Below are 56347 nucleotides of genomic sequence, written 5' to 3' on the forward strand. Positions count from 1 at the left end.
GGTGAATCACAGCACCTCTCCTGGAATGAGGGAATTGAGCGCGGCCCTTCAGGAGTTAGACATTCAGATACTGTTTCTCACAGAGGACAGGCAGTTGCGTTCGTCGCTTTCTATTTTGAAGCCGACGAATGATCGCTTGCTAAGACGTCGGAGCGAAATCGAGACTGATAGTCCATCGACGGATGTGGCTCGGTTTTCGGATCGACAGCGAAACTGGTTAGACGTTTCTCTGATCGCGTCCAGAGTTCAGGACGATTTTCGTCGTCAATTGATCGAACGCGGCAATTTCGGTCAGATGAATGCGAATGGCATATATCTCGATTTGGCTAAGCGTCTCGCATCGGACTGGTCTACGAACGAAAAATCACCTGAAAAAAGCTATGATCGGTTTTTGGTTGAACTGGATCAGGCGGAGCTCCGGGCCAAGTCACTCTACAGCTTGCGTGCTGTCTCGGAGATTCCATTTCAGGACTTCAAGCAGGTGCTTGTCGGCGCCAGAAGTGAGAGGCGCAACGATATCCTACGTATTTTACAGCCGTTTTTGGATTCAACCAGAGCAAGGATCGACGCGCTAGCTCCTCTAACGCATTTGCTGTCCATTCTGGTTAAGGAGCTAAACGACTTCTTCAGCCGTAAAGTTGTCTCTTTCGATACAATCGACGGATTTAAGGTAGTTGGTCCAACTGGCGCAACCCTCCCGCTTTCCGCTCTCTCTTCAGGAGAGAAGCATCTATTTCTCTTGCTTTGTAGCGCTTACCTCAGTCGTCAGAGCAAATGCATCTTTTTGATCGATGAGCCCGAGCTTTCGTTGAACGTATATTGGCAGAGAAATCTTCCAAGAACGCTCCAACGCTTAGCGGAGGACGCTAGCGTCCAATATGTGATGGCGACTCATTCGCTCGAAATTCTTACCGAGTTCAACCACCGGATCAGCCAATTGCAGTCCTAGATGCTCCCAAAACGAAAACTGAGTGAGCTTCTGACCCAAGCTACACTTGATTCCAAGACTTGGACCGTGATTGTGGAAGGCCCCTCTGATCAGGCGGTCATTGGCTCCTATTTCGAAGGAGCTGCCCTTCGCGCCATGATTTATCCGATGCCAAGTGTCGATATCGACAAGTTTACTCCAAGCTCAAGAGGAGGAGACAAGGGTAGGGTACTTCAAGTCGCCAGTTTTCTCGACCAGCAGCGTATAGACAGAGTTTTGTGCGTTGTTGACAAGGACGGAGAGTCTTTCCACAAATTCTGGCTAAGTCCGTGCTGTTTGACGACCGATCTTTCCTGCGTCGAAATTTATCCACTCGATCCTGATGATCTCGCCGGGTACTTAAGCCGCGCCCACTTGGTACAATTGAGCACTGATGCTCTTGCAGGCCTAATAAATACAAGTCGAATAGCGTCCACGTTGGGCTGGCTCAAAGATCAACGGCTTCCTGGGAGAGCACTAGCAAGAATCGATCGTTCGCTTGAGGTGAATGCACAGATCATCAGTCTTGATGTCAAGGATTGGCTCACAAGATCGATCAAGGTGGCGCCTGACCGCGAGAGTTGGATGCTGTTGGAGGACGACCTGCTTACGGCAGAACAGAACTTCACGGGAGATTCTCGCGCGTTAATCAACGTCCACGTGATGGATACAGTCCTGCGATTTTGGTTTCGTAGAGTGCATGGAATCAACTTGGCCGAAGGGTGGTTAGAGCGGCACCTTCGGGGGCAAGCAACTTTTGCCTCTCTCTCCAAGCACGAGTTCTTCCAGCAGCTCAAAAAACGCTTAGAGTAGGGCAGGTCCTACTCAGCCGCCTCGCTCGTGGTCCGTCGTTTCGGCTTCCGCGCCTTCTTCAGTACGGCTCCAGGAACTTGCCCGTGTAGCTGCGTTGCGCCTTCACCATGTCTTCGGGCGGGCCCCAGGCGCGATCTCGCCGCCGATGACGCGCTTTCGGGGCCGAGATCGATGACCTAGAGGGGTTTTGGAGCTCGCTGACAAGTGAGATATTGCGTGCTATGTTTGGTCGAATTCGGGGATAGCCATGCGGCACGAGCGGATTGAAATCAACCCAACGATCATGGACGGCAAGCCCGTCATCCGTGGGACGCGCGTACCAGTCGAATTGGTGCTGCGAGAGCTTGGTGCTGGCATGGCCATCGACGCGATCATCTCGGAGCATCCCCGGCTTACGCCAGAAGATATTAGGGCTGCCCAGGCGTTCGCGGCCGACTATCTGGCTGACGAAGACATCATTTATCGCTGAATCGTGCTCTGGCTCGCCGACGAGTGCGTCACTGCCTCCCTGGTGCTGGAATTGCGGAACGCCGGTCACGACGTGCTCTACATCGCCGAGTTTGCTGCGAGCCTGAGTGACGTTGATGTGATGGCTCTGGCGTCTCGGGAAGGACGTCTTCTTCTCACAGCCGACAAGGACTTTGGCGAGCTTGTCTTTCGTCGCAATCAAGTCGTTCCTGGCCTGATCTTGCTCCGGATCGATCCCGGGAATAATGAGCTAGTGCGGGCGCGGCTTTTGGAGGCCGTTGACCGATTCGGTCAGGGGCTCTTCGGCCGGTATGTGGTGATCGACGAGATTCGTCTGCGATCGCGTCCCTTATAGTGCTGCCTCGCATCGGGAGAGGACTACCGCAGCTTGCGGACGTGAACATTGATGTCGAGGTCGATGTTCTTGACGCAGGTTTGTGTGGTCCGATGGCTTCTTACCTCCTGGATTTCCACACGGTCTCCTCGGTCCAGCCGAGTTCGGCGAACTCGGCGGCCCTCAGTAGAGCTTCTCCCTCGGCGAAGAACTCATCGAGCTGCGGCGGCGCGACTGACGTTGCGGACAGCATGGCGTGCGCCTGTCCGCGATGGTGGATCTGATGCTGGAACAGATGCATCAGCAGCCGGTCGCGGCGTTCGGTCTGGACGCGCGTGTCGCGGTTGATCCGGACACTGCCATCCAGAAGCTCTGATGTCAGTGCATCGCAGACGGCGATCAGGCGCTGGTCCATGGCAGCCTGGGCAGGCTTCAGCTCGGCAAGCGAGGGGTACGGCACCTCGTTTGCCCAGGCGCGTGGTCCGAGCCAGCCGCCCTCCAGCGCATCGATGTAGAAGAGATCGATGACGTAGATGTGGTTCAGCGTGCGTTGAATGCTCGGGAAGAAGCCGGTTCGCGGGGCTTCGAACTCGGCCTGGCTGAGACCGGCGCAGGCGGTGAGCAGGCGATGGTTCGCCCAGGCATTGTTGTGGGCGAAGGCGCGATACGTTTGAACGAGGCCAGCGGACATGTCGGCTTCCCGGATCTCGCTTCTCAGAAGAAGAGCAGCGGCGGATTACGCTTCGCTGATCCGCCCTACGGCTCCAACATTTACTCCGCCGCCTCGCTCGTGCTCCTTCGCTTCGGCTTGCGGGCCTTCTTCAGCACCGGCTCCAGGAACTTGCCGGTGTAGCTGCGTTGCGCTTTCACGATGTCTTCCGGCGGGCCCCAGGCGACGATCTCGCCGCCGCCGTCGCCGCCTTCGGGGCCGAGGTCGATGACCCAGTCTGCCGTCTTGATGACTTCGAGATTGTGCTCGATGACCACGACGGTGTTTCCTTGCGCGACCAGCTCATGCAGCACCTCAAGGAGCTTCTTGACGTCGTGGAAGTGCAGGCCGGTGGTCGGCTCGTCCAGGATATAGAGCGTGCGGCCGGTGGCGCGCTTGGACAGCTCTTTTGCCAATTTGACGCGCTGGGCTTCGCCGCCTGAAAGAGTCGTCGCCTGCTGGCCGACATGGATGTAGTCGAGGCCGACGCGGTGCAGCGTCTGGAAGGTCTCGCGCACGCGCGGCACCGCCTTGAAGAACTCGGCGGCTTCCTCGACGGTCATGTCGAGCACGTCGGCGATGGACTTGCCCTTGAACAGGACCTCCAGCGTCTCGCGGTTGTAGCGCTTGCCCTTGCAGACGTCGCAGGTGACGTAGACGTCGGGCAGGAAGTGCATCTCGATCTTGATGACGCCGTCGCCCTGGCAGGCCTCGCAGCGGCCGCCCTTGACGTTGAAGGAGAAGCGGCCGGGCTCGTAGCCGCGGGCCTTGGCTTCGGGCAGCCCAGCAAACCATTCCCGGATCGGCGTGAAGGCGCCGGTATAGGTCGCCGGATTCGAGCGCGGGGTGCGGCCGATCGGCGACTGGTCGATGTCAATGATCTTGTCGATATGCTCGAGGCCCTCGATGCGATCATGCGGGGCGGCGCCTTCGCTGGCGTTGTTGAGCTTGCGCGCGATCGCCTTGTAGAGCGTATCGATCAGGAGCGTCGACTTGCCGCCGCCGGAGACGCCGGTCACGGCGGTGAACAGGCCGAGCGGAATTTCCGCCGTGACGTTCTTGAGATTATTGCCGCGGGCGTTCACCACCTTGATGGTGCGGCGATGGTTCGGCGGGCGCCGTTCCGGCACCTCGACCTCGAGCTCGCCGGTCAGGTACTTGCCGGTCAGCGATTTCGGGTTGCGCATGATCTGTTCGGGCGTGCCTTCGGCAACGATGTTGCCACCATGCATGCCGGCGCCGGGGCCGATGTCGAGCACGTAGTCGGCGAGGCGAATGGCGTCCTCGTCATGCTCGACCACGACCACGGTATTGCCGAGGTCGCGCAGCCGCTTCAGGGTGTCGAGCAGGCGCGCGTTGTCGCGCTGGTGCAGGCCGATCGACGGCTCGTCCAGAACGTAGAGCACGCCTGTCAGCCCCGAGCCGATCTGCGAGGCGAGGCGAATGCGCTGGCTCTCGCCGCCGGACAGCGTGCCGGAGGAGCGGGAGAGGGTGAGGTAGTTGAGGCCGACGTCGAGCAGGAAGGTCAGGCGCTCGCGGATTTCTTTCAGGATGCGTCCGGCGATCTCGTTCTGCTGCGCGTTCAGCGCATCAGGCACGGTCTCGAACCAGGCGCCGGCGCCCTTCACCGACAGCTCCGAGATCTCGCCGATATGCTTGCCGCCGACCTTGACGCAAAGCGCCTCGGGCTTCAGCCTGAAGCCGTTGCAGGCGCCGCAGGGCACGTCGTGGAAATACTTGGCCAGTTCCTCGCGCGCCCACTCGCTCTCGGTTTCGCGGTAGCGGCGGTTGATGTTGGTGATGACGCCTTCGAACGGCTTCTTGGTATCGTAGGAGCGCACCCCGTCCTCGTAAGAGAACTTGATCTCGTCCTCGCCGGAGCCATGCAGGATGGCGTTCTGCGTTTTCTTCGGCAGATCCTTCCATTTTGTGGTGAGCGTGAACTTGTAGTGCTTGCCGAGCGCGGTCAGCGTCTGCACGTAATAGGGCGACGACGATTTGGCCCAGGGCGCGATCGCGCCCTTGCCGATGGCGAGCTCCTTGTCGGGGATCACCAGATCCTCGTCGACATGCTGCTCGACGCCGAGGCCGCCGCAGGCGGGGCAGGCGCCATAGGGATTGTTGAACGAGAACAGGCGCGGCTCGATCTCGGGGATGGTGAAGCCGGAGACCGGGCAGGCGAATTTTTCCGAGAACAGGATGCGCTCGGGGCCGCTCTTGTCGTGGATCTTGGCCGTCTTCTTTTTCTCTTCGACCGGCGCTGCGGCCGGCGCGTCGGCGAACTCGACCACGGCGAGGCCCTCGGCGAGCTTCAGTGCGGTCTCAAAGCTTTCAGCAAGGCGCTGGCCGATATCGGCGCGGACGACGATGCGGTCGACCACGACGTCGATGTCATGCGGGAATTTCTTGTCCAGAACAGGCGCTTCCGCGAGCTCATAGAAGGTGCCGTCGATCTTGACGCGCTGAAAGCCCTTCTTGAGCCATTCGGCGAGCTCCTTGCGGTACTCGCCCTTGCGGCCGCGCACGACGGGGGCCAGCAGATAAAGCCGGGTGCCCTCAGGCAGCGCCAGCACCCGGTCCACCATCTGCGAGACGGTCTGGCTCTCGATCGGCAGGCCCGTGGCCGGCGAATACGGCACGCCGACGCGCGCCCAGAGCAGGCGCATGTAGTCGTAGATCTCGGTGACGGTGCCGACCGTCGAGCGTGGGTTCTTCGACGTCGTCTTCTGCTCGATCGAGATCGCCGGCGACAGGCCGTCGATCTGGTCGACGTCGGGCTTCTGCATCATCTCCAGGAACTGGCGGGCATAGGCCGAGAGCGACTCGACGTAGCGGCGCTGGCCCTCGGCGTAGATGGTGTCGAAGGCGAGCGAGGATTTGCCGGACCCGGAGAGGCCGGTGAACACCACGAGCTTGTCGCGCGGAATCTCGACGTCGATGTTCTTGAGGTTGTGCTCGCGCGCGCCACGAATCGTAATTGCGCGCAGGCTGGAGCCCGCGTTCTGCTGTTGGCGCTTCGCCTTGATCACTTCATCCATCCGGTTTGCCCTCAAGGAATCCCAAAGCTACGCGATCGCGCCAACGTTTAAGGCGCGCTTCGCCCGGAACCGGGATCGGCGCCAATGGGGTTCTGAGCGAACGTAGGAAGAACGAAGACGGATTTCCAGTGGGACTTGCGAATCGTCAACGGATTGTTGGCGCACTGGCGGGACTTGGCAGCAGGAACCAGGCGCGCAAACAAAAAGGCCGGCGCGAGGCCGGCCTTTCGTGACGATGCGACGTCGGTCGCGAAGATCAGTACTTCGCGACCACCGGGCCGCCGAAGTGATAGTTCACGCCGACCTGCACGGTGTGGAAGTTGATCGTACCGGACGACAGCGGCGTGCCGAGGCTCGAGAAGTAATTCTCGCTGCCGAGGCTACGATAGAGGTACTCGCCCTTGACCGACCACTGCGGAGCAAAGAACGCCTCGACGCCCGCACCTACGGTCCAGCCGGAGTGCCACTTGCTGTCCGACGCGGATACGCCCAGGGCCGAGAGGGTGATCTTGTTGTCGATCCAGGCATAACCACCAGTGCCGTAGAACAGGACGTTGTTGACGGCATATCCGATACGGCCGCGGACGGTGCCCATTGCGTCGGTCTTGGACGACGCGGTGGTGGTCACAATACCGAAGCCGGGGACGACGGTCGCGCCGGTCGCCGTAGCGCTGACGTCAGCCCAGGCGCCATCGGCCTCGACGCCGAACACGACGTTGCCGGTCTGCCAGTTGTAGCCGGCGGTGCCGCCGACGAAGCCACCCTTCATCTTCGGGTCGCCAGAAGCAGCTTCCCAGGCGCCGCCACCGACGATACCGAGATAGAAGCCGGTCCAGGCGTAGACCGAGGCCACGGCCACGGGCGCCTTGGTGTAGGGGCGCGCTGCCAGATCGGCAGCCGAAGCGGCGCCGGTGAGGGTGATCAGAGCGGCCGAAGCCAACAAAACCTTCTTCATTTTCAACTTATCCCAGTCCCAGTTTCTGTTGTTGCCTTCCGCAAGATCGGAAGGGCATCGGACGCTGCGGTCCAAATGGTGCCGTGCTTACACCACGAAAGCTGCAAGCTGCGTCTCTCAAAAGCCACAACAAATACAAATGTAAGAATGGCTGACCCATGGTTCCCGTCGGGAACAGAAAAGCGAAAGGCCGGCACGAGGCCGGCCTTTATTCTCAAACGAATTCAGGTGGATCAGTATTTCGCGATGACCGGGCCGCCCCAGCGATAATTGACGCGGACAAGACCCATGTCGACATTCTGGCTGATGCGATCGGTCTGGAATGCGGTGCCACCGGGCGCGTTGAGCGTCAGAGTCCTGCTGCCCAGGAAGATGTGGTCGTACTCAACGCCCACCGACCAGTTCGGCGCGAAGCCGAACTCGAGGCCGGCGCCAACCGTGCCGCCCCAGCGGTTGTCGCTGGCCGAGGCGAGCAGGGTGCCGGCTCCGACGAATCCGGGCGCGGTGTAGATATTATACTTGTCGGCAACCACGGCACCGCCGCCCTTCACGTAGAACAGCACGTTGTTCCAGGCGTATCCGACCTGGCCCGTGATCAGGCCGAAGGCGTCGATCTTCGAGCGGTTGCGCTGGGTCGGGATGAGGGTGCTGATATTGTCGCCGGAGAAGTCGGCCCAGTTGCCCTGGCCTTCGAGGCCGAACACCCAGTTGGCCGATTGCCAGCGATAGCCGATCTGGCCGCCGACCGTGCCGCCCGTGGCATTGTGGCAGCCCTCGCCGAACAGCGTGCCGGTGGTCGGCGCGACGAAGTCCCAGCATTTGTGGCTCCATCCGCCACCGCCGTTGATGCCGATGTAGAAGCCGCTCCAGTCATAAATGGTGGCGACCATCGGCGGCGGCGCCTTGGTGTAGGGACGCGCCGCAAGATCGGCAGCACTCGCCGGTGCTGACAAGCCCAAGGCAACAATACCAATTGTACCAAACAGAATTTTCTTCATTGCAGTCTCCCCAGTGTCGTCCGCTCCAGTCGTCCCCTGAAGCGGTCAATCAGGCGCGACGCCCATCATCAACCAATTGCGACTCAACCGTAGTCGAATCGGGGGGCCGAGTCCGTCTCTGGAATGCAACAGTCGCTGGGCAATTCATCCGGGCGTAACCTAATGAATGTTAAGCATTTTCCTGCCTGCACCGGTTCCAATTCACGCCGACGTGCATAGCGGCATGAGTCGCTCTTTGCACGCTTGGGTCGCGCGATTTCGAGGGGAACAAATCTGGAACGAATGTTCGGCCGATGCTATATGTGGGGATAACCGAGGGTGTACCGGGCCGAGCGGCCCCTGTAAGCGTATAGGGTCGGCTCAACAGGCGGCGGCGCGGGCGCCTTTTTCGAAATTCAGCGGCATTTGGAGTGGAGAGCGGCGATGGCGGGAAGCGTCAACAAGGTCATTCTGGTCGGAAATCTCGGCAAGGATCCGGAAATCCGCCGCACCCAGGACGGGCGGCCGATCGCGAATCTGAGCATCGCGACCTCCGAGACCTGGCGCGACAAGAACAGTGGCGAACGCAAGGAAAAGACCGAGTGGCACCGCGTCGTGATCTTCAATGAAGGGCTCTGCAAGGTCGCCGAACAGTACCTGAAGAAGGGCGCCAAGGTTTACATCGAGGGTGCGCTCCAGACGCGCAAATGGACCGATCAGAGCGGCGTCGAGAAGTACTCCACCGAGGTCGTACTGCAGGGCTTCAACTCGACCCTGACGATGCTCGACGGCCGCGGCGGTGGCGGAGGAGGCGGCAGCTTCGGCGATGAGGGCGGCGGCGATTTCGGCTCGTCCGGTCCGGTCAGCAGCGCACCGCGCCGCCCCGTGGCCGCCGGCGGCGGTGGCCGCAACAATGATATGGACGACGATATCCCGTTCTAGGGCCGAGCCGGGTTTTTGCGCCGCCTTTGCATCGCTCGCCTAAAGAGGCAGATTTTCTTACCAATTGGCGGGCCAAGCTCGGCTTTTCGGGCTGGCCTGATGTGTTGCCTCAAGCCTTGACCAGGCACGATGTGAATTGTGGTCGGGCCGTTCAGCCCGATCCATCTATTGTCGATCTTCACGCTGGTCATGCTGCCGCTCGCGGTCTGGCGGGCGCATGCCCACCGCCTGACCGATCACCGGCGGATCATGATCCTGATGTTTGCAGGAGCGCTGGTGGTGGCGGGACTGTTCACCCTGCTGCCAAGGCGCATCATGAACCACGTGGTTTTCGGGACTTGAGCGCTGGTTCCCGGCGGCTCGCCCAGACCACGACCCTGAGGTGCCGAGCTGGGCGTAAGCCTCTGGAAAAACAGTCGGAAAAAGCGCTGTCCTGTCCCCCCGCAAGGGTGGTTATCGGGGCCTCGATGCGCTATATGATTCCCAGATAAAACCTCACCGGATTCCCCCTTGGCTGACGACGACAACAAGCCCGGCGACCAGCCGGCGCAACCCTCGGACATTCGCCCCGTCTCGATCTACGAGGAGATGAAAAAGTCCTACCTCGATTACGCCATGAGCGTGATCGTGTCGCGCGCACTGCCCGATGCGCGCGACGGGTTGAAGCCCGTGCACCGCCGCATCCTCTACGCGATGAACAATCGCGGCGACACGCCGGACAAGAAGCACAAGAAGTCCGCCGGTGCCGTCGGTGAAGTCATGGGTAAGTACCATCCCCATGGCGACCAGGCGATCTACGACGCATTGGTGCGCATGGCGCAGGACTTCTCGATGCGCGCCCCCCTGATCGACGGACAGGGCAATTTCGGCTCGGTCGACGGCGATCCGCCCGCGGCGATGCGCTACACCGAATCCCGCCTGACCAAGATCGCGCTCAAGCTCCTCGAGGATATCGACGACGACACGGTCGATTTCCAAGACAATTATGACGGCTCCGAGCGCGAGCCTGTGGTTCTGCCGGCTCGGTTCCCGAACCTTCTGGTCAACGGCGCCGGCGGCATCGCTGTCGGCATGGCGACCAACATCCCGCCGCACAATCTCGGCGAGGTCATCGACGCCTGCGTGGCGCTGATCGACAATCCGTCGCTGAGCATCGACGAGCTCAACAACATCATCCCGGGCCCGGATTTCCCGACCGGCGGCATCATCCTCGGACGCCAGGGCATCCGCAGCGCCTATCATCTCGGCCGCGGCTCCATCGTGATGCGTGGCAAGGTCACCTTCGAGACCATCCGCAAGGAGCGCGAGGCGATCGTCATCACCGAGATCCCGTATCAGGTGAACAAGGCGACGATGGTCGAGCGCATCGCCGAGCTCTATAAGGAAAAGAAGATCGAGGGCATCTCCGATCTGCGCGACGAATCCGACCGCGACGGCTATCGCGTCGTCGTCGAGCTCAAGCGCGACGCCGTGCCCGACGTGGTGCTGAACCAGCTCTACAAGTTCACGCCGCTGCAGACCTCCTTCGGCGTCAACGCCGTCGCGCTCGACTCGGGTCGTCCGCAGACGATGAACCTGAAGGACATGCTGACGATCTTCGTCGGCTTCCGCGAGCAGGTCGTCACCCGCCGCACCAAGTACAAGCTGCGCAAGGCGCGCGAGCGCGCGCACGAGCAGGTTGGCCTTGCGATTGCGGTCGCCAATATCGACGAGATCATCAAGGTCATCAGACACTCGCCGACGCCGGCCGCCGCGCGCGAGACCCTGATGACGCGCGACTGGCCGGCGCGCGACGTCGAGGACATCATCACGCTGATCGACGATCCCCGCCATCGCATCAACGAGGACGGCACCATCCGCCTGTCGCTGGAGCAGGCGAGGGCGATCCTCGAGCTGCGCCTCGCACGCCTGACCGCGCTCGGCCGCGATGAGATCGGCGAGGAGCTGGCAAAGCTCGCCGGCGAGATCGGCGATTATCTCGAGATCCTGCGCTCGCGGGCACGCATCCTCGACATCATCAAGACCGAGCTTGCAGAGGTGAAGGCCGAGTTCGCCACCCCCCGCAAGACCGTGATCATGGAGCAGGAAGGCGAGGTCGAGGACGAGGACCTGATCCAGCGCGAGGACATGGTGGTCACCGTCTCGCACGCCGGCTATGTCAAGCGCGTGCCGCTGTCGGCCTATCGCGCCCAGCGCCGCGGCGGCAAGGGCCGCTCCGGCATGCAGACCCGCGACGAGGACTTTGTCAGCCGGCTCTTTGTCGCGTCGACTCATACGCCGGTGCTGTTCTTCTCGTCGCGCGGCCAGGTCTACAAGGAGAAGGTCTGGCGGCTGCCGATGGCAGCTCCCAACGCGCGCGGCAAGGCGCTGATCAACATCCTGCCGCTGGAGCAGGGCGAGCGCATCACCACCATCATGCCGCTGCCCGAGGATGAATCCACTTGGGGCCAGTTGGACGTGATGTTCGCCACCACAGGCGGCAATGTCCGGCGCAACAAGCTGTCCGACTTCGTCGACGTTCGCCGCTCCGGCATCATTGCAATGAAGCTCGACGACGGCGAAGCAATCGTCGACGTGCAGATCTGCACCGAGCATGACGACGTGCTGCTGACCGCGGCCGGCGGCCAGTGCATCCGCTTCCCCGTCCCCGACGTGCGCGTGTTCACCGGGCGCACCTCGATGGGCGTGCGGGGCATTGCGCTTGGCGAGGGTGACAAGGTGATCTCTCTGGCGATCCTGCGCCATGTCGAAACCACCTCGGACGAGCGTTCGGCCTATTTGAAGATGCGCCGCGCAGTCGCCGGCGAAGCTGCGGCCGAGGAGCCGGCAGCGGATGCCGAGGGCGAGGAGACCTCCGGCAGCTTCCAGCTCGCGCAGGAGCGCTATGCCGAGATGTCGGCGGCCGAGCAGGTCGTGCTCACCGTCTCCGTCAACGGCTATGGCAAGCGGACCTCGTCCTACGAGTACCGCACCACGGGCCGCGGCGGCAAAGGCATCGTCGCCATGAGCGTCAACAACCGCAACGGCAACCTCGTCGCGTCCTTCCCCGTCGAGGATGCGGACCAGATCATGCTGGTCACCGACAAGGGCCAGCTGATCCGCTGCCCGGTCGAAGGCATCCGCATCGCCGGCCGTTCGACCCAAGGCGTGATCGTGTTCGACACCGCCGAGGACGAGCACGTCGTCTCGGTCGAGCACATCACGGAAGAGACGGAGAGCGGCAATGGCGAGAACGGCAACGGGACGTAACGTATGCCGCGCGCCATTGGTCACCTGTTTGCCGTCCTTCTGGCCGTTACTCTTGCGACCAGCGCGTCTGCCGCTGATGTCAGGGTGATGATCTCGGCCGGGTTCTTCGCCGTGTATGAAGAGCTCGGTCCAGCCTTTGAGAAGTCGACGGGACACAAGCTCATCACGACGCGCGGCCCTTCGGTCGGTGATTCACCGGAAGCCATTCCGACGCGCCTGTCGCGCGGCGAGGAGGCCGACGTCGTGATCATGGACGGCGTCGGCGTCGATCTGCTGGACCAGAAGGGATTGATGCGCGCGGGCAGCCGGGTGCCGCTGGCGGAATCGTTCATCGGCATGGTGGTCCGGGCCGGACAACCCAAGCCCGACATCAGCACAATGGATGCGCTTCGCAGGACGCTGCTTGCGGCGAAGTCCATCGCCTATTCGGACAGTTCCAGCGGCACTTATCTGTCGACGATCGGATTCAAGAAGCTCGGCGTCGCCGATGAGATCTCCGGCAAAACCCGCAAGGTGCGCGGCCCACCTTCAGGTGAACCGGTCGCTGCCGTGGTCGCCCGCGGTGAGGCAGAGATCGGCTTTCAGCAAGTCCCGGAGTTGATCCACGTGCCGGGAATCGATTTCGTGGGCACCGTGCCGTCCGAGGTTCAGCCACCGACGCTGTATGTCGGTGCTCTGCCCAGGAATTCACAACAGTCCGACGCCGCGGCGGCGCTGCTCCACTTCCTGTCTTCCGCGGATGCGGCGGCGGTGATCACCAAGTCCGGAATGAGGCCTTTGCAGCACTGAGCCGACTATCAGGCGTTCGCAAGCTCTCTCGTGAGATCGGCGAGCGCCTCGCGCTTGCCGATCTGCGCCATCCAGCACCAGAGCTCCAGCGTGCCATAGAGGTGGTAGAGGTCGAGCGTCTGCTGCCAGTCGGGCCGGTCGATCTTGCCGTAGCCGGCGAGCAAGCCGTCGCGCTTGGGCGCGTCCTCGGCCGTGAAATAGTACAGCGCCTTGGCGATATCCATCAGCGGATCGCCTGATGTCGCACTCTCGAAGTCGACGATGCCTGTCAGGTGCGGCGCGCCTTCCTGCGTCACCAGCATGTTGCCGGCATGGAAATCGTAGTGACAGAGGCGAGGGCTGACGGCCGCCTCGAGCAGATGCTGCCGGGCCGTGACGCTGTCCCGGAGATGTGCGGCGAGCGCCGGATCGCCGCCGCGGGCATCAAACTCTGCTAGCTTCCTGTCGAACTGCGCGGACATGTAGGCATGGTTGCTCGGATGCGCAGTCCAGACGCCGTTGGGGCCGATATAGCCAAAGCTGTCGAGGGTGATGTCGTTAATCTTGCGGAGCGCGGCGCCCATCTCGGCGTAGATGGCAAACAACTCGACCTCCGACAGCGCCGCCTCGCGTCGGCCGAGCACAGTGCCGTCAAGCCTGGTCATGAGCACATAGTTCAGGTCGATCACCGATCGCGTGTCGTCAGCGAGCAGGATTTTGGGAATGGCTGTGCCGCAATTTCGCAGAAGGCCGAGCACATAGAGCTCTTTCGCCATCTTCCATTGCAGTGATTCAGGATAGACCTTGAGGATGCAGGCCGGAGCATCCGCCAGCGCGATCTCGAGGACGGTGCTGATCTCCCCGCCGTGCAGCTCGGTGACGCCGAGCACGACGGCCTGCTGTGACGTCCGGCGCACGATCGCCTGCGCCTGATCGAGCGAGATCGCCAGCCGAGGTTTCAGTTGCAGAGCCGGATCGTCTCTGGTCTTCATGGCTTCAAGGTCGGGCTACGCCCTTGCCCTAGATCTCCAGCTCCGTGCCGAATTCCACGACCTGCTTGGTCGGCACGCCGAAGAACGCCGCTGAGCGTTCGGCGTTGCGCTGCAGGAAGGCAAACAGGCCTTCGCGCCAGACCCACATGCCAGGGACGTCCTCGCGCGGGATGATGGTCTCGCGGCCGACGTAATAGGTGATGTCGGCGAGGTCGATGCCGGGCAGCTTGCCTTGGCGGCACGTGAGGGTCAGGCCTTCGTAGATGGTCGGATTCTGCATGAAGCCATAATGCAGGATCACGCGGGTGATGCCGGGAATGATCTCGATCACCTCGGCCCGATCCTCATCGGGAACATGCGGGGATTCCTCGATCAGCACGGTGACCAGCAGCACGCGTTCATGCAGCACGCGGTTGTGCTTGACGAACTGCGTGAGCGCCAGCGGCACGCCTTTCGGGGCCGAGGCCAGGAACACCGCTGTGCCGGGCAGGCGCGCGCTGCACTTGTTGACCGCGGTCTCGATCAGGTCCTCCTCGGGCTGTCGCAGCCTTGCCCGCGCGGCCTCGACCAGTTTCACGCCGGCCCGCCAGGTCAGCATGACGAAGGCAACGAGGCCGGCGAGCAGCAGCGGAAACCAGCCGCCCTCGAACAGCTTGATCGAGTTGGCCGCGAAGAAGATCATGTCGATGACGAAGAAGAAGCCGTTCACGGCCACCACCAGCCACGGCGAAAAACCCCACTGGATCGCGACCAGGGCCGCAAGCAGCGTGGTGATCGCCATCAGCAGCGACACCGCGATGCCATAGGCGCCGGCGAGTGCGTCCGAGGTGCCGAAGCTCAGCACGGCGCCGAGCGTTGCGGCGGCGAGCAGCCAGTTCACCAGCGGCACGTAGATCTGGCCGATCGCGTCGCTCTGGGTGTGGCGGATCTGCATGCGCGGCAGGAAGCCGAGCTGGATCGACTGCTGGGTCAGCGAGAACACGCCGGAGATGATCGCCTGCGAGGCGATCACGGTCGCAACGGCGGAGAACGCGACCAGACCGTAATGCAGGAAGTCAGGGCAAAGCTGGAAGAACGGATTCTCGATCATCGAGGGATCGGTGATCAGCAGCGCAGCCTGGCCGAAATAGTTCAGCACCAGCGCCGGCAAGCAGATCGCGAACCAGGCGAGCCGGATCGGCAGACGGCCGAAATGCCCCATATCGGCATACATCGCCTCGCCGCCTGTCACCGCGAGGAAGGCCGCGCCGAGGATCGCGAAGGAGATCTGGAAGTCCTGATGGATCAGGAAGTCGAAGGCATAGAACGGGCTGAGCGCGGCCAGCACGGCCGGCGCCTTGAAGATGCCGTGGATGCCGAGCGCGGCCAGCACGATGAACCAGGCCAGCATGACCGGGCCGAAGATGCGGCCGATGAAGCCGGTGCCTTGCTTTTGCATCACGAACAGGCCGACCAGGATGGCGATGGTAACGGGCACGACCACGGGCGAGAGCGAGGGCGCGTCGACCTTCAGGCCTTCGATGGCCGATAGCACCGAGATGGCTGGCGTAATCGCGCCGTCGCCATAGAGCAACGCCGCGCCGACCAGGCCGACGACGAGCAGGTGCGCGCGCCAGGTCCCGGGCTGGGCGTGGCGGGCATGCAGCAGCGCCAGCAGCGCCACGATGCCGCCTTCGCCGCGGTTGTCCGCGCGCAGGATCAATAGCGCATATTTCAGCGAGATGATGAGCAGCAGGGCCCACAGGATCAGCGAGGCGACGCCGAGCACAGCATCCTGTGTCACTGTGCCACCATGGGCGGCCGCCTTGGCGGCTTCCTTCAGGGCATAGAGGGGGCTGGTGCCGATATCGCCATAGACCACCCCGAGGGCGCCCATGGTCATGGCAAGCGGAAGCGGATTGGGATGATGGCCGGAAGCGACCGCGGGCGTACTGGACAATTGCAAACCCTTCGATGGGAATCGCACCCGTCGGGTCATTCCGAGGGGCGCGCGCGTCAACCACTCTGCGACGAGACGTCGCAAATTGCCATCGGATTTCTATCGGGGCTTGTGCCGGCGTTTATGACGCCAGCCTGACAAGTCGCCTACGGGGTGCGGTCTGCCGTGACCAGGCGAGCAACGCGGACGTCGGCCTTTGTGCCGGCGCGGCGCAGGCAGGAGGCCTCGAAGTTCGGCCACGCCTGCTGCGAGCAATCTCTGCCAATGGCCTTGATGTCGAGCCGGTCTGCCTTGGCCAGCGGTTGCGGCACGCTCGCTTCAACGGTGGGAGCAAAACCGGGCAGCAGGGTGAGGGCTGCAGCAACACACGCAGCAACAGCGATCGCTGAAAGAGCCTTGATCATTGACGGTCCCCTGTGATGCGGCCGCTACGCCCAGTATGCGGCCCGTCATTCGTTGGCTGGATTGGTAACCATGCCCAGTTTCCGGACGTCTTCGCCGATGCCGGAAATGGTTTCGTGCGCATCCGGTTGTGTGTCGTGGACGCCCCCAGGACGAAACAAACGGCCCGTTGCGACGCGGAATGCCGGAAAAATCGGCAGGATACGGGCAGGGACCCGGCCCGGCTTGCCGGGCAGAGCCGGGCGCGGTAGGAGGGGGCCATGCCGCGGATTGCCTTTTACCCAGGTTCCTTCGACCCCATCACCAACGGCCATCTGGACGTGGTCCGGCATGCCGTCCCCCTGTGCGACAGGCTTGTTGTCGCTATCGGCGCTCATCCCGGCAAGAAGCCGCTGTTCTCGGCCGAGGAGCGGCTGAAAATGCTGCATGATGTCTGCGGGCCGGTGGCGGCCCAGGCGGGCTGTACGCTGGAGACCACCACCTTTGACGATCTCTCGGTGACCGCCGCCCGCAAGCATGGTGCGACCATCATGATCAGAGGTTTGCGCGATGGCACCGACCTCGACTACGAAATGCAGCTCGCAGGCATGAATGAGGCCATGGCGCCCGAGGTGCATACGGTTTTCCTGCCGGCATCCCCCATGGTCCGCCCGATCACCGCCACACTGGTGCGACAGATCGCGGGTATGGGTGGTGACGTGTCGGCCTTCGTGCCGCCGCTCGTTGCATCCTTGCTCAAGGCCAAATTCGCCTGATAACGGCGCACTTCTTCATCTCATCTGATCCGGAGCTTTCATGAACCGTCGTTTCGCAATCCTTGCCACGATGTTTGTCGCGCTTATTGCCGCGGCCCCGGCCGTGGCGCAGCAGCTGCCGGCCAATCTCGACAAGGCCAATGCGCTCGTCATCGACACCACAAAGGGCCGCATCGTCATCAAGCTCAGGACCGACCTGGCCCCGCAGCACGCCGAGCGCCTCAAGCAGCTGGCGCGCGAGGGCTTCTACAACAACGTGCCGTTCCACCGCGTGATGGACGGCTTCATGGCCCAGACCGGCGACGGCCAGAACGGCAACGGCACCGGTGGCTCGAAATATCCCAATCTGAAGCAGGAATTCTCCAAGGTTCACTTCGCGCGCGGCATCGTCGGCATGGCACGGCGCGGCGACAGCGTCGATACCGCCAACTCGCAGTTCTTCATCATGTTCGCCGACGGCGGCAGCCTCGACGGCCAGTACACCGTCATCGGCGAGGTCGTGCAGGGCATGGACGTGGTCGACAAGCTGAAGAAGGCACCGGCCGGCTCGCCGAGCGGCACCGTCACCGATCCCGACAAGATGGTGAAGGTGCAAGTCGCCTCCGACATCAAGTAGGAGGGCTCATGGCGCGCCGCGGCGACAGGCTTCTGCTCGCTGCCGCAGCGCTCCTGCTTGGCGCGATCGGTGCTGCTGCCGAGGACGCCAAGGTCGACACCATCGCGGACATTTCCAGGTACTTGCAAACCTGCTGGAAACCGCCGCCAACCAGCAAGGCTCACCCTATCGACATCACCGTCATCGTGAGCTTTAACCGGAGCGGAAACATTTTGGGCCATCCGCGAATTTCCTATGAATCCGCGGATGCCACCGACGAAGACCGGCTGCAGTACCGCATCGCGGTGATGGAGACATTGCAACGCTGCACGCCGTTGCCATTTACCGATGCAATGGCCGGCGCGGCCGCGGGACGTCCCTTCGCGATCCCGATCCGCCGCCGGAAGACTTCACCTCCAACACAAGAGAGACGAGCATGAACGTCACCGAAAACACATTGATCCTCGAGACCACGCAGGGCCCCGTCACCATCGAGATGCGTCCGGACCTCGCGCCCGGCCATGTCGCCCGCATCAAGGAGCTGGTCCGTGAGGGCTTCTACGACGGCATCGTGTTCCATCGCGTGATCGAGGGCTTCATGGCCCAGACCGGCTGCCCGCACGGCACCGGCACCGGCGGATCCGGCAAGAAGCTGAAGGCCGAGTTCAACAAGGAGCCGCATGTGCGCGGCACCGCATCGATGGCGCGCGCGGCGAGCCCGGATTCCGGCGACAGCCAGTTCTTCATCTGCTTCGACGACGCCCGTTTCCTCGACAACCAGTACACGGTGTGGGGCAAGGTCACCGAAGGCATGGAGAACGTCGACAAGATCAAGCGCGGCGAGCCGGTCCAGAACCCGGACAAGATCGTCAAGGCGCGGATGGCGGCCGATAAGGAATAACGGCCTTTTGCCGTCGTCATGCCCCGCCTGGTGCGCAATTGCGCACAAGGCGGGCGATGGCAAGTTCTGGACATGCGCACCGACCTGTTCGATTTCGACCTGCCGCCAGAGCGCATCGCCTTGCGCCCGGCCAGTCCCCGCGACTCCGCGAAGATGCTGGTCGTGGAGAACGGCGCGCTGCGCGACCAGGCCATTGCGGATCTGCCGCACTGGCTGAAGCCGGGCGACCAGCTCGTCGTCAACGACACCAAGGTGATCGCGGCGCAATTGAAGGGCCGCCGGATCGGCCGCGAGACCGAGCCGAAGATCGAGGCAACCTTGATCAAGCGCCTCGACGGCTCGCGCTGGCAGGCGCTGGTGAAGCCCGCTAAGAAGCTCACGGCTGGCGACCGCATCCGCTTCGGCAATGAGGGCAAGGTCTGCCTGCTCGGCCATCTCGATGCCGAGGTCGAGGCCAAGGGGATGGAAGGCGAGGTGACGCTTGGCTTCTCGTTCCATGGGCCCGCGCTGGACCAGGCGATCGCCGATCTCGGCAGCCCGCCGCTGCCGCCCTACATCGCTTCCAAGCGCACTCCTGACGATCAGGATCTCGCGGACTACCAAACGATGTTCGCGACGAACGAAGGCGCGGTGGCTGCGCCGACCGCGGGCCTGCATTTCACGGCGGCGCTGGAGCAAGCGCTCCATGCGCGCGGCGTCAGCATCGTCCGCGTGACGCTACATGTCGGGGCAGGGACGTTCCTGCCGGTGAAGGTCGATGACACCGACGCTCACAAGATGCATGCCGAGTGGGGGACGATCTCCGCCGAGACCGCGGCGCGGCTCAACAGCGCGCGCAAGAGCGGCGGCCGCATCATCGCCGTCGGCACCACGTCATTGCGGCTGCTGGAAAGCGCCACCACCGAGGACGGCACCATCCAGCCGTTCGCGGCCGAGACCTCGATCTTCATCACGCCCGGCTATCGTTTTCGCGCGGTCGATATTCTGATGACGAATTTCCATCTGCCGAAGTCGACGCTGTTCATGCTGGTGTCGGCCTTCGCCGGCCTGGATACGATGAAGCAGGCCTATGCGCATGCGATCGCGAACGGGTACCGGTTCTATTCGTATGGGGACGCGTGTTTGTTGTTTAGGGCCGAGCCGTAGGGTGGGTTAGCCGTAAGGCGTAACCCACCATTTCTGTTTCCGATTGGAAAGAGGCGGATTACGCCGTGCGAACTGCGCTTCGCGCAGTCGCAGGGCTAATCCACCCTACGCACCTTCTCTTACGCCATCACACGCTGCGGCAGGAGCTCCGCGATCTGCACGGCGTTCAGCGCGGCGCCCTTGAGCAGCTGATCGGCCGCCACGAACATCGAAATCGAATGGCCAGAGGGGTCGCTGAGGTCCTTGCGGATGCGGCCGACCAGGACATCGTCCTGGCCCGAGGCGTCGATCGGCATCGGGAAGTAGTTCTTGAGGCGGTCGTCGACGACCTTCACGCCCGGCGCCTGCGCCATGAGGCTGCGGACCTGGTCTTCGGTGATCGGCCTCTCGCATTCGAAGGTGATGGCCTCGCAATGGGCGCGCAGCACCGGCACGCGGACGCAGGTGACGCCGATCGCGATATTCTCGTCCTCGAAGATCTTGCGGGTTTCCTTGATGACCTTGGTCTCTTCGTCGTTGTAGCCGGTCTCGGGATCGACGGCCGTGTTGTGGTTGAAGAGATTGAACGCGTAGGGGTGCGGCATCACCTTGGGCGTGTAGACCTGCCCGTTGAGATTGGCGCGGGTCGACTCGACGAGCTCGTCCATTGCGGCCGCGCCGGCGCCGGAGGCGGCTTGATAGGTCGAGATGATCACGCGCTTGATGCGGTTCTTCTGATGGATCGGCCAGAGCGGCACCAGCGCGGTGATCGCGGCGCAGTTCGGGTTGGCGATGATGCCCTTGTGGTCGCGGATACGGCCAGCGTTCACTTCGGGGATGACCAGCGGCACGTTCGGATCCATGCGGAAGGCTGAGGAGTTGTCGACGACGACCGCGCCGGCCTTGACCGCGATGGGCGCGAACCTCTTCGAGATGCCGCTGCCGGCGGAGAACAGCGCGATGTCGACGCCCTCGAAGGCGCGCTCGGTCAATTCCTCGATGATGATGTTCTGGCCGCGGAACGATACCGTCTTGCCGGCGGAGCGGGCGCTGGCAAGCGCCTTGAGCTTGCCGACGCGAAAGCCGCGCTTGTCCATGGTGGCGATGAATTCGGCGCCCACCGCACCGGTGACGCCGACAATCGCGACGACGGGATCGTTACTCACTTTGTCCTCCATTGCATTCGCTTGAGCTGTGATTCAGGCAACAAAAAAGCCCCAGACCATCATGGGCGGGGCTTCGGCAGAGCTTGATGCGTTTTAGTCGACGACTATGCGCGCACGCCTCCCCGGGCCCCGAAGGCCGTGGTGGTTTTGGTCGTGCGTTTGGTGGTCGTGAACATGGCGGGACTTATGCGGGAGAGTTGTGCGTCCGTCAATGGCTTTTCGGCGGGATGATGGCCTCGTCACTTGCCCCGCACGCCCGGCGGCTCGAGCAGGACCTCCTTGAGATCGTCGCCGCTGATGACGACGATCGCGAAATTGAGCCGGCCGCCCTCGCGCACCAGCCCGCCGCTGATGGCCTTGCCTGATGCCGCCTTCTCGGCGACGCGCACCGCGTCAGCCAGGCGGTGCTTGATGATGCCGAGTGCGGCGAGGTTGCTGCGATCCTCATTGTCCAGCTCGGTCAGGGGCAGGGCGGCCTCGCCGCCGATGACCTCGCCGGTCGCCGCGTTGATGGTGTAGCGCCAGATCCGGTCGTTGTGCAGGGTCTTGACCCGGTAGACCGGCACGCCCGAGCCGCCGTCGAAGCTGATATCCGCGGTGGTCGCGCCGGCATGACGGGCTTCCGCGATCGCCATCGCCTGGCTGATCGAGATCGACGAAGAGCGGAAGCGCTCGATTTCGCGGCTGACCGCCTGGCGATCCGCCGCGGCGTCCCCATCTGTCTCGCCGTGGATTGTGGCGGGCGTAGAGCCTGCCGAGATGGTCGCGCGAACAGGCGCTGCGATGAGCAGCCCTGACAGGGCGATCGCAAGCAATCCGCATATCCCTGGTCTTGTCGCGCTCATGGTCCAAACCTTCGGCCGGCAGGTCTCGCACCAGCAAGTCTGCCGAATGTTCGTAAAGAAATCGCGGCCGGCCTTGGGCACCGGCCGGCCGCGGAGCGTCGCTAGCGGGCTGTACCCGTCGCGGCGATCTGAGTGGTCCGGTCCTCTTTTGGGGCTGGTGAAAAAAGTGGCCCGCACCGCTCTATAAACAAAACCATACCGTATCGTTTTATTTTGGTCAACGAAGCGGCCGGCGTCCGCAGGGGACAAATCGCCGGCCCTCACGGAAATGTCAGCGGGAGGGGCGGCGCCGTTGCGCGGCCTTCGGTGCGCCCTGGATGCGGTCGGCAGGGCCGATCGCGCCGGCCAGGAACAGCTTGATCGTCGCGCGCATCCTTTTCTCTGCCGCCTTGAACTCCATCGGCGTGCCGAACGTCGCCATGCGGTGGGTGTGGCCGACGACAACGTCGAGGAACACTTCGGCCGCGATCGTGGTGTCGTCGACATCAAGCGCGCCTTGCGCCACCAGATGGTCGAAGAAGCGGGCGGTGGTCGCGACGGCCTTCAACCAGCCCTCTTCCCTGCCGAGCTTGGCGACATCAGGGAAGTTGATGGCCTGCGACGTCATCATGCGGCTGAAGGCCACGGCGTCGGGACCGCAGGTGAAGTTCAGCATCTCGCGCCCGATCTCGACCAGTCGCTGTTCGACCGGGATATCGGAGGCACTGCTGAGCTGCGTTTCCGCCGCGGCCGACAGCGGCGCCAGCCAGCGCGCGATCTCGCGGCGGAGAACGGCGGCAAACAGGCCGCGCTTGTCGCCGTAACGGGAATAGACGGTGGGCTTGCTGACCCGCGCGGCCTCGGCCACCGCGTCGAGCGAGGTGGCGTCAAAGCCGCGATCAAGAAACAGCCGGGTGGCGACCTCGATCAGCCGCTGATCGCGCTCGATCGCGGCGCTCTTGGTCGGCCGGCCGCCGCGCGATTTCGTCACCTCGCGTCGTGCCACTGCCGTTTTTGCCTTGGTCGCAGTCAATCCCATGCCCGTGATTCCTGCGCGGTCGTGCTGGTAGTCACTGCTGTATAACGCGCAGCAACCGGCGCGTCATGGCGAATCTGGCCGAACTGGCCGTATCGTCCACGGTCTTCCACCACCGCCGTTCCGCGATGCGGATATCACGGCATCCGCGAGGTCCAGGCCTGGCCGCCGGCCGCTTTCTCGTAGCCATACTGGTAGAGCGCCCGCATATAGCCGGTGTCGAAGCCTTCCGACGGCGGCGCCGGATAATCACGCTCGATATAGGAGAGATGGAAGCCGAGATTGTTGCGTTTGGCAAAATCGTAGGTCGAGAAGATGATCGAGCGCGTCTGCGATTGCGTGATCGCCGACAGGCTGCGTGAGGCGACGTCGATCGTGCTGTTGGCGACCAGCTCGAAGTTGCGCTCGATCTTCTTGTTGACGAGGATGTAGATGTCCATCTTCGCATTGCCGGGCAGGCGTCCCTGCAACAGCAAGGCTTCGGGCAGCGTCAGCACCGGCGCCGTCACGCCGCCGTCGACATGCATCTCCTGAAATCTGCGTCCCTGGCCTTCGGCCTCGATCAGGATCGGCGGAAACACCAGGGGAATGCTGGCGGAGGCCGCCATCACGTCACGAAACAGTTTCAGCGCCTCGGGCGTGCCGACTGCGGCGATCTTGCCCATGTCCCAGATCGCGGTGCGCTGGGTGTCGAGATCGGTGGTGACCACCAGCAGCCGCCGGCCCTTGGCGCTCTCGCGTGCGACCTGCGCCATGAGCTCGGGTCCGACATAACGCGCGACCAGCTCGCGCAGCCGCGTATTGCCGAACAGGCCGGAGCCGAACAGCACGCGGATGATGCTGGGATCGTTCAAGAGGCTCTCGGCGATGCCGCTGGTGTAGAGCTCGCGCAGCGTGTCGTCATATTGCGATCCGAGGAAGGCAAACGGCGCGATCAGGCCGCCGGTGCTCACACCCGATACGACGGAGAAGGTCGGACGGTTGCCTGCTGCGCTCCAGCCATTGAGCACGCCGACGCCGTAGGCGCCATCGGCGCCGCCGCCGGAGAGCGCCAGATAGGTTCGGCTTCCGGTCGCCTTGTCCTGCGCGAAGCTGAACTTGGTGATGGGCTCGTCGGCGTAGCGCCTGAGGCCCTCGATGTCGAGCACGCGCGAGCTGCTGGCATCGGCCGCCGTATAGGGCGTGCGGGGGATCGAGGTGCAGGCGGCGAGTGTCAGGCTGGATGCCAGGACCAGGGACCCGATCACGCGCTTGGTCCAGCCGTCAGAGGCGGCGGACATGTCCGTCGAACATGGGGGGAGGGGCATCGGTCGGTGGCTGGCGATCACGCATCTGCGGCCGCAGGCCATGTGCCGCGGCGTCTCGTCCAGCCCCGACAGTGAAACTACACTGTATCGTTTTGTTCATCAAGCCGCCGGTGTCATCACGTCCGCGTCAACGCCGTGCCAGTCTGGGGCATCGTGTGGGTTGATCGGGCTCGCCCGACACGCAATAAGCACCGCCATGGATCCTCCCGATACCGGTCTACCCAATCATTTCGAGCTGCTTGCCACCGATGGCGCCGCGCGAACCGGCCGCCTGACCACGCCCCACGGCGTGGTGCGGACGCCTGCTTTCATGCCTGTCGGCACCGCCGGGGCGATGAAGGGCATGCACTGGCGCGAGGTGCGTGATGCCGGCGCCGATATCGTGCTCGGCAACACCTATCATCTGATGCTGCGTCCCGGCGCGGAGCGCATCCACGCGCTCGGCGGATTGCAGCGGTTCACCGGCTGGAACGGGCCGATGCTGACGGATTCCGGCGGCTTTCAGGTGATGTCGCTGGCGGACCTGCGCAAGGTCAGCGAGCACGCCGTCACGTTCCGCTCCCATATCGACGGCGCCAAGGTCGAGCTGTCGCCGGAGCGCTCGATCGAGGTGCAGCGCTACCTCGGCTCCGACATTGCGATGCAGATGGACGAATGTGTGCGGCTGCCGGCCGAGCGCGATGACGTCGAGCGCGCGATGCGGCTGTCGCTGCGCTGGGCCGAACGCAGCAAGCGTGCCTTCGAGAGCGCGCCAGACGGCTACATGCTGTTTGGCATCGTCCAGGGCGGCGACGTGCCGGAACTGCGCCATGCGAGCGCGCAAGGCCTGGTCGAGATCGGCTTCCATGGCTATGCGATCGGCGGTCTTGCCGTGGGCGAGCCGCAGGCCGTGATGCTGGCGATGATCGACGAGACGGCGCCGGCGCTGCCGGCCGACCGGCCGCGCTACCTCATGGGCGTCGGCACGCCCGACGACATTCTTGAGGCGGTGAAGCGCGGTGTCGACATGTTCGATTGCGTGATGCCGACGCGCAATGGCCGTCACGGCGTCGCCTTCACCCGTTTCGGCCAGGTCAATTTGCGTAACGCCCGCCACGCCGACGATCCGCGTCCGCTCGACGAGGAGAGTGCGTGGCCATCAACGCGCAATTGCGCACGCGCCTATCTGCACCATCTCGTCAAGGCGGGCGAGACGCTAGGGGCGATGCTGCTGTCCGAAATCAATATCGCCTACTACCAGTTCCTGATGCAGGGCATCAGGGACGCGATCGCACGCGGAACATTCGACGAGTTCTATCGGCGTACGCGCGAGGACTGGGCGAGGGGCGACATCGCCCCGCGCTAGGGCGAGAGCATGATCCGGACCCGAAGGGCCGCGTTAGCGCAAAGTGTGCCGCGGTTTTCCGACAAGATCCAGCAATCGCGTCAGTTGCACACGATCCGCTGCTTGACGGCATGCTTGGTCACGAAACCGTAGCCGCAATTGTCGCAGGTCCAGAGATACGAGATCATGTGATCCGAGACGTAGGCGGACGCTTCAGCGGCGACCATGGAATCGGCGCAGACGGGACAGGTGGGCAACTCGCTACAACGCGGATCACGCCTTGCCGCGACGGTCGACAACACTTCAGCGACTGCTGACATCGTGGTGACCTCCCTGCTTTGAGACCTAAGTCTAACATAAACAGAATCAGTTGACGAGGCCGCAACACGAATGCGTTGATTTTCTGCTAATTAGTGCCCTCGCGATTTTGCGATGCAGCGTATTTAACATGTACCGCATTGTCGCTTGCGTGTCGTCACCAGCTGTCCGTAACTGCGCAAACGCTGCGCGAGAAGCGTAATTGCTGCCACAGGGAGTTCAACATGGGCGCATCGTCCGAGAAGGTTGCAAAGATGGGTGCAGCGCACCAACCCGGTCGCGGCCGGATCTACGACTCGATCGTCGAGGCTTTCGGCGACACGCCGATCGTTCGCCTGCGCCGGTTGCCGGGCATGCGCGGCGTCAACGCGACGGTTCTGGCAAAGCTCGAATATTTCAATCCGGCCGCCAGCGTGAAGGACCGTATCGGTGCCGCCATGATCATCGCCATGGAGAAGGCGGGCATCGTCAAGCCCGACACGGTGCTGATCGAGCCGACGTCAGGCAATACCGGCATCGCGCTCGCCTTCGTCGCGGCGTCACGTGGTTACCGTCTGAAGCTGGTGATGCCGGAATCCATGTCGATCGAGCGGCGCAAGATGCTGGCGTTCCTCGGCGCCGAGCTGGTGCTGACGCCGGCGGCGCAAGGCATGAAGGGCGCGATCGCGACCGCCGAAGAGCTGTTGAAGACGACGCCGAACTCGGTGATGCCGCAGCAGTTCAAGAACCTCGCCAATCCGGAGGTGCATCGCCGCACCACGGCGGAAGAGATCTGGAACGACACATCAGGCAATATCGACTACTTCGTCGCCGGCGTCGGCACCGGCGGCACCATCACCGGCGTCGGTCAGGTTCTGAAGCCGCGCAAGCCGTCCTTGCGGGTGGTCGCGGTCGAGCCCGAGGAGAGCCCGGTGCTATCAGGAGGCACCCACACGCCGCACAAGATCCAAGGCATCGGCGCGGGCTTCGTGCCCGACATCCTCGACCGCTCCGTGATCGACGAGATCGTGAAGATCAACTCGACGACCGCGATCGAAACGTCGCGCGCGCTGGCGCGGCATGAGGGCATTCCGGGCGGCATTTCCTCCGGTGCCGCAATCGCCGCCGCGCTCGAGATCGGCAAGCGGCCGGAAGCTGCGGGAAAAACCATTTTGGCTGTCGTGCCGTCGTTCTCCGAGCGCTATCTTTCGACGGCTCTGTTTGAGGGAATCTGAGCGATGGCGGATCAACCGAGGCGACCGCGGACATTGGGCGACGCGCGCACTGAAGCCGAGGCGGCGTTCAAGAAGGTGACGGCTAAAGTGGCGGAGCCGCCGCCGAAGAAAAACGTGGCACCCGGGATCAAGGAGCAGGTGACGCTGCGGATCGATCAGGACGTGCTCGAGCATTTCCAGGAAGGCGGCCCCGGCTGGCAGGACCGCATCAACGAGGCGCTGCGCAAGGCGGCGGGGAAGTAAATCTCCGCGGCCCGATACGTCCGTGTAAGGCACGCCTCTTTCCTCGTCATTGCGAGGAGCTCGTGCGACGAAGCAATCCAGACTATTGCCGCGGAGGGATTCTGGATTGCTTCGCTACGCTCGCAATGACGAAGTCTGCGGCAGCATTTTCCTTCTGCCTTGACCGAGGAGAGCAAAGAAAAAGCCCGGCGCGAGCCGGGCTTTTGCATTTGCGATCGAGTTTGGCGACTCAGCGGCGGAACATGCCGCCCATCATGCCGCCGACCACGCCGCCCACGAAGGCCGCGCCGGCGTCGCCGCCACCGCTGTTGCGATGCTGAACCGGTGCGCTCTGCGCCTGTGCTGGCGCTGGTGCCGCGCGCCTGGCCGGCTTCGCGCTGTCATCGCTCACGGTCGTCGTCGCGACGATCTCGGACAACAGGGCCTTGTGCTGGAGCTTGTTGAGGAAGCCCGTCGACGGATAGCCGCGGGCGGCCTGCCAGCGCTTGAGCACCGAGCGGGTCTCGTCGTTGAAGACACCGGTGACCTTGGTGTCGAAGCCGAGGCCGGTGAGGCGGCGCTGCACGTCGCGGCGCTGACCCTTGTCGAGGCCGATCTGGTCCTCGGTGAGCTGGGTGGCGTCGTCGGTGAAGGTTGCGGGATCGACGCCCGCATTGAGGTTGCGGGTCGTGGTCGACGGACCGTTCTGGATCGCCGCGAGCCGCGCCATTGCCAGCGGCTTGAACTGGCCGTTGGGATAAGCGGAGAGGTAGGCGTTGAGCTCTTCCGGCTTGTTGGATTCCTTCACCGAGCGCCAGAACTCGACTTCAGCCTCGGAGTTGCCGGCCGCTGCGGCTGGCGCGGCGGTTGCCGTCGGCGCCGCGTTGGCAACCTGGGTCGTCGGCGCCTGGTTGAGATAGACCGCGCCGATCAAATTGGTGTGGCCCCAGGGCAGCTGGCCCTTGTGGGTCTCTTCATTGACCTGCGCGCGCACGGAGGTCATCGCCTGCTGGATCTCGACGCCGGGCTTGGTGATGTTGTCGATCAGAGCGCGGGTGAACGGGCTGTTGTTGCCCTCCTGGCCGTCGAGCGCGGTCTGGCCCGGGCCCGTGGCGAACGCGATCAGCGTGCCTTCGCCCGACTTCATCTCGGCAAGGCCGCTGCCGACATTGACGCTGCGGGTGGCCGAGTTCGACTTGATCTTGGCGGCGAACGGGTTGTCGCGGCAGGCGTCGAGGAACACCAGCTTGACCTTGGCATCGCCCATGGTCTGGTCGAGCGTCAGGTCGACGTTGATGGCGGCGCCAAGCTTGACGTCCATCTCGGACTTGATGTCGGCATCGATGGGCAGGAGATAGTTGGTGCCGCTGACGGCGATGCCGTGGCCGGCATAATAGAACACTGCGATATCGGAGCCCTGGGCCTTGCGGCCGAAATCGAGCAGCTTCTCGGTCATCTGGTCGCGGGTGAGGTTGGAACCTTCGATCACCTCGAAGCCGACATTGCGCAGCGTCGATGCCATCGCCTTGGCGTCGATCGGCGGGTTCGGCAATTGCGCGACGTTCTTGTAGGCGCCGTTGCCGACGACAAAGGCGACGCGGCGGTCGGCCTTGGCGGCGCTGACCGACAGCGCCATGCACATCAGCGAAACGATGATGGTGAGAGTGCGCATCTGAAAATCCCCAACAGAATCGAATGATAGGCAGCAACAGATTGGTGTCGAACCTACACGAAAGCGCTCGGCCTCGCGCTAGCAAAACGACTGACCCAGTCCGCTGCTCTGTGATCGAATGTGCACGATGGAATGCCCCTCCAACGTGATCCAAATCACGCTCGACCACTTGGATTTGTCGCCTCGAGCCGCGCCGCGGTTCACCGGGCGCGGGCAGGAATCGGGGCAGCCGGCTTCAGATTCAGAAGATTGCGATGCTGGGGCACGGCGCGCGATAAAAAAAATCGACCCGGCGAGGTCGCCGGGTCGATGGTCGTATCGCAGTGCTGTCGTCCTATTTCGACAGCGAGATATTGGCGCCGCGGAACTGGCTGTCCGCGCGCATCGTAACGCTCTGCTTGTTGCCGCTCGTTCTCAACGCGATGTTGGCGTTGAATCCAGCGGCAGAGGCGACCACTTCGAAGTTCCCGCCGCCGCCGCGCCCCTGAAGTGAGCCGGAGATGTTGCGGCTGGCCTCGGACCAGCTGCCGGTGATGGCGCTCCCCTCGGCCTTCACGCTGGCAGCCAGGTTGAACTTGTAGGCGTCGCTGGCACAGGTCAGCGACATCTCCATGGTCGGTCCGATCGGAGCGTATTTGGCCCGGCAGCGGATCCGCTCGGTCGAGCCGTCATCCAGCGTCACCGTGCCGCCGCCGCTCCAACTGCCCGCCAGCGGTGCGAAGGGGCCGGCCTGGGCCTTGCTCTCCGAGCTGGTGGCAACAGCTGTCACCAACAAGACGGCGGCCGCCATGAGCAGCCGCCGATTGAGGACACCAGTTCCGAATTGCTTATTGGCGCGATGCTTCCCACCGCCCGCTGCACGGTATACCTGCAGATGCTCCATTCCACTTCCCCGATCCGGCATTGCCGCTGAGTTGACCGTTGGCATATGCACCATTGATCGAAACTTTCACAAGACCCCCGCTGCCGATGGTGCCGGAAACGTTAGCGCCGGGCGCGGTGATCTTGCCGTCGGCGACCGTCAGCATGGAGCTTGCAGTCGGCTCGCAAGAACCGGTCTTGGTCACGATGGTGACGTGCCAATTGCCGTCATAGGGAGTCTGGGCGAAAGCGGGAGCGGCGAGGCTGGCAGTAACAATTGAAGCGGCACAGAACGCCGCAATGCGACCAAAACGCATGAATTCCGTCCTTGAATGTGTCTGATATGCTGACCGTTATTCGGGCCAAATGTGACGGAAATTTGGTGCAATGCAAATGCGAAAATTGTTCCTGTGGAAACAATGGTTTATTTGCGATTTTGGCTCCGATTCTTGAAGCAGAATCAATGCGGCCTCACGTTAATCCTTAACGCGAGAGGCGACTCAGGAAAGACCTGCTAGGAAAGACTTGGCGCCGAGGTCGCGAACTGCTCATCCTGAGTCTTGGCCGGCAACGCTTTGTGGACCTTGGCGTAGTCGATCACGTCGGCGAGCAGCTTGAGCCCCAACGGGGCCAGCGCACGCTCCCAGAGCTCGCGAGCGGTCTCGCCCTTCTTCACGAAGCACCAGTCCTGAGCGGCGATGGCGCCGGCGTCCATACGGTCGGCGAGGTGATAGATGGTGCCGCCGGCGATCGGGTCGCCTTCCTTGATGGTCCATTCCACCGCGGCCTTGCCGCGATGGCGCGGCAGCAGCGAGGGGTGGTAGCCGATCCCGCCGAGCTTGCTGGCTGCGAGCGCGTCCTTGCCAACCCGGGCATGACTGTGGGCGGTGATGATCAGATCAGTGTCGGGGGCAATCTCGGAGGCCACCACCAGCTTGGGATTGGCCTGCACCACCACCTCGATGCCGGCGGCCTTGGCCGTCGCGGCCAGGCGGTCGTCCTGGTCGGCCACCACGACCCGCACGACTCCGACGCCGTGTTCGCGAAGCATGTTCAGGGTGGTCACGCCGAAATGGCGGGAGCCGACGAGGGTAATGCGCATGGGTGTCCGATCCGTCTCGCAACTGCGTCATCCCCCGATAACACGTCCGGGCGCCCTGTCACCACCTGCGCGGCATTTGCACCGGTTATCAACAATGCAGGGGTGCACAGGACCGATGAACGCGGCGAACGCACCACGGGCCGTTCCGGTGCTTCCATGACCGCACTGCGACCTCCGTCACGGACTAAGCGTTGTCGCCGCGCCGCGGTCGGCGCCAAATGATCAGCGCGCCGGTTCCTATGTTTCACTTTTGACAGAGGTATCCGCTGAGCGCCGTTAGAACATCCCCAATCGGGGCTGGTCAGATTTCATTACGGATCCGTTTTCGAACCCGGCTCAGGCCGCTGGTGCAATCGCCAGCGGCCTTTTCGTTGTTCGCCGCATCGGGTCATCAAACGGTAACACGTTCTCAACCCAGTTGTCGTATCGACGAATCCGTCGCGGATTTGTATTGCGTACCGCGACACCAAAAATGTCCCGCCGGCGTGGGTGCGCCGCGCGGGCATTTTTGCCGGGACCGATGTCATGTCGAACACAATTGCGCAGATCGTGGACGCCTATGTGCGGCTGAAGAACCGCCGTGGCCTCGACGAGCTGATGATGCACAGGCAGCGGCTCGCCGTTGACCTGAAGGGCAGGTCAGGCGCGTACGATTTCAGCCTGCCGATCAGCAAGATCAACGAGGAGATCGCGATCATCGAGGAAGGTCTCAGCCGGCTGAAGGCTGAATCCACGGACATCTGACGCTTTAGTCGCGCCGTCCGCCATCGATCACGGTGAACAGCGGCCGCGCCGGGGTCGGCTCGACCAGCAATTCCTCCACCAGCGCGGTTGCCGCATCAACATATTTGCGCGTGGGCTTGTCGAGCTCGCGTTTGGCCTCGTCATCGAGCGCGACCTTGGCGGCCTCGACCAGCTTGCGCATCCGCGCCGCGTGGTCGTCGCCTGCCGTCAGCGTCGCGCGCGCCAGCGAGCGCAGCACGAACAGCTCGCCTTCGAGGCGAAGCAGGCGGTCGTTGAGCCGGGTGAGGACAGCGTTGAGGTCGGCCATGGCGTGCTGTTCGTTGCAGGGATCCTGACCGGTCTAGCTCTCATCGGTGAACGGAGTGCAAATGCCGGAGGCGCAATTGGTCCGATCAGCCCGGGATCAGGCCGCGGTTCGGGCGAGGTAGTCCCGGGCAAACGCAAGATACCAATCAAGGCAGGCCGGATTGGCCATCGCTTCCTTGTTGATGACCTTCTCGACGGGCTGGCCGAGCAGCAGCTTCTTGATCGGCAGCTCCTGCTTCTTGCCCGACAGCGTGCGCGGGATCTCGGCGACGGCAAAGATCTCGTTCGGCAGGAAGCGGCGTGACAGGCGGGCCTCTATCGTCTTGTTGATCTTCGCCTGCATTGCGCCATCCAAGGCGACGCCCTCGCGCAGCACGACGAACAGCGGCATGTAGCTGTCGCGGCCGAGATATTCGAGGTCGACGACGAGGCTGTCGAGCACCTCCGGCAGCGCCTCGATGGCGGAATAGAGCTCACTGGTGCCCATGCGCAGCCCGTGCCGGTTGATCGTCGCATCGCTGCGGCCGTAGATCACGCAGGAGCCATCCGGATTGATCTTGAGCCAGTCGCCGTGCCGCCACACCGGGCCGCGGCCGCTGCCGTCGAAATTATCAGGATAGGTCTCGAAATAGCTGGCGAGATAGCGCGCATTGGCCTTGTCGTTCCAGAAATAGAGCGGCATCGACGGCATCGGCTCGGTGCAGACGAGCTCGCCGACCTCGCCCGTCACGGCGCGGCCCTGTTCGCTGAAGGCTTCCACGGCCGCGCCGAGCAGGCGGCATTGCATCGCGCCCGGCGTCTGCGGCAATTCCCTGTTGCCGCCGATGAAGGCGCCGGCGAAATCGGTGCCGCCGGAGATGTTCGCCCACCAGATATCGGCCTGCGCCTTGCTGCCGTTGAGCTTCGACAGCGCAGCGAAGCGCGCGTTGAACCAGGCCTGGGTGTCGGCGCTGAGCGGCGAGCCGGTCGAGCCGAGGCAGCGCAGGCGGGAGAGATCGCCCGCGGCCGTAAGGTCGATCTCCGCCTTGGCACAGTTGCCGAAGAAGGCCGCGCCAGCGCCGAAGAAGGTCGCTTTCGATTGCGCCACGAAGCGCCACAACGTGGACCAGTCGGGCTTGTCCCTGGTGCCGCCGGGGCTGCCGTCGAAGATGCAGCAGGTGGTGCCGCTGAGCAGGCCGCCGACCTGCGAATTCCACATGATCCAGCCGGTCGACGAGTACCAGTGATAGCGCTCGCCGAACGAGTTCTCGTGATAGGAACAGCCGATGTCGTTGTGTAAGCCCAGGAGCGCCAGCACCACGATGACGATGCCGCCATGGCCGTGCACGATCGGCTTCGGCAGGCCGGTGGTGCCGCTGGAATAGACGATCCAGAGCGGATGATCGAATGGCAGCCATATCGGCTCGAAGGCGTCGACCGCCGTGCCCGTCCTTGCGGTGATGTCGGAGAGCAGGGCGTCCGGTGCGGCGGACGCTTCGCTGTGCAGGATCACATGCTCGACCGTCGGCAGCGAGCGGCGCAGCTCGGCGATGACGTCCTTGCGGTCATGCCTGCGCCCGGCATAGGTGACGGCGTCACAGGCGATCAGCGCTCTTGGTTCGATCTGCTTGAAGCGGTCGATCACGGCGGGCGCCGCCATGTCGGGCGCGCAGAGGCTCCAGGCCGCGCCGATGCTGGCACTCGCGAGAAACGCAATGATGGTCTCGGGAATGTTGGGGAGGTAAGCCGCGATGCGGTCGCCGGGCTTGATCCCCTTGTCCTTCAAATGCAGCGCCAGTGCGGCCGCCTTGCGCTTGAGCTCCGGCCAGCTGGTTTCCGTGAGCTTGCCATCCTCGCCGCTGGAGACGATCGCGGGCTGGCCGGCGCCATGCGCGGCGTCCACATGCCGGAACACCTGCCGCGCATAGTTTACCTGCGCGCCGGGAAACCACACCGCACCGGGCATCTTGCGCTCGGTGATGACGGCCGCGAACGGCGTTGGCGATTGCAGGTCGTAATAGTCCCAGATGCTGCGCCAGAACGTATCGAGATCCCGCACCGACCATTGCCGCATCGCCTCGTAGTCAGCGAAGGTGAGGCCACGCTGCTTGGCAAGCCAGTTGCGATAAAGGGCGATCTGCGGGACGAAAGGGCCGGTCATTGCATATCGGCTTCGGTTGCGGAGAGGGCGAACTTAACCGGTGTCGCCCTTCAGCAAAAGCCGAGCATCGTCCGCCGAATGGCAGGCATGACATCGCGGCCGCGGCGACTTTCGGTCAGCTCCGATGCCGCACCCACGTTGATCTACGTCAACGATGCCCATGCACCACGACGCACCTTGCGTCCAGCTGGTCTGCGGCGGCAGCCATCACCATCAACGCGTGCAATGAGGGAGGATCATCATGCAGCGGAGCGAGCTTCGTTCGATGAAGTCAGTAGCAGTCGCAGCGCTTGCGGCTGCCGGTCTGCTGGGGACGGCGGGGGTGACCCTCAGTCCGACACCCGCGAATGCCGTGGTCTATTGCCAGTATGTCGATTATCCGCCGTCCTGCGTCGCACGCGCCGGCGTGGTGCTGCGGCCGCGTCCGGTCGCGCGTGCCGCGGTTCGGGCCGGCACGGTGAGCGGGACCAATCTGAATGGCGGCGTCAACCGCGTGGGCGTGCGCCGGTAAGCGATCTGCCGGCGCTACCACTGCACTCCGGCCCAGCGCCGGCCGAACACGGCCGGCTTGGACTTCACGGCCTGCCAGCCGAAGAAATGGTGCTTGCCGGACCAGGAGTGTACCACGCCGCTGCAGATGCTGCATTTGAACTGGCCAGCGTGTGGCTCGGCATGCTCCTCCCGGGTCGCGGTGTAGTTCATGCCGCAACCGGGGCAGGTGAATTCTTCGATCGTCCAGATGGTATTGGCCATTGCACCGCGAGTGTTTTTTGGGACCTTGCGGCAAGGATAGGCGCGAGCCTTTGCATCGGCGTAAACCGGGCCGCTGAAATCCGGTTAAATGCCGTTAGGCAATGCGGGCGCACGTGGCGGATCTTGCCGGATTTCCGGATCTGGCGGACCCGGCGGGTCGGGCCCGTCTCCGGCCGGCTTGACGCCCGGCCCGGGGCTCGCAATAACGCGGGGCCGCGCAAGCGCCGGGAGCCGCGTTGATGCCGCAAGGAAAGCCGTGCCTGTGAAAAGTCTGCGTCAGCTCCTGACGGGCGAGGACGTCATCCAGCTGGTGATCCGGCTCGGCCTGTTGGCGCTGCTGATCGTCTGGACATTCCTGATCATCCGGCCGTTCGTGCCGATCCTGGCCTGGAGCGGCGTGCTCGCGGTCGCGTTCTATCCGGCCTTCAGCTGGCTGGCCAAAGTGCTTGGCGGCCGGCCCAAGACCGCAGCCGCCATCCTCACCTTGGTGACGCTCGGCATCGTCCTTGGCCCTGCGACTTGGCTCGGCGTGAGTGCCGTCGACGGGGGCAGGGAGCTGGCGCATCAGCTCGGCACCGGTGACCTCGCGCTGCAGTCCGCTCCGGAACAGATCAAGTCATGGCCGCTGATCGGCCCGACGTTGTTCGAGCTGTGGGACCAGGCCTACACCAACATCCGCGCGGTGCTGCGCGAGGTCGCGCCCTATCTCCAGCCGCTGGCAGGACCGCTGCTGACGCTTGCTGGCGATGCCAGCCTTGGCACGCTCCAATTCCTGGTCTCGGTGTTCGTGGCCGGCTTCCTGTTTCCGCACGGGCCGCGGCTGGTTGCCGCCGGGCGCGGCTTCCTGTCGCGCATCGTGCCCGAGCAGAGCGAGCATTTCCTCACGCTTGGCGGCGCCACCATCCGTGCGGTGGCGCAAGGCGTGATCGGCGTTGCCATCGTGCAGGCGCTGCTGGCCGGCATCGGCTTCAAGCTCGCGGCCGTGCCGAGTGCCGGCTTGCTGGCCTTTCTCGTGCTGCTGTTGTCGATCGTGCAGATCGGCGCCTTCCTCGTGCTGCTGCCTGTCATCATCTGGATCTGGACAGCCAAGGACGTGACCACGGCGCTGGTGCTCACCGTGTTCTTCGTCGTCGTCGGCTTCATCGACACCATGCTGAAGCCGCTCGTCATGGGACGCGGCCTCAATACGCCGACCATCGTCATCTTCGTCGGCGTGATCGGCGGCACGCTGGCCCATGGCATTGTCGGCCTGTTCATCGGGCCGATCATCCTGTCGGTGGCGTGGGAGATGGCGGCGGCGTGGATCGGGAGCGAGACGGGGAAGCGGACGGCTGCATCACCCGCTTCCGACGAGGTCCGATAGCGCCTTAGGCGCTGACCAAACGGCTTTCGCAGAGTGTGGACAATTGAGGATGACGGTGGCCTTCAGGGCGGCCGTGTAACTTGTCTAATGAATTAGACAAGTTACGATGGCCGCCGATTCTTTTTCGGTTTGCGACAGGAATGGCGAAGTCTTCCAAGCTGGTCGCCGCCAAGCGCGGCAAGGTTTTGTTGGTCAGGAGACGGTCGGACGGCCTCTGGATGTTCCCGGGCGGCCGCAAGCGCGCGCGCGAAACCGAAAAGGCCTGCCTGCGGCGCGAGATCAAGGAAGAGCTGCCGAAGCTGAAACTGGGCCGGATCAGCCTCTGGAAAGAGGTGAAAGCCAAGAACAAGCGTTCGGGCCGCAAGATGAGCGACGCGATCTTCATCGCCAAGAGCGCCAAGGGTCGGCTTGCGATCGGCGACAAGAAGGAGATCGACCGTGCCGCCTGGCAGAAGCCGCGTGGCATCCGCCTGACCGCGACCTCGCGCTACATCAGGGATCGCCTGTTTCCGCGGAAGTCGCGGCGGAGCTAGCTGCGAGGCGAGTGCGACAACCGAGGGCGTGGCAGCCAGCAGTGTGACAAAGAGTCCGACCAGGCGCGCATCGGGTGTGAACCAGTTCACAAGCCGCCACGGAGAGGGCTGCTATAGAGGCGTCATTGCCTTACTTATTTATAGTCTTTGAAGCACCCCCAGTGTCCCCAAGCACTGGGGTTTTTTCGCATCCAGCCCACTATTGCTCAGCCCTGCTGCCGCAGCGCCGGAATCTGGATCGAGGCAACGTCGGCGGCCGAGCAGGCGCTACTCCGATCTTCCCAGCACCCGAGACCGTCCCGTCGATGACGACCTCGACCGCGGAGCCACACGCGGTTCTGCCGGCGCCGCGATCCTGATCGCCTCGGCTTCGCGCTGCTCTCTGCGCGCCTGCCTTGCGCTTCGCATCGCGCGCTTGATGAACGGATGTTGAGCGTCGTCAGCGAAGAACAACACGACCTCGCAACAGGGACATTGCCTTGAATAGCCGTCCTGCAGCCGTCCCGCGCGATCGCGAAACATCGTCTTGCAACGCGTGCACTGGATCTGGACGAAACTCATGCGCCGGCAACAATGATGATGGAAATCGGCAGCCACGGTGAGCCGAACATCTGAAGAAACCATCAACGCCGGCTGCCGCTTTGTCGTCGCCGGCGTGCAATCCCGTGCGAGGCGCTATTGCTTCGCCACCTGCCCATCCAGGCAGTGAATGAGAAAGTCGGTCCGGTCTCGCGGCAACACCTTCACCAGATCCGCCTTCTGCGCACATTCGCGCTGCCGGATCTGCTCGGCGCGGCGCTTTTCGGCCGCCTCGCGGTATTCCGGCGCCACCTTGCTGGGATCGACGAGAGCTTGTGAGCGGGCAGACGAGGCGGAGAGCAGCGCTAGGACTGCGACAGCACTAATGACCTGTTTCAAATGAGCCTCCGTAAAGGCTCATCCTAGCGGCCGTTGTGGGGCCGCTCAACGGCGCATGCGTTGGGGAGGGAGGGTGAGGCGGCTTAAGCGGCCTGCTCCTCGAAGGAGGTGTGGACCCGCCCATCGGGATCGACGATCCGAACGTCGCGGCACCCGTCCTGGATCAGCTCCCTGGCCTTCTTCAGGGCGGCGGCGAGGGACTCCCGCTTGAGGCTGACGACGCCTGCCGTGTCGAAACCGGTGATTTCAAACATTCCGTTCCCTCCAGTTTTGTCGAATCCTACACCTTTCGGGTCTGATGTCTCCTGGCTTTTTTGGACCAGGCGGATGGAACGGAATCGAACGTCTGCCGCCGCAAGCCCATCGCAGCGCCCACGTCATCGGCCGGGGTCACAGGACATGCCCGGCGGCCACGTCGCTAACGTGGAATTAATCCGAAAAGCTTACAATTTTAGACAGTTGTGTAAGTGAGTGCTGCGTAAAGGAGGCGTCGAGAGGACGTTCCGGCGACGGCCTCCTTTTGCTCGCTCATGAGGTCAATGCGCATGACCACGACATCCGAAACGCTCGGCTTCGCCGAGCACCTCGACGCCGCAGCACTTGCAGCCGCCGCCTCTGAATCCCAGCCTGGGCTCGAGACCCAGGACGCTCCAGGACCGCTCAAGCGCTCCAGCCGGAAGTCGGTCCTGGCCTTCGCGGTGTGTGCCCTGGCGATCAACGGCGCCGCGGCCATCTACACCTTGCCCTTTGATCTGCCTTCGCCGGACATCAGCAACCTGGCCGCGCTGTTTCCGCGCCAGCAAGAGTCCGCGCCGAAACCCGATCCTGTTGCCGTCGCCCTGAAGGAAATCCAGTCGGCCCAGCAGCAGCAGGCTGCCGCGCTGCAGGAGATCAGTTCCTCCCTGCAGCAGAACACTGCGCTGCGTCAGCAGGATTCGACGACCCTGATGTCGCTCCGCCAGAGCATCACCGACGAGCGCGGCGATGTGAAGAAGATATCGCCGCAGTTGTCGACGCTGATCGCGAAGATCGATACGCTGCAAAACACGATGATGTCCGACGTCACGGCCTCCATCCCGCGCTTGCGCGCGCGCGATCGGCTGTTGCTGCGCAAGCGGATGGTTCGGGAGCCGAAGGCGATCGGGCCGGTTTCGATCGGGCCGGTGTCGGTCGGTGGCGCTCCGCTCAGTGCGCCGGCGACGGTTGCGGGGCCGGAGAGCTGAGGGCGGGCAGATCGCCTGGGGCGATGTTGCGTGAACCGGCGGGTTCACGCTGAAGCTCGACTTGAATTCGTGGTTGAGAGAGATTTGGCCAGCGCCGGATCGGCAGCGTCACGCTGCCGCCGAAGATGCGACGACAGTCGTCGAGCGGCGGTCTCCTACATGGAGGAACTACTGAGGGATCCGCAAGGCTGACGAGTTAGCACATGCTCGTGCAAGTCTTCGAGCACGTGCCCATTCCAGCATTGGTGGTGCTTTTGGGAGTAGGCAAGCCAGACCATAAAACCCACAGCGACCACAACGCATCCGGTGACAAAGTTCTGCATCATGCACTCCAGAGCAAACTGTGAGTGGCTATCCCGGGGACATCTTACCGCACCCGACAGAAACACAAAATCCACCGCGTGAAGGCTTCACGGGTGATCGCGACGAGGGGCTGCATCAGCACGACATCGACGAACTCGCGCGCATGGAGGGCATCTGCCAAGAGCTGGCAGGGCAGGCGGCCATGCCGGAGGAGCGCGCGGGATTGCTGGCGCTGGCAGTCAATTATCGCGGCATCATGCTCGACGCGGAGGCCCGCAATCGGTTTGCGGACACGACATCAGGGTATTTTCGGCCGGTCGCTACTTTGCCGTAAGTCATTGATTTGGCTTGTCGCGGGAAAGCCGGCTGTTTCCGGATCATGCTTTCGGCCCGCGCGGGCGGCGGCTTCGTTGTTCTGGGGCAAACAGCGACGCCGCACCGCCGCCGATCCGGATCGCGCGAACTGAAGCCGCCTTGCCGCGATCGGGCTGATTTGCTTAAAGCGCACGCAACTCCCTTCCCGACCGGCACGGGGCCGGCCTTGGATTACCATGACATTCTTTTGGGGCGCGGTCGGCTACATCTTCGGGGCCTTTGCTCCCGGCTATCTGATCGTCCGCGCATTTCGCATCGAGCGGCTGCTGCCGCCGCTGGCCGGCCCGTTCGCCCTGAGCGTGATCGCGAGCGGCGTCATGGTCGAAACCGCGGTCTGGTTCGGCTTCTACACGACGGCCGTCACCCGCGTGATTGCCGGCGCCGTGGTGGCGGCGGCATTGGCAACGCTGATCCAGGACGGCAGGCTCGCCTTCGATAGGGTTGCCACGGGCGCTCGCGCGTCCTGGTGCGGGCTTTGCAATGCCGTGAAGCCGCCCGGCGGCCGCCTGCAGCCGTTGCCGCTTGTGAGCTGTCTGGCCGCCGTTCTGTTTTTCCTCTACACGCTATACCTGTTGACGGCCTCGTTCGGATCGATCCTGGTCGGCTACGATCCGGTCGCACAGTGGAATTTGTGGGCGCTGGACTGGGCGGCCAACCGGCTGCCGAACCGGATTTACCACTACCCCCAGCTCATCCCACAGCTGTGGTCGGTTCCCTATGTCTTGATGGGCGACTCGACCGTCGAGTTCTTCTCTTCCTCGTTCAAGTTCGTGTTCTGGCTGCTGACGTTCGAGACGCTGGCTTTCGTCGCGGTCCGCTCGCGCGATTTCGTTCTGCTGCTGAGCATTCCGATCGCGTTCGTCCTGATCCGGTGGGGCATCGGCGGCACATCCCTGCAGGATTTCATTGATGTCCCGGTCGCGTTCTTTGCTCTGCTCAGCACTGTCACCATTCTGCTGTTCGCTTCGTCGCACGAGCGGCCGCGCGCGATTGCGCTGGCCTTGCTGCTGGCCAGCGGCGCGGCCATGACCAAGCAGGTCGGCCTCTACATGATCGGCGCCGTGCCGCTGCTGTGCCTGTGCTGGACCTACGAGGAAAAGCGGCGACTGGCGCCCGTGTTCATGGAAGGTCTCGCCCTGACCTGGCGGACGGCGCTGGCCATCGCGCTGTGCGCCCCGATCTACGTCTATGCCTTTGTGACCATCCGCAATGGCAGCAACAGCTCGGAATTCGGCTACCTGTTCGAGGGCATCTATGAAAACCGCAGCCAGCTGACGCGCGCCATCGACGCCATTGCCTTTGTTTACGCGATGCTCGGCTTTGGCAAGTTCGCGGTGATCGGGATTGGATTGGCGGGCTTCATTGCCCTCAATGTCGCAGTGTTGTTCAAGGCGCGCTATCGCTGGATCCTGCTCGCCGTCAATATTCCGTTCAGCACTTTATGGGCGGTGTATTTCAGCTATGACCGGCGCAATCTCGCGCTGGCGCTGCCGCTGTACGCGCTGACGTCCAGCGCCGGCGCGGGCGTGCTGCTGCGGCGCTTCGCGAGCGCGCGGGAGCGGCCCCTGTCTTGTCTTGCATCAGAACCGCAGCCCCCGGCGGCAAACCGCGGTTACGCAAATCGACACGGTCTGGCCGCAAGTATTGTCGCGGTCGCGTTGGCTCTGGTCATTGGCGCCAGCATGACCCTTACCGCCGAACGGATGCATCAACGGCAAAACGCGATCGAACTGCGAATGCTGGCGGCGGAAGAACCCGGGCCGGTCGAGCCGATGCTGTCGTTCATGCAGCAGCTTGGTCCGCGCCTGATGATCCTCTCCGAATGGCGCTGGGCCTGCGCCTTTCATTTCAACCGCGGCACCGAGAAATGTCTGAGGATCTTTCCGGATGATTTTTTCCGTGCGTCGCCGGCCCCCTTGGTCGCACACACAGACCGGGCGATTCTGCTGATCCTGTATCCGGCCACGGTCACGACTGATCGGGAACGCTGGATGCGTGACGCGGGCTTTGTCGAAAAGCCTGTCGGCGCCGGTGCCGGTGTCCGGTGCTTCGTTCGCTCGGGCCAAACTTGAAGCACGGTACAGATGTCCGACACTTCCTCTTTCCCAGACGTGCGCATTCGCCACTCGACCAGAACTCTACTCATCCTTATCTTGCCGTCGCTTTACCTGGCGGCGACGCTGCTCTATTCGTCGTGGCAGGCCGTCTGGGGTCTTCCGGTCGATCCGGAATCGGCCTACACGATGAACGGACTCGTGGCGGCCGCCGGATACGGCTCGATGAAGTTCGACCATCCGGGAACGACGACGACGCTGCTCGTCGAGCTGATCATCAGGGTGTGGAGCCTGATGGCGCGGGCCGAGGACATCGTCGCGTTCGGGCTCAAGCACTACGATGCGATCACATGGGCAGCGCGAACCTGCGAGGCGCTGGTGCTTGCCGGCGCGCTGCTTGCAGGCGGGCTCATTGTCGGACGGACGACGCAGAGCGCGATCGCTGCGATGCTGTTTCAGGCCGGCGCGTTCGTGCATCCCGAGGGGTTTCACGTCCAGACGATTCTCGCTCCGGAAAGCCTGTTGGCCGCGATCGCACTGTTCGGGATCGCGATCGTGATCAAGACGGCGCTCGACGAGAAGCCGCCGTCAACCGGCCTCGGTGTCGTCGCGGGGTTGATCTTCGCGTTGGGGTTCTCGACCAAATATCTGTATTTCCCGCAGGCCCTTTTCGCCGTGTGCCTGCTCGGAAACCGGCGCGCGTTCATTGCCGCCGCCATTTCCGGTGCGGTCGGCTTTATCGGCTTCAATCTGATCTTCAATCCGGGAACGATCACGCGCGGCTTCGGATGGCTGGCGCAGATCGCCACGCATAAGGGACAGTATGGCGAGGGCGAGCGCGGGTTCATTGACTTCGCATCGTTCTGGTCGAACATGGCCGAGATCATCAAAGCCGCGCCGCTCGTGTCCGGGGTCTACGTGGCGGCTGCGGGCACGGCGCTGACCTGGAGCGTCAGGACCCGGAGCTGGCGCGATCCGCTCAGCCTGACGCTCGGCGCCGCCGCACTGATCTATGTTGCGCACCTCGTGGCGACGTCGAAGCATTTTGCGCTTCACTACATGCTGATCCCGTGGGTCCAGACCGGGGGCGTGCTGGTGCTGGTCCTGGTGCAGCTCAGGCGGCTGGTGCCGACGCTGCGGCCGATCGCGCCGAGCCTGTTGGCGGGCTGCCTGTGCGCCGTCACAGGCGCGATGACGCTGATCGAGGCCAGCTCGTATGCGCGGCATTGGTCAGCCCTGAACGCGGTCGGGGCGAGGCTCTCGAAGGCCGTCGTCGCGGCCGGACCCGCCTGCGCCAATGTTTCCGGCATGTTCGTGCGCGCGCCGGAGAACGACATGAACCACGGTTGGGACATGACCTTGCAGCCCTGGGGCGACCAGGCGATGCGAGAGAGGTTTTCGGCGGCCTACGCCAGCGCCTTCACAGTGCCGCTGCTGGACCACAACACGTATTCGCACGTCCTCAAGAACAACTTCCGTCCTGAAAGCTACGCGAAGCTCGCGGCGGACTATCCCTGCATCGTCGTCCGCTCGGCCACGGCACTCGACGACGAGAATGCGATCGGGCTCCTGTCCCTCCATCCCGACCATTGCGTGATCGAGGGGATCCACGTCTACACGGTCGGGCTCGCCTGCGCGAAGGTGCGCGGCAGCTTTGAGGCGCAGCGGTGAGGGGGCGAGGCATGCCACAATCGAGCCCCGCTGTGACGCTCAGGGTCAAATTATCAATAGCGATTTCAGCTTGGTGAGCGCGCTGGGGCTCGAACCCAGGACCCCGTGATTAAAAGAAAAGTGCTTTCGGCATTTTCGTGAAGGAAATCAACCTGGCAGGTTTACAATCTCAACCGACGTTTGAGCCGAAACGAGCTCTAAAACAGGGCGATTGTAAACGCTTCAGATGTCCTTTTTGGCGCCATAGGTCCACGCCCTGCCAGCCCATCTTGGTATTGGGGGAGGGGGGCGAAGCCGATCGCACGCTAATGCAATAGTGGAGTCTTACAGCGCCAGAGCGACGATGCACTGAGGCTCATCGTTCGAGCGCGGATTGAGCGCCGCAGGTCTTCATACCGCGGCTCCAGTCGGACGTGCCCTTGCCGCGATACTGGGAGATGGCATTCGGCTGAACGCTTAGGCATCCCCGTGCCGAGCGACGGCCCATGGTCCCCAACTCAGGTCAAAGGTCTCTCCGAGCGTTTACGGGGGAGCCATATCTCCCAATTGACCCTATCCGGGCAAGCAATTTCGGTTGCATCCAAATGCCCTTGCTACTCTTATAGGGCAGCTTGTCTGACAAGGGGCCAAGCGGGAGTAGTTGGGACGACGAACAGCGGAGGAACCATCAAACCGGGAGAAGCCAGAGACGGGCCAAGCTAAACTCAGTCCAAATGGGTCAGCGGTGGGGCATAAAAGGATGGTGGAGATCGCGGTCTGCTGTTTTGTTCGTATAGTTGAGGGCGAACATGAAGCGTGGAATTGCCATTCTGATTTCGCTTTGTGCGCTTGCGGTAGTTCTCTATTTTACCGCGAGCGGCTGGGCGATACGCCACGAAACTATGACGTTCCTGGATGTGGCGCGCGACAATCGTTTGGTCATCGTCGATACCGCGGTGCGCCGCGATAGCGAAATCGAGGCGAATGCCGGCTTAACCAAGCTGCCGGTGACGATCATCAGCTCCCCCATTGGGAGATGCGGTGATTATTCGTGGCTGGCCAACTACTTCGCTGCCCGTGGCAGTCTGTCGCTCTGTATCCAGCACGATCTTCCACCGCTGGCCACCAAGGTCGGCGAACTCTATGTCGGCCGTCTGGCGCAGCTTCAGCGTGGTGTCATTAACATCAAATTCGTCATCGAGGAGATGAAGAAGGTCCAGCCCAATGCGGACTACGACCATCTCACCGTGGTCGGACGGTCAACGGGCGGCGACATCTCGATGTATTTCGCCAGACAGTATCCCGATCGCGTCACAAAGGTGGTGACACTCGACAACCTGCGTGTGCCATTCGTTAGCAGCGGCAGGCTGAAGCTACTATCATTCCGAGCCAAAGATCCGCAATTCAAGACCGATCCCGGCGTAATGCCGGATGCGGAAACGCTCGAGAATGCAGGGATTACTATTGTCCCCACGGGCGCTCAGCATACCGACTTCGACGATCGTTCTCCCGATCAGGCCAAAGAACGAATCGAAGCCACGCTGGATAGGTTCTTAAAGGAGAGGGACACAGATCAGCAAAGTTCGATCGATGTTATTGAGAAACAAATCTCCGACTTGGCAAAGAATGTCGCGCGGACGGAAAGCTCCAAAAATGCGTCAAGTGCCGCTAGTCCGGCCGCGAGCTCGCCGAACGTTTATTGGAATGCCTGGTTTGTGGGCGACACTCCGCCGTCGGGGAACGTGCTAACTGCTGGGCAGTTTTACACATTGAATTTGGATATCTCAGCTTTCAGGTATTCTGATCTGCGATCAAAAAACGTGACATTTCCGGTGAGCGTGAGGGGGGACGCCGGTGTAGTGGCATTGCTTTCAGAAAGCGCCAGATCAACCATCTTGACGATTAAACCTATCATTTCGGACGCATCCGGCTTGGTGATTGTAGAGCCGAAAGACGCGTATGGCATGTCAATCGACCTCGATAAGCTTCGTCAGCCCGACATGAAGGCCGTGTGGAAATACGAGACTTCCAAGGGACCGGTTGCCATCCCCGAAGAGCTAAGCGCAGGGAAAGTTTCGCTTAAGATCAGAGCGAGATCGCCGGGATGCGCATCGATGTCCTTTGCGATATTCGAGGATTTGCGCCCGCTGGATCATCTAGTGCTTCGCGTCGTGACGAAGGACCAACAGGGAAAGTTGCCCCCGTGTGCCTCCGATGCCTGGAACGGGGCGCCCCTTACGGGGGGCCTTGACGCTCTGCGGGACGCTGCGCTCGGGATGGAATCGCGGTCAACACGGGTTGTTGGAGACGCGGCTCTCTATATTTTCGATGCCGATGTAAGCCACAGCCTCGTCGTGTTCGTTGACGGCCGAAAAGGCGTTCGAAAGTCCGTGTATGGCTGGCAGACCGACGGAAGTATTGTCGACTTCCTCAAGACGGCAGGCTTCGAGGCGCTTGTCGCGAAAGCAGAAAAGGACGCCGCCAAAAATCTCGACGGGGCCTATGTCGCTGTAGCTCAACAATTGTGGAGCGTGCTTGCGACGGCCAGCGCACCAAGCGGCACGGCGGAGGAGGCGCAAGCCGGCGCAGATGCGTTCAGGGAATTGGTTCGAGAAGCGAAGGCGCCGCCGGTTGTTGTAGTTCGCGTTGCATCATCCCTTGGAGCAGGCGCAACGCGCAGCCTTTTCGTGCCGTTTGGAATCTTAGGTGCAAGGGGAAACGGTGCTGTCTTGGATAAACCAATCACGGTCGTGCAGCCGATGGCGAAGGAGCGGTTTGTTTCCAACGACAGATGCATCAGCGACTGGACCTTGGTGTTACCACAAGCGCTTGAATCCGTGCCGGACGACGTGATGGATGTAGATCATTTTCCGAAGCCACTCCCTGGCACGAGGATAAAGGATATCGCGGGATTTACCGCGTTCTTGGGGAATGGAGCGTTCGCGCTGGACCGGCCGGCCTCGGGCCTTATCGTCCTTGCGCATCAAGGTGAGGGAGCGCTTTGGTTCGAGGCTAACACTAATCGCATAATCAAGCAGAACATCAGTCACCGCTTCAGTCCCGGCAGCGTCGGAATCTTATCGGCGTGCTCGGTTGCTGCGATGGCCAGTAGGAATGCCGAGCTTCTTGAGAAATTCAATGAACAGGGCCTGGACACCTTGATTGCGTCGCCATTTACACTCGACGCGTCTTATGGCGTGCAGTTTGCCTATTCATTTTCAGAAGCCGTTCAAGAAGCTGTCGCGGCAGGCCGGCGTCCGACCATCGTCGAGCTGTTTAAGCGGGCGATCGAAAAAACGGGAGAGAGGTTCTCCGAAAGCAATATAGGCAATTATAGGGAGCTCGGTCTTGAATACGTTGTTCTCGGTAATCCCGCTATCAAGCTTTGCGCGAGCGCTGAGCAGCCTTCGGCGCAGTAGCGTCGCGTTAGTCGCGATAGGCGTGGCGTGTTTAAGCGTGCCGGCGCGGGCGCAGGATGATAGTCCTGCCGTGGCGGAGCCTGCTTACCAGGCTCCAAGCACAGGTGGCCGGTTCATGGTCTTTGTGAGTGACCTGCATTTTGGCGTGGGCCGACGCCAGGATGGCGACTGGGATCCAACCGAGGATTTCCGGTGGCCGAATGCCCTACAGGGCTTCGTCGATAAAATTTCAGAGCTTGGCCACGAGCAGACGGATCTTGTGATCGTCGGCGACTTCTTGGAACTGTGGCAACCGCCGGCGAGTATCGCTTGCAAGGGGGACGGTGCCGATCTGGGATGCACGATCACCGAAATGGCTGAGCTATCCAAGTTGGTCGCAGCTCAGCACGGGACGGAGTTGCGTATCCTTAGGGGTTTTGCCGAACGAGGAGAGAATCGACTCCATCTCATTGTTGGCAATCACGACTCTACCCTGCGATATCAGGACGTCTGGGAGACGATCGGAGCATCGCTAAATTCGTCAAGTGGCCGGATAGAGCTTGTGACGAGCGGCCTTTGGACGTCGTCAGACGGTCGTATTCTGGCGGAGCACGGGCACCAGATAGGTGAGGATGTAAACCGGTACGAAAGCTGGCCCAACATTACCCGTCGCACAAATCATGATGATGTCGTTATCCGGCCGTGGGGAGAGCTTTTCGTCCAGCGGCTCTTCAACAGTCAGGAGGCGGTTTATCCCGTGATCGACAACCTCAGCCCGGAAACTGCGGGAGCGCGCATCAGGGCTGCCGACCGGGGATTTTGGAGGTCTGGGTACGATATAGCGCGGCTGCTTGTTTTCAATCTGTTTGAGACGTCGGTGAGCCAGAAAGCAGCGAGCTTGGGCGCGCCGCCAGCGGGTAAGATTATCTGGAATGTGGAGATTGCGCGAGGAATGCGGGGTTCTCTGTTGATCTACGCTTTGAATCGCACCGATCCAATGCGGCTCGAACTAGAGAAAGGTGGACCCGAGGCCGAAGCGGTAAAAAAAGAAATGGACAATGCTGTACAGAGACTATCCGACGAAGAGATCCGGCGAATTTGCGATCTGGTAGCGGAACGAGAGCCGGACCACAAATGTTGGGACAGCACACTGGGCGCGGTGAAGCAGAACCTACTAGACTCGAAGGCCGACGTAATGGGGAAACACTTGGCATTGCGGAAAATGGCGGACAAAGCGATGCAGGTTTTCATCTATGGGCATACACATCAGTTCGAAGAGCCTTGGATTGTTACTCTCAAGGGATCAGCCGAAGTGACAGTGGTCAACACCGGAGCGTTTCAGCGGCTCATCAATGAAAGAGCCTTCATGGCAAGGCTTCACGACCGATCGCCTGCAGAAGGATTGCGTACCATGGACCTGGCAGAGCTTGCACCCTGCTATAACGCGGTAATTGTTGCCGACAGCTCGAGTCCCAGTTTGGCGCCGCAATTGAAATCCTGGCTCATGCCTGAAGATAAGGCGGGCATGTTCGTTTCCGCTGAAGACCCGAGATGCTCAAATTGAGAGATCAAGTCGCGATAGCGGACAACTGGTGGAGTGTTGTCCCACACCGTTAGCAGGCTGTTGAAAAGGCGCTCGCCCGGGCCGGCGACGGTGTTCACTGACTCCGACAAGATTCGAGGATGGTACGTGCGCGGCGGTGACAGTCGAGCGGGCGAGCTGTTCAGCGACGTTGATCGGGAGGCGCGGGTGCGGCGTGCTCATCTGGTACGAGCGATCCCGGACGATTGTGACAGGCACTGTCGGCGCTGAAGAGCGAGTTTGCCTCGCTCTATCGCCGATTGGGCGGCCATTGATTTCTGCCGGAGAAGCTGCTCCGGGCGATGCTATTGCAGGCGTTCGATCCGCTCGGAGCGGCTTTTGACTTGTCTTAGAGATCTCGAATCTAAGGCGCTGGAAGAATTCTTTTTTTGGTGAGCGCGCTGGGGCTCGAACCCAGGACCCCGTGATTAAAAGTCACGTGCTCTACCGGCTGAGCTACGCGCTCCCATGGCCGCTGATGGCTGCAAGTTCGCCATCGTCTTCGGACATTCGAGAAGCATGTCTTGCCGCTGCGCTTCAGTTTGCGTCGCGGGGAAAACCGGCTGTTTCCGGATCATGCCTTCGGCCCGCGCTGTGTAGGGGGATGGGGCGCTGAGGTCAATAGCGGGAGTGGCTGCCAAAACAGGTGGCAGAAGTGGGGATTTTCCCGCCGCCTCCAGTGCTTAGGCCCGGCTTTTGAACCTGTTTGGCGGGGCGTCATCCACGTCCAAAGACACGCTGACTCCTGATCAGCTAGTCAGCGGGTCCCAGGTTCAAGCCTTGGTGCGCCCGCCAATACCTAGACGGTTTGGTCATTTTGACTTATTGAACAAGTCAAAATCGGAAAGCTGCTGTCTGATGGCCAACATCGACCCAATCCGCCGTGCCGAAATCGGCCGCGAGAAACGCGCAAGAACACGGGCCCAGCTGATTGCGGCAGCGAACGCACTCTTTGCCCGCCAACCCGTGGAGTCGGTCACGGTTGACGACGTGGTGCGGGAAGCGCAGGTCGCCAAGGGAACCTTCTACGTTCACTTCAAGGACCTGGGCGAGTTGACGGCGGCGGTGGCCGATGAGTTGGTATCCGCAATCGATGACCTGCTCCAGCCGACCCGGCTTTCCATCGACGAACCGGCGCTTCGGATAGCTTACGGCTGTAGCTGCTTCATCGATCGGGCACTGGCCGATGCCCGCTGGGCCGCTGTGACGGCGCGTATGGCCATAGCCGCGGCGAATGTCGGTGAGGTTGCCCGTCGGCGCCTGCTCGAAGATATCAGGCAGCATGTGAAACGCGGGACCAGCGCCATCAGCCCCGAACTCGGCTTGGAAGTCGCGGTCGGTATTCTGCTGCATGTGCTCGGCGCCATCGCCGAAGGTCGCTTGACCTCGCGCCATCGCGAAGGCGCGATCGCCGCAATCCTGCGTGCGATAGATGTCGACCCACCGCAAGTCAAATCCTTGCTGGCGCGCCTTCCGGAGCTTTCGGAAGGGGGGGCACTCAAGGGGAGGGGGAAGGGCCGGCTTCGCCGCTCGCCGACGACGGAGAAATAGTCCGCCGCTCAGGGACCGACGATGTCGGTTACCTGTTCGCCGAGATCGATCGTGCCGTCGCGGCTGCGGATCCGGGCGTTGATGCGGTCCCCCGGCTTGAGATATTGCGGGCGGCGCGCCTGTGCGGCGAGGAAAAGCTTCCAGAATTTGCGATCAGGCAGTAGCTGAACCAGCTTACGGATCGGCGGCGGCGGTATACGTAGCGCGCAGCCGCTCGGTGTGCCGGTCAACAAGACGTCGCCGCAAACGATGTTAGCGAAGGTGGAAAGTTCGGAAATGGTCTCGGCCGGCTTGAACACCAGGTTGGCCGTGGTGTCGCGCTGCCGTGGCGCGCCATTGACGTCGAGCTCGAGCGTGAGCTCGTCGATCACGGAAAACTCGTCCCTTTCCAGAACCGTCAGCCACGGTCCGATCGGGCAGAAACCACGGTGGCTCTTGCCCTTGAAAAACTGCGTTTGCGGCAACTGCACGTCGCGTGCGCTGAGATCGTTCGCAATGGTGATCGCAAACACGTAGTCGGCAAGTGTTTCGCGCGTGACTTTGATGGCGGACGAGATCGGACGGCGAAAGACCAGAGCGAGCTCGATCTCATAGTCCAGAAGCTTGACGTGTGCGGGACGAACCACCGCATCGTCGGCGGAGCAAAGCGAGGCATCCGCCTTGGTGAAGAACATGTTGAACACTTTGGCATCCGGATCCATGCCGGATTCGATCATGTGCTGACGGTAGTTCGCGCCCTGGCAATAGAGCCGGGCCGGTGTGGTCACCGGCGCCAGAATCTTAGCCGACGCCAGGGCGATGCGTGTGGTCCGGCCCGCCGCGCCGCGCCAGTCCGCTTCGCCATGCTCGATGAGCGCGGCGGTGGTCGGATAGTCGCCCGACAGTGGCGCGATGTGCGTTCCTGACACCACGCCCCAGCGCGGACCATCACCTGCTTCGAAACGTACCAGATTGGTCGCCATGACTTCCTCCCCTTCATGGGTTGCTGCAAAGCGCCGTGGAATTTCGGTGCCAACCCAAATGGTTGGCAGAATCCAACATGCGACGATAATCTCATATTGACTATTTAGTCGTTTTGACTACCATGTTCAAAAATAATTGTCGACCGTGTCGACGCAACGGCGGGGAAGCTCAAGTGGCGGTGGAAGGCATGGCGGCACAGGTGCGGCTACATGACGTCGAAGTCGCGATTGTCGGCGCTGGTCCGGTCGGACTGATGGTGGCCAATCTGCTCGGGGCTGCCGGAATCCAGGTTGCCGTCCTCGAGGCCAATGGAGGCCTGCTGGGATTGCCGCGAGCCATTGCCTATGATGGGGAGACGCTGCGGCTGTTCGCGCAAATGGGGCTGCTCGCCGACATTGAGCCCGGCCTGATCAAGAACCCTCACGTCCGCTATCTCAATTCACGAGGCCGCGTGCTGATGCAGGCAGACATGCCGGCCCAAGGGCCTTACGGCCAGTCGTCGCTCGGCACTTTCTACCAGCCAGATTTCGAGCGGGTCCTGCTCAGGGGGCTGGAACGGTTCGAGACGGTGAGGGTGCTGTTCGGCCATCAAGTCACCAGCCTGTTGCAGGGGGATGAGGATGCCGTGCTGTCGATCACGACACGCAGTGGACCGGCCAGCCTGCGGGCGAAGTTCGTGGTCGGCTGCGATGGCGGCACGAGCCGGATGCGCGATCTGCTCGGGGCCAAGCTGGTCGGCTCGACCTACGCGCAGCGGTGGTTGGTCGTTGATGCCATCGTCAGGGGACATCAGGTCAACCAGATCAGCTTCTACTGCGATCCCAGCCGCCCGCGCGTCGAACTGCCGGCCGTTGGCGAGCGCGTCCGGTGGGAATTCATGCAGCTACCGGGCGAGACCGAGGAAGAGCTGAAGAACGATGACCTGATCACCAAGCTGATCGTGGAGAGCACGCGATATCGCGAGGTCGAGATCGAGCGCAAAGCCGTGTATACCTTTCACGCGCGCGTTGCCGACCGTTGGCGCAACGGCCGCGGTTTTCTCGCCGGTGACGCAGCCCATCTGATGCCGCCCTTCGCCGGACAAGGCATGAACGGGGGCATGAAAGATGCCGTCAATCTCGCGTGGAAGCTCTCTTCCGTTCTCAGGGGATTCGCAAAGGAGGCGATCCTCGACAGCTATCAGCAGGAACGCGCTCCCGTTGTGCGCAAGATGGTGGAGGTGTCGCGCAGGCTCGGCGCCATCATCATGCCGACCAACCGTGTAGCAGCCGCCTTCCGCGACGCAGTATTAGCCTGCCTGAATACGTCGCGCGCGTTCCGCGCCTTCATCGGCCGCGGTGGCGTAGTGCCGCCGCCGGCGATCGGCCGCAGCCTGCTGACCACAACCGGGAGCGACGGCTTGGTCGGGCAGATGATGCTGCAACCCACCGTCGCGACGCCGGAAGGCTCGTTCCCACTCGATACCTTCCAGGCTTGTCATCAATGGATGGTGCTCGGCCTCGGCGTTGACCCGATCACGCTGCTCTCGGCGCGGGATCGTGGCATTCTTAGTGTGCTGGGCGTCCGCTCAGTCTGCATCAATGGTCGCAGAGAGTGGCCGCAGACGCTCGAATTGCAATGCAATGACGCCGCGTTCGAGACGTGGCTCAAGCGCCATGCAGTGCGCGCTGTTCTCGTTCGGCCTGATCGCTTCATCGCGAGCCGGCTCAATATGCAGGCACGCGATCTGCAGGTTCTCACCGCGTTCGAGCAGTCGCTCGATGTCGCCGCGCCAATCGCGGCCTGAGCCAAGGAGGCAAATATGTCTAACGGTGTGCTCAAGAGCGGTCCCGGCGCCATCGCGTTGCCACGCAGTGCGTCGCCTCTCGTCAAGGCCAAGCAGCTTCTCTACGCACATTTCGAGCGCCCCGATCTCGATATGACCGAGCGATACCTCGTCGACTTCGGCCTGGTTCAAGCGATGAGGAGCGAGAACGAGCTGTTCATGCGGGGAACGGGGACGGCGCCCTACATCTACCGCGTTACGCGCGGACGCAATGCGCGCTTCCTTGGCATGGGCCTGTCGGTGCCGAACGCCGAGGACCTCGAGCGGTTGGCCCGCAGATTCGGCAGCCGTGTCGAACGGGCGCCAGGGCCGGGAGGCGGCGCGGTCGTCCACCTGCGCGATCCCGATGGCGTCGCTGTCCACGTTCACCACGGCTTTGTGGAGAGCGAGCCGCTGGTGGTCCGTTCCCAGATCTTGCACAACGCGCCGAGCCTGACCGTTCGCGTCAATGACACGCAGCGACCGAAGTTGGAGCCGCCACAGGTGACCAAGCTCGGGCACCTCGTCCTGGAGACCCCTGATTTCAACCGCAGCGTACGTTGGTACATGGACACATTCGGTTTCATTCCGTCGGATGTGATGTGCCTTGCCGACGGCACGCCGGTGGGGTCGTTCACCCGCCTCGACCGAGGAAGCGAGCCGACCGACCATCATACGGTCTTCATTGCCATGGGAATGGAATCCAAGGTCGATCACGTCGCATTTGAGGTTGTCGACCTGGATGCCGTAGAAATGGGCCAGCAAGTGCTGATGGCAAAGCCCTACCGGCACGCCTGGGGCGTGGGCCGCCACCTGCTGGGGAGCCAGATTTTCGACTATTGGCGCGATCCCTGGGGGCAGAAGCACGAGCATTATGCCGACGGGGATCTGTTCGACGCCGTGCAGCCGGCGGGATACCACCTGATGGACCGCGGCGGTCTCTATCAATGGGGACCGGATCTGCCCGATGACTTCATCGATGCCCGCATGACGCCGGCGCGGCTCTGGCGGGTCCTGAAGTTGTCCATCAAGGACAAGGCGCGGGTGAAGCTGCTGTTGGCACTGAAGAACAGCATGGCGCGCCCTGGCCGTCAGTGGCAACGCTGAGCCGCCATCGGCTCCCTCCTCACGACTGCAACGAAGGTGTCCCATGCCGGTGCGAGATCTTGCTGACATTCAGAGAATAGAGGCCGAGCACCTCGCGACGCGGCGCTTGCCACAGACGACCTATGAGGTCTTCAGGGCCGGCGCTCAGCGGTGGCCCGACCGCAAGGCGCTGACCTTCTTTCTGTCCGCAGACGACTATCAGCGCGCCTCGACATGGAGCTATGCAGAGCTGCTGGCGGAAATCACCCGGGCCGCGAATGCGTTTCAGGCTTTCGGCGTCGACGCGGACCACCCGGTCGCGTATGTGCTGCCGAACCTGCCGGAAACGCACTTCACGATCTGGGGCGGCGAGGCCGCGGGCGTGGTGCTTGCGGTCAATCCTCTGCTTGAGCCGGACCTGGTCGTCGAGATCCTTCGCGCCGCCAAGGTGCGGGTGCTGGTGACGCTCGCGCCGGCGGCGGGCGCCGAGCTATGGAGCAAGCTTTCGCCTCGTCTTTCGACGCTGTCCGAGCTGCGAGTGGTCGCGCTGGTCGACGCGATGACCTATCGCGAAGGAGGCGTCGGCGCGTCGATGGCCGCCGCCGTCTCGGGCTTGCCGAATGCCGACTTCAAGGTCGTGGATTTCCGCGCGGCGATGCTGGCCCAACCTGCCGATCGCCTGGTCGTGCCGCGGACGATCACGGAACATTCAGTCTCATCCTATTTCTGCACCGGTGGCACGACGGGCGCGCCAAAGATTGCGGTGCGCACGCATGGCAATGAAGTCTTCGATGCCTGGGCCGCGGCGCAAGTGTTCGGCGCGTTCGAAGAGCCGCGGACATATTTTTGCGGCCTGCCGCTGTTTCACGTCAACGCCCAGCTCGTGACCGGTCTGTTGCCATGGATGCAGGGTCAGCATGTGCTCCTTGCAACGCCCGAGGGCTACCGCAGCAAGAACCTGATCGCGCGCTTCTGGGAGATTGCCGCCCATTACCGTATCGCGACGTTTTCCGGCGTGCCGACCGTCTACGCCGCCCTGCTGGAGGTGCCGGTCGGCGACAACGACGTGTCCAGCCTCGAATATGCGATCTGCGGCGCCGCGCCGATGCCGGCCAAGCTGATCGAGTCGTTCGAGGCCAAGACCGGTCTCAAGATCGTTGAAGGCTATGGGCTGACCGAGGGGACTTGCGTCTCCTGCCTCAACCCACCGGAGGGCAAGCGCCTCGCCGGATCGATAGGCCTTCGCCTGCCATACCAGCAGATGCGCGTCGTCGTTCTCGACGATGCCGGAAGCTTTGTCCGAATGGCTGACGTCGACGAGATCGGAACGATCGCCATCAGCGGTCCCAACGTGTTTGTGGGCTATCTCGATCCGCAGCAGAACAAGGACCTTTGGATCGATATCGAGGGAAGGCGCTGGCTCAACACCGGCGACCTCGGACGTCAGGATGACCGGGGATATTTCTGGCTTGCTGGCCGGCGCAAGGAGCTGATCATCCGAGGAGGGCACAACATCGACCCGAAGCTGATCGAGGATGCGCTGTCCAAACACCCCGCGATCGCGATGACTGCCGCTGTCGGCAGCCCCGACCCGTATGCGGGCGAGGTCCCCGTCGCCTATGTACAGCTCAAGCCCGGAGCTGCCGTCGAGGTCGACGAATTGATGGATTTTGCGGCCGCCCACGTTCCCGAGCGGGCGGCGATCCCCAAGCACGTGAAGATCATGCCGTCGCTGCCGGTGACCGGGATCGGCAAGGTCTTCAAGCCGGCCCTTCAGCAACGTGAGATCGAGGCTGCTGTTCGCGGCGAGGCACAGAACGCCGGGGCAACCATCATCGGGATGGCTCTCGAAAGTAGCCCCCGAGTGGGAAAGGTGATGCGCGTCCGCGCCGGTGCGGGGGCCGCGGCGCTTCGTGCAAGGCTGGAGCGTTATGCCTTCAAGTTCGAAGTGGTCGATTGGTAGATGGTCGCAACAACTCAAATCATCCCAAGCTGCGAGCCGGCGACCGCGGGTGCCCGCGCAGTCCTGATGTGCCTCGGGCCATCGGCGCAGGGCCGCCTGCAAATCCAGCGATTTCCCCGCCGAGAGCCGAGATCTGATGAGGTCGAGGTCGCGGTGACGGCTGCGTCGGTCAATCCGATCGACGTGCGACGCGCACGGGGATACGGCCGGCGGCTGCTATCGCTGCTCGGTGCCGGCAAGTTTCCCATGGTGCTCGGTAACGATTTAGCGGGCGTCGTCACGGCCGTTGGAAGCGGGGTCAGCGCCTTCAGGCTTGGCGATCGCGTGTACGGCACGAAGCCACCGTCGGCTGATGGCACCCATGCGAGCCATGTGCTGGTCAAGGCTGCGCATCTCCTGCCGGCTCCGCCGGAGGGGGACCTTCAGGCGCTCGCAGCGCTTCCCTACAGCTTCATTACCATGTGGCTTGCCGTCCGTGGTGCCGGACTGACGCCGCAGAACGCTCGCGGAAAAAGCGTGCTCGTCCTCGGGGCCGCCGGCGGCCTTGGGACGCTGTCGCTGCAGATGTTGTCCACCTGGGGAGCCACTGTTGCGGCCATCGCACGGCCGCACGATTTCCCGGCCTGCCGGGAAGCGGGCGCCCGTGTCGTGATCGACAGCACG

At 62.7% G+C, this 56347-nt stretch carries 51 protein-coding genes, 1 tRNA gene and 3 pseudogenes (1 of these 55 cut by a window edge); 32 read left to right on the forward strand and 23 right to left on the reverse strand.

Features of this window, described 5'->3' with window-relative positions; translation table 11 throughout:
• The 4 genes from HYH07_RS21075 to HYH07_RS21090 all read left to right on the forward strand — a co-directional run.
• On the forward strand, positions 1-949 hold a 949-nt coding region (locus tag HYH07_RS21075; protein WP_220004294.1), incomplete at its 5' end, for an AAA family ATPase.
• Complete coding sequence (locus tag HYH07_RS21080) at positions 950-1780, forward strand: hypothetical protein (protein ID WP_220004295.1); 831 nt, start codon at positions 950-952, stop codon at positions 1778-1780.
• 283 nt (positions 1781-2063) lie between these two features.
• The gene (locus tag HYH07_RS21085) at positions 2064-2249 is read left to right on the forward strand and encodes a DUF433 domain-containing protein (RefSeq protein ID WP_249781145.1); all 186 of its coding nucleotides are present in this window, start codon (positions 2064-2066) and stop codon (positions 2247-2249) included.
• Positions 2250-2291: 42 nt separating this feature from the next.
• Positions 2292-2603, forward strand: coding sequence for a DUF5615 family PIN-like protein (locus tag HYH07_RS21090; RefSeq protein WP_312016690.1), 312 nt, complete (start codon positions 2292-2294; stop codon positions 2601-2603).
• A 100-nt stretch (positions 2604-2703) separates the two neighbouring features.
• Here HYH07_RS21090 and HYH07_RS21095 read toward each other — a convergent pair whose 3' ends face one another.
• The 4 genes from HYH07_RS21095 to HYH07_RS21110 form a co-directional block, all read right to left on the reverse strand.
• Positions 2704-3273, reverse strand: a complete 570-nt coding sequence (locus tag HYH07_RS21095) for a DinB family protein (protein ID WP_220004298.1) — start codon at positions 3271-3273, stop codon at positions 2704-2706.
• Positions 3274-3353: 80 nt separating this feature from the next.
• Positions 3354-6329, reverse strand: a complete 2976-nt coding sequence (gene uvrA / locus HYH07_RS21100) for an excinuclease ABC subunit UvrA (RefSeq protein ID WP_220004299.1) — start codon at positions 6327-6329, stop codon at positions 3354-3356.
• Between the two features lie 256 nt (positions 6330-6585).
• Complete coding sequence (locus tag HYH07_RS21105; protein ID WP_220004300.1) at positions 6586-7284, reverse strand: outer membrane protein; 699 nt, start codon at positions 7282-7284, stop codon at positions 6586-6588.
• A 233-nt stretch (positions 7285-7517) separates the two neighbouring features.
• Positions 7518-8282, reverse strand: coding sequence for an outer membrane protein (locus HYH07_RS21110; RefSeq protein WP_220004301.1), 765 nt, complete (start codon positions 8280-8282; stop codon positions 7518-7520).
• A gap of 423 nt (positions 8283-8705) precedes the next feature.
• Here HYH07_RS21110 and HYH07_RS21115 point away from each other — a divergent pair, with 423 nt between their 5' ends.
• The 4 genes and pseudogenes from HYH07_RS21115 to HYH07_RS21130 all read left to right on the forward strand — a co-directional run bounded on the left by HYH07_RS21115 (position 8706) and on the right by HYH07_RS21130 (position 13241).
• On the forward strand, positions 8706-9203 hold the full coding sequence (locus HYH07_RS21115; protein WP_220004302.1) for a single-stranded DNA-binding protein: 498 nt from the start codon (positions 8706-8708) through the stop codon (positions 9201-9203).
• A 138-nt stretch (positions 9204-9341) separates the two neighbouring features.
• Positions 9342-9545, forward strand: a pseudogene (locus HYH07_RS21120) (hypothetical protein); the annotation flags it as partial.
• 168 nt (positions 9546-9713) lie between these two features.
• Entirely contained in the window at positions 9714-12452 is a 2739-nt protein-coding gene (gene gyrA / locus HYH07_RS21125) for a DNA gyrase subunit A (RefSeq protein ID WP_220004303.1), read from the forward strand.
• A gap of 3 nt (positions 12453-12455) precedes the next feature.
• Positions 12456-13241, forward strand: coding sequence for a substrate-binding domain-containing protein (locus tag HYH07_RS21130; RefSeq protein ID WP_220004304.1), 786 nt, complete (start codon positions 12456-12458; stop codon positions 13239-13241).
• A gap of 8 nt (positions 13242-13249) precedes the next feature.
• Here HYH07_RS21130 and HYH07_RS21135 read toward each other — a convergent pair whose 3' ends face one another.
• The 3 genes from HYH07_RS21135 to HYH07_RS21145 all read right to left on the reverse strand — a co-directional run bounded on the left by HYH07_RS21135 (position 13250) and on the right by HYH07_RS21145 (position 16555).
• A complete protein-coding gene (locus tag HYH07_RS21135; protein ID WP_220004305.1) occupies positions 13250-14212 on the reverse strand; it encodes a phosphotransferase family protein in 963 nt (320 codons plus the stop codon).
• 28 nt (positions 14213-14240) lie between these two features.
• Complete coding sequence (locus tag HYH07_RS21140) at positions 14241-16094, reverse strand: potassium transporter Kup (protein WP_220004415.1); 1854 nt, start codon at positions 16092-16094, stop codon at positions 14241-14243.
• A gap of 203 nt (positions 16095-16297) precedes the next feature.
• On the reverse strand, positions 16298-16555 hold the full coding sequence (locus HYH07_RS21145) for a hypothetical protein (protein WP_220004306.1): 258 nt from the start codon (positions 16553-16555) through the stop codon (positions 16298-16300).
• A gap of 258 nt (positions 16556-16813) precedes the next feature.
• On the opposite strand from HYH07_RS21145, the gene coaD reads away from it, so the two are divergent.
• The 5 genes from coaD (at position 16814) to queA (ending at position 19950) form a co-directional block, all read left to right on the forward strand.
• Positions 16814-17308, forward strand: a complete 495-nt coding sequence (gene coaD, locus HYH07_RS21150) for a pantetheine-phosphate adenylyltransferase (protein ID WP_220004307.1) — start codon at positions 16814-16816, stop codon at positions 17306-17308.
• Between the two features lie 40 nt (positions 17309-17348).
• The gene (locus HYH07_RS21155) at positions 17349-17924 is read left to right on the forward strand and encodes a peptidylprolyl isomerase (protein ID WP_220004308.1); all 576 of its coding nucleotides are present in this window, start codon (positions 17349-17351) and stop codon (positions 17922-17924) included.
• Positions 17925-17932: 8 nt separating this feature from the next.
• Positions 17933-18343 (forward strand): hypothetical protein, encoded by a 411-nt coding sequence (locus HYH07_RS21160; protein WP_220004309.1) that lies wholly within the window; start codon positions 17933-17935, stop codon positions 18341-18343.
• Positions 18340-18804 carry a peptidylprolyl isomerase gene (locus HYH07_RS21165; protein ID WP_220004310.1) on the forward strand — a complete coding sequence of 155 codons (465 nt, stop codon included), beginning with the start codon at positions 18340-18342 and terminating at the stop codon, positions 18802-18804. The genes HYH07_RS21160 and HYH07_RS21165 overlap by 4 nt, the downstream gene beginning before the upstream one ends.
• Before the next feature lie 72 nt (positions 18805-18876).
• On the forward strand, positions 18877-19950 hold the full coding sequence (queA, locus tag HYH07_RS21170) for a tRNA preQ1(34) S-adenosylmethionine ribosyltransferase-isomerase QueA (RefSeq protein WP_220004311.1): 1074 nt from the start codon (positions 18877-18879) through the stop codon (positions 19948-19950).
• A 119-nt stretch (positions 19951-20069) separates the two neighbouring features.
• On the opposite strand, the gene HYH07_RS21175 is transcribed toward queA, so the two are convergent.
• The 4 genes from HYH07_RS21175 to HYH07_RS21190 form a co-directional block, all read right to left on the reverse strand.
• Positions 20070-21107, reverse strand: a complete 1038-nt coding sequence (locus HYH07_RS21175) for an aspartate-semialdehyde dehydrogenase (protein ID WP_220004312.1) — start codon at positions 21105-21107, stop codon at positions 20070-20072.
• A gap of 227 nt (positions 21108-21334) precedes the next feature.
• On the reverse strand, positions 21335-21940 hold the full coding sequence (locus tag HYH07_RS21180; RefSeq protein ID WP_220004313.1) for a PepSY domain-containing protein: 606 nt from the start codon (positions 21938-21940) through the stop codon (positions 21335-21337).
• Positions 21941-22211: 271 nt separating this feature from the next.
• A complete protein-coding gene (locus tag HYH07_RS21185; RefSeq protein ID WP_220004314.1) occupies positions 22212-22958 on the reverse strand; it encodes a TetR/AcrR family transcriptional regulator in 747 nt (248 codons plus the stop codon).
• A gap of 134 nt (positions 22959-23092) precedes the next feature.
• Positions 23093-24235, reverse strand: coding sequence for a patatin-like phospholipase family protein (locus HYH07_RS21190; protein ID WP_220004315.1), 1143 nt, complete (start codon positions 24233-24235; stop codon positions 23093-23095).
• A 223-nt stretch (positions 24236-24458) separates the two neighbouring features.
• Between HYH07_RS21190 and tgt the strand changes: the two genes are divergently transcribed.
• The gene (gene tgt, locus HYH07_RS21195) at positions 24459-25607 is read left to right on the forward strand and encodes a tRNA guanosine(34) transglycosylase Tgt (RefSeq protein ID WP_220004316.1); all 1149 of its coding nucleotides are present in this window, start codon (positions 24459-24461) and stop codon (positions 25605-25607) included.
• Between the two features lie 80 nt (positions 25608-25687).
• Here tgt and HYH07_RS21200 read toward each other — a convergent pair whose 3' ends face one another.
• Positions 25688-25906 carry a hypothetical protein gene (locus HYH07_RS21200; RefSeq protein ID WP_057755648.1) on the reverse strand — a complete coding sequence of 73 codons (219 nt, stop codon included), beginning with the start codon at positions 25904-25906 and terminating at the stop codon, positions 25688-25690.
• Positions 25907-26128: 222 nt separating this feature from the next.
• Here HYH07_RS21200 and cysK point away from each other — a divergent pair, with 222 nt between their 5' ends.
• Positions 26129-27118 carry a cysteine synthase A gene (gene cysK / locus HYH07_RS21205; RefSeq protein ID WP_283842844.1) on the forward strand — a complete coding sequence of 330 codons (990 nt, stop codon included), beginning with the start codon at positions 26129-26131 and terminating at the stop codon, positions 27116-27118.
• Between the two features lie 3 nt (positions 27119-27121).
• Positions 27122-27361: a BrnA antitoxin family protein gene (locus HYH07_RS21210; RefSeq protein WP_057755646.1), complete on the forward strand. Its 240-nt coding sequence runs from the start codon at positions 27122-27124 to the stop codon at positions 27359-27361.
• A 229-nt stretch (positions 27362-27590) separates the two neighbouring features.
• On the opposite strand, the gene HYH07_RS21215 is transcribed toward HYH07_RS21210, so the two are convergent.
• From HYH07_RS21215 to HYH07_RS21230, 4 genes are all read right to left on the reverse strand, one after another.
• Complete coding sequence (locus tag HYH07_RS21215; RefSeq protein WP_220004317.1) at positions 27591-29012, reverse strand: caspase family protein; 1422 nt, start codon at positions 29010-29012, stop codon at positions 27591-27593.
• 334 nt (positions 29013-29346) lie between these two features.
• Positions 29347-29895: a hypothetical protein gene (locus tag HYH07_RS21220; protein ID WP_220004318.1), complete on the reverse strand. Its 549-nt coding sequence runs from the start codon at positions 29893-29895 to the stop codon at positions 29347-29349.
• Entirely contained in the window at positions 29840-30190 is a 351-nt protein-coding gene (locus tag HYH07_RS21225) for a hypothetical protein (protein ID WP_083514634.1), read from the reverse strand. The genes HYH07_RS21220 and HYH07_RS21225 overlap by 56 nt, the downstream gene beginning before the upstream one ends.
• A 197-nt stretch (positions 30191-30387) precedes the next feature.
• Positions 30388-30975, reverse strand: a complete 588-nt coding sequence (locus tag HYH07_RS21230; protein ID WP_220004319.1) for a formyltransferase family protein — start codon at positions 30973-30975, stop codon at positions 30388-30390.
• Positions 30976-31500: 525 nt separating this feature from the next.
• On the opposite strand from HYH07_RS21230, the gene HYH07_RS21235 reads away from it, so the two are divergent.
• Positions 31501-31719, forward strand: coding sequence for a hypothetical protein (locus HYH07_RS21235; RefSeq protein WP_220004320.1), 219 nt, complete (start codon positions 31501-31503; stop codon positions 31717-31719).
• A gap of 4 nt (positions 31720-31723) precedes the next feature.
• Here the strand turns inward: HYH07_RS21235 and HYH07_RS21240 are convergent, their stop codons facing one another.
• The gene (locus HYH07_RS21240) at positions 31724-32026 is read right to left on the reverse strand and encodes a hypothetical protein (protein ID WP_011087444.1); all 303 of its coding nucleotides are present in this window, start codon (positions 32024-32026) and stop codon (positions 31724-31726) included.
• A 96-nt stretch (positions 32027-32122) separates the two neighbouring features.
• Positions 32123-34165: an acetoacetate--CoA ligase gene (locus HYH07_RS21245; protein WP_220004321.1), complete on the reverse strand. Its 2043-nt coding sequence runs from the start codon at positions 34163-34165 to the stop codon at positions 32123-32125.
• Between the two features lie 265 nt (positions 34166-34430).
• On the opposite strand from HYH07_RS21245, the gene HYH07_RS21250 reads away from it, so the two are divergent.
• Positions 34431-34676 carry a hypothetical protein gene (locus tag HYH07_RS21250; protein ID WP_228749684.1) on the forward strand — a complete coding sequence of 82 codons (246 nt, stop codon included), beginning with the start codon at positions 34431-34433 and terminating at the stop codon, positions 34674-34676.
• A 14-nt stretch (positions 34677-34690) separates the two neighbouring features.
• On the opposite strand, the gene HYH07_RS21255 is transcribed toward HYH07_RS21250, so the two are convergent.
• Positions 34691-34918, reverse strand: coding sequence for a hypothetical protein (locus HYH07_RS21255; protein ID WP_220004323.1), 228 nt, complete (start codon positions 34916-34918; stop codon positions 34691-34693).
• A 256-nt stretch (positions 34919-35174) separates the two neighbouring features.
• Here HYH07_RS21255 and HYH07_RS21260 point away from each other — a divergent pair, with 256 nt between their 5' ends.
• Together HYH07_RS21260 and HYH07_RS21265 are read left to right on the forward strand one after the other, a co-directional pair.
• Positions 35175-36281 (forward strand): AI-2E family transporter, encoded by a 1107-nt coding sequence (locus HYH07_RS21260; protein ID WP_220004324.1) that lies wholly within the window; start codon positions 35175-35177, stop codon positions 36279-36281.
• A 140-nt stretch (positions 36282-36421) separates the two neighbouring features.
• Positions 36422-36814, forward strand: a complete 393-nt coding sequence (locus HYH07_RS21265; RefSeq protein ID WP_057755621.1) for an NUDIX hydrolase — start codon at positions 36422-36424, stop codon at positions 36812-36814.
• A gap of 675 nt (positions 36815-37489) precedes the next feature.
• Here the strand turns inward: HYH07_RS21265 and HYH07_RS21270 are convergent.
• Both HYH07_RS21270 and HYH07_RS21275 read right to left on the reverse strand, forming a co-directional pair.
• On the reverse strand, positions 37490-37732 hold the full coding sequence (locus HYH07_RS21270; RefSeq protein WP_220004325.1) for a hypothetical protein: 243 nt from the start codon (positions 37730-37732) through the stop codon (positions 37490-37492).
• Between the two features lie 83 nt (positions 37733-37815).
• Positions 37816-37986 carry a hypothetical protein gene (locus tag HYH07_RS21275; RefSeq protein ID WP_167354010.1) on the reverse strand — a complete coding sequence of 57 codons (171 nt, stop codon included), beginning with the start codon at positions 37984-37986 and terminating at the stop codon, positions 37816-37818.
• A 285-nt stretch (positions 37987-38271) separates the two neighbouring features.
• Here HYH07_RS21275 and HYH07_RS21280 point away from each other — a divergent pair, with 285 nt between their 5' ends.
• The 7 genes and pseudogenes from HYH07_RS21280 to HYH07_RS36365 form a co-directional block, all read left to right on the forward strand.
• Positions 38272-38955 carry a hypothetical protein gene (locus HYH07_RS21280; protein ID WP_220004326.1) on the forward strand — a complete coding sequence of 228 codons (684 nt, stop codon included), beginning with the start codon at positions 38272-38274 and terminating at the stop codon, positions 38953-38955.
• 343 nt (positions 38956-39298) lie between these two features.
• Positions 39299-39592, forward strand: a complete 294-nt coding sequence (locus HYH07_RS21285) for a hypothetical protein (protein ID WP_220004327.1) — start codon at positions 39299-39301, stop codon at positions 39590-39592.
• Between the two features lie 217 nt (positions 39593-39809).
• Positions 39810-41705 (forward strand): hypothetical protein, encoded by a 1896-nt coding sequence (locus HYH07_RS21290; RefSeq protein WP_220004328.1) that lies wholly within the window; start codon positions 39810-39812, stop codon positions 41703-41705.
• Positions 41706-41786: 81 nt separating this feature from the next.
• Positions 41787-43358 (forward strand): hypothetical protein, encoded by a 1572-nt coding sequence (locus HYH07_RS21295; protein ID WP_220004329.1) that lies wholly within the window; start codon positions 41787-41789, stop codon positions 43356-43358.
• A 788-nt stretch (positions 43359-44146) separates the two neighbouring features.
• Positions 44147-44932 (forward strand): annotated as a pseudogene (locus HYH07_RS36360) (alpha/beta fold hydrolase); the annotation flags it as partial.
• 1939 nt (positions 44933-46871) lie between these two features.
• Positions 46872-48299, forward strand: a complete 1428-nt coding sequence (locus HYH07_RS21305) for a metallophosphoesterase (RefSeq protein WP_220004331.1) — start codon at positions 46872-46874, stop codon at positions 48297-48299.
• A 126-nt stretch (positions 48300-48425) separates the two neighbouring features.
• Positions 48426-48637, forward strand: a pseudogene (locus tag HYH07_RS36365) (IS5/IS1182 family transposase); the annotation flags it as partial.
• A gap of 70 nt (positions 48638-48707) precedes the next feature.
• Here the strand turns inward: HYH07_RS36365 and HYH07_RS21310 are convergent.
• Positions 48708-48783, reverse strand: a tRNA-Lys gene (locus HYH07_RS21310).
• 392 nt (positions 48784-49175) lie between these two features.
• On the opposite strand from HYH07_RS21310, the gene HYH07_RS21315 reads away from it, so the two are divergent.
• The gene (locus HYH07_RS21315) at positions 49176-49868 is read left to right on the forward strand and encodes a TetR/AcrR family transcriptional regulator (RefSeq protein ID WP_220004332.1); all 693 of its coding nucleotides are present in this window, start codon (positions 49176-49178) and stop codon (positions 49866-49868) included.
• 8 nt (positions 49869-49876) lie between these two features.
• Here the strand turns inward: HYH07_RS21315 and HYH07_RS21320 are convergent, their stop codons facing one another.
• The gene (locus HYH07_RS21320; protein ID WP_220004333.1) at positions 49877-50830 is read right to left on the reverse strand and encodes a fumarylacetoacetate hydrolase family protein; all 954 of its coding nucleotides are present in this window, start codon (positions 50828-50830) and stop codon (positions 49877-49879) included.
• A gap of 173 nt (positions 50831-51003) precedes the next feature.
• Here HYH07_RS21320 and HYH07_RS21325 point away from each other — a divergent pair, with 173 nt between their 5' ends.
• From HYH07_RS21325 to HYH07_RS21340, 4 genes are all read left to right on the forward strand, one after another.
• Positions 51004-52617 (forward strand): bifunctional 3-(3-hydroxy-phenyl)propionate/3-hydroxycinnamic acid hydroxylase, encoded by a 1614-nt coding sequence (locus HYH07_RS21325; protein ID WP_220004334.1) that lies wholly within the window; start codon positions 51004-51006, stop codon positions 52615-52617.
• Between the two features lie 27 nt (positions 52618-52644).
• On the forward strand, positions 52645-53742 hold the full coding sequence (locus HYH07_RS36605) for a VOC family protein (protein ID WP_220004335.1): 1098 nt from the start codon (positions 52645-52647) through the stop codon (positions 53740-53742).
• Between the two features lie 43 nt (positions 53743-53785).
• Positions 53786-55684, forward strand: coding sequence for an acyl-CoA synthetase (locus tag HYH07_RS21335; protein WP_220004336.1), 1899 nt, complete (start codon positions 53786-53788; stop codon positions 55682-55684).
• A gap of 66 nt (positions 55685-55750) precedes the next feature.
• Positions 55751-56347, forward strand: partial view of an alcohol dehydrogenase catalytic domain-containing protein gene (locus HYH07_RS21340; protein ID WP_228749694.1) — the 5' portion only. Its footprint extends 411 nt past the window's final position; the window shows 597 of its 1008 coding nt (coding positions 1-597); its start codon is at positions 55751-55753; its stop codon lies beyond the right edge, outside the window.

This window comes from Bradyrhizobium sp. BR 10261 (genome assembly GCF_019455395.1).
GTDB classification, from domain to species: domain Bacteria; phylum Pseudomonadota; class Alphaproteobacteria; order Rhizobiales; family Xanthobacteraceae; genus Bradyrhizobium; species Bradyrhizobium manausense.

Excerpts from the sequence above, each read along its gene's own strand:
- HYH07_RS21240 (WP_011087444.1), bottom strand. The coding sequence starts at position 32,026 with ATGGCCGACCTCAACGCTGTCCTCACCCGGCTCAACGACCGCCTGCTT.
- HYH07_RS21315 (WP_220004332.1), top strand. The coding sequence starts at position 49,176 with ATGGCCAACATCGACCCAATCCGCCGTGCCGAAATCGGCCGCGAGAAA.
- HYH07_RS21280 (WP_220004326.1), top strand. The coding sequence starts at position 38,272 with ATGCGCATGACCACGACATCCGAAACGCTCGGCTTCGCCGAGCACCTC.
- queA (WP_220004311.1), top strand. The coding sequence starts at position 18,877 with ATGCGCACCGACCTGTTCGATTTCGACCTGCCGCCAGAGCGCATCGCC.
- HYH07_RS21135 (WP_220004305.1), bottom strand. The coding sequence starts at position 14,212 with ATGAAGACCAGAGACGATCCGGCTCTGCAACTGAAACCTCGGCTGGCG.
- HYH07_RS21320 (WP_220004333.1), bottom strand. The coding sequence starts at position 50,830 with ATGGCGACCAATCTGGTACGTTTCGAAGCAGGTGATGGTCCGCGCTGG.
- HYH07_RS21265 (WP_057755621.1), top strand. The coding sequence starts at position 36,422 with ATGGCGAAGTCTTCCAAGCTGGTCGCCGCCAAGCGCGGCAAGGTTTTG.
- HYH07_RS21165 (WP_220004310.1), top strand. The coding sequence starts at position 18,340 with ATGAACGTCACCGAAAACACATTGATCCTCGAGACCACGCAGGGCCCC.
- uvrA (WP_220004299.1), bottom strand. The coding sequence starts at position 6,329 with ATGGATGAAGTGATCAAGGCGAAGCGCCAACAGCAGAACGCGGGCTCC.
- HYH07_RS21305 (WP_220004331.1), top strand. The coding sequence starts at position 46,872 with ATGGTCTTTGTGAGTGACCTGCATTTTGGCGTGGGCCGACGCCAGGAT.
- tgt (WP_220004316.1), top strand. The coding sequence starts at position 24,459 with ATGGATCCTCCCGATACCGGTCTACCCAATCATTTCGAGCTGCTTGCC.
- HYH07_RS21235 (WP_220004320.1), top strand. The coding sequence starts at position 31,501 with ATGTCGAACACAATTGCGCAGATCGTGGACGCCTATGTGCGGCTGAAG.
- HYH07_RS21140 (WP_220004415.1), bottom strand. The coding sequence starts at position 16,094 with ATGACCATGGGCGCCCTCGGGGTGGTCTATGGCGATATCGGCACCAGC.
- HYH07_RS21255 (WP_220004323.1), bottom strand. The coding sequence starts at position 34,918 with ATGGCCAATACCATCTGGACGATCGAAGAATTCACCTGCCCCGGTTGC.
- HYH07_RS21210 (WP_057755646.1), top strand. The coding sequence starts at position 27,122 with ATGGCGGATCAACCGAGGCGACCGCGGACATTGGGCGACGCGCGCACT.
- HYH07_RS21180 (WP_220004313.1), bottom strand. The coding sequence starts at position 21,940 with ATGAGCGCGACAAGACCAGGGATATGCGGATTGCTTGCGATCGCCCTG.
- HYH07_RS21175 (WP_220004312.1), bottom strand. The coding sequence starts at position 21,107 with ATGGAGGACAAAGTGAGTAACGATCCCGTCGTCGCGATTGTCGGCGTC.
- HYH07_RS21145 (WP_220004306.1), bottom strand. The coding sequence starts at position 16,555 with ATGATCAAGGCTCTTTCAGCGATCGCTGTTGCTGCGTGTGTTGCTGCA.
- HYH07_RS21335 (WP_220004336.1), top strand. The coding sequence starts at position 53,786 with ATGCCGGTGCGAGATCTTGCTGACATTCAGAGAATAGAGGCCGAGCAC.
- HYH07_RS21290 (WP_220004328.1), top strand. The coding sequence starts at position 39,810 with ATGACATTCTTTTGGGGCGCGGTCGGCTACATCTTCGGGGCCTTTGCT.
- HYH07_RS21220 (WP_220004318.1), bottom strand. The coding sequence starts at position 29,895 with ATGGAGCATCTGCAGGTATACCGTGCAGCGGGCGGTGGGAAGCATCGC.
- HYH07_RS21130 (WP_220004304.1), top strand. The coding sequence starts at position 12,456 with ATGCCGCGCGCCATTGGTCACCTGTTTGCCGTCCTTCTGGCCGTTACT.
- HYH07_RS21110 (WP_220004301.1), bottom strand. The coding sequence starts at position 8,282 with ATGAAGAAAATTCTGTTTGGTACAATTGGTATTGTTGCCTTGGGCTTG.
- HYH07_RS21080 (WP_220004295.1), top strand. The coding sequence starts at position 950 with ATGCTCCCAAAACGAAAACTGAGTGAGCTTCTGACCCAAGCTACACTT.
- HYH07_RS21085 (WP_249781145.1), top strand. The coding sequence starts at position 2,064 with ATGGACGGCAAGCCCGTCATCCGTGGGACGCGCGTACCAGTCGAATTG.
- HYH07_RS21160 (WP_220004309.1), top strand. The coding sequence starts at position 17,933 with ATGGCGCGCCGCGGCGACAGGCTTCTGCTCGCTGCCGCAGCGCTCCTG.
- HYH07_RS21245 (WP_220004321.1), bottom strand. The coding sequence starts at position 34,165 with ATGACCGGCCCTTTCGTCCCGCAGATCGCCCTTTATCGCAACTGGCTT.
- HYH07_RS21215 (WP_220004317.1), bottom strand. The coding sequence starts at position 29,012 with ATGCGCACTCTCACCATCATCGTTTCGCTGATGTGCATGGCGCTGTCG.
- HYH07_RS21115 (WP_220004302.1), top strand. The coding sequence starts at position 8,706 with ATGGCGGGAAGCGTCAACAAGGTCATTCTGGTCGGAAATCTCGGCAAG.
- HYH07_RS21250 (WP_228749684.1), top strand. The coding sequence starts at position 34,431 with ATGAAGTCAGTAGCAGTCGCAGCGCTTGCGGCTGCCGGTCTGCTGGGG.
- cysK (WP_283842844.1), top strand. The coding sequence starts at position 26,129 with ATGGGCGCATCGTCCGAGAAGGTTGCAAAGATGGGTGCAGCGCACCAA.
- HYH07_RS21105 (WP_220004300.1), bottom strand. The coding sequence starts at position 7,284 with ATGAAGAAGGTTTTGTTGGCTTCGGCCGCTCTGATCACCCTCACCGGC.
- coaD (WP_220004307.1), top strand. The coding sequence starts at position 16,814 with ATGCCGCGGATTGCCTTTTACCCAGGTTCCTTCGACCCCATCACCAAC.
- HYH07_RS21275 (WP_167354010.1), bottom strand. The coding sequence starts at position 37,986 with ATGTTTGAAATCACCGGTTTCGACACGGCAGGCGTCGTCAGCCTCAAG.
- HYH07_RS21185 (WP_220004314.1), bottom strand. The coding sequence starts at position 22,958 with ATGGGATTGACTGCGACCAAGGCAAAAACGGCAGTGGCACGACGCGAG.
- HYH07_RS21200 (WP_057755648.1), bottom strand. The coding sequence starts at position 25,906 with ATGTCAGCAGTCGCTGAAGTGTTGTCGACCGTCGCGGCAAGGCGTGAT.
- HYH07_RS21230 (WP_220004319.1), bottom strand. The coding sequence starts at position 30,975 with ATGCGCATTACCCTCGTCGGCTCCCGCCATTTCGGCGTGACCACCCTG.
- HYH07_RS21155 (WP_220004308.1), top strand. The coding sequence starts at position 17,349 with ATGAACCGTCGTTTCGCAATCCTTGCCACGATGTTTGTCGCGCTTATT.
- HYH07_RS21225 (WP_083514634.1), bottom strand. The coding sequence starts at position 30,190 with ATGCGTTTTGGTCGCATTGCGGCGTTCTGTGCCGCTTCAATTGTTACT.
- HYH07_RS21190 (WP_220004315.1), bottom strand. The coding sequence starts at position 24,235 with ATGTCCGCCGCCTCTGACGGCTGGACCAAGCGCGTGATCGGGTCCCTG.
- HYH07_RS21095 (WP_220004298.1), bottom strand. The coding sequence starts at position 3,273 with ATGTCCGCTGGCCTCGTTCAAACGTATCGCGCCTTCGCCCACAACAAT.